The organism is Ruegeria sp. CDSC054 (assembly GCF_059610645.1).
In genome coordinates, this window is the sequence record NZ_JBXWOA010000006.1 from 112559 (window position 1) to 169759 (window position 57201).

Annotated in this window: 54 protein-coding genes (2 of these 54 only partly in view); 34 read left to right on the plus strand and 20 right to left on the minus strand. The window is 58.7% G+C overall.

The annotated features are described in order from the left end of the window. Window positions 1-223, minus strand: the 5' end (the start) of a protein-coding gene (locus tag AC2FGC_RS13725) for a DEAD/DEAH box helicase (protein WP_496782629.1). It extends 1034 nt beyond the left edge of the window; only the first 223 of its 1257 coding nucleotides appear in the window; its start codon is at window positions 221-223; its stop codon lies beyond the left edge, outside the window. Window positions 224-658: 435 nt separating this feature from the next. On the opposite strand from AC2FGC_RS13725, the gene AC2FGC_RS13730 reads away from it, so the two are divergent. From AC2FGC_RS13730 to AC2FGC_RS13815, 18 genes are all read left to right on the plus strand, one after another. After that, window positions 659-1711 carry a linear amide C-N hydrolase gene (locus AC2FGC_RS13730; protein ID WP_496782630.1) on the plus strand — a complete coding sequence of 351 codons (1053 nt, stop codon included), beginning with the start codon at window positions 659-661 and terminating at the stop codon, window positions 1709-1711. A 498-nt stretch (window positions 1712-2209) separates the two neighbouring features. Then, window positions 2210-3580, plus strand: a complete 1371-nt coding sequence (locus AC2FGC_RS13735) for a DNA-packaging protein (protein WP_496782669.1) — start codon at window positions 2210-2212, stop codon at window positions 3578-3580. 617 nt (window positions 3581-4197) lie between these two features. Next, window positions 4198-5361, plus strand: coding sequence for a phage portal protein (locus AC2FGC_RS13740; RefSeq protein WP_496782632.1), 1164 nt, complete (start codon window positions 4198-4200; stop codon window positions 5359-5361). After that, entirely contained in the window at window positions 5354-5572 is a 219-nt protein-coding gene (locus AC2FGC_RS13745) for a GTA head formation protein, RCAP_rcc01685 family (RefSeq protein ID WP_108860356.1), read from the plus strand. The genes AC2FGC_RS13740 and AC2FGC_RS13745 overlap by 8 nt, the downstream gene beginning before the upstream one ends. Window positions 5573-5598: 26 nt before the next feature. Then, window positions 5599-6144, plus strand: a complete 546-nt coding sequence (locus AC2FGC_RS13750) for an HK97 family phage prohead protease (protein ID WP_496723426.1) — start codon at window positions 5599-5601, stop codon at window positions 6142-6144. 34 nt (window positions 6145-6178) lie between these two features. Further along, entirely contained in the window at window positions 6179-7357 is a 1179-nt protein-coding gene (locus AC2FGC_RS13755; protein WP_496723424.1) for a phage major capsid protein, read from the plus strand. Between the two features lie 170 nt (window positions 7358-7527). Further along, on the plus strand, window positions 7528-8127 hold the full coding sequence (locus tag AC2FGC_RS13760) for a head-tail connector protein (RefSeq protein WP_496723422.1): 600 nt from the start codon (window positions 7528-7530) through the stop codon (window positions 8125-8127). Further along, window positions 8124-8462, plus strand: coding sequence for a phage head closure protein (locus AC2FGC_RS13765; RefSeq protein ID WP_496723420.1), 339 nt, complete (start codon window positions 8124-8126; stop codon window positions 8460-8462). Before AC2FGC_RS13760 ends, AC2FGC_RS13765 begins: the two co-directional genes overlap by 4 nt. Beyond that, complete coding sequence (locus AC2FGC_RS13770) at window positions 8459-8872, plus strand: DUF3168 domain-containing protein (RefSeq protein WP_496723418.1); 414 nt, start codon at window positions 8459-8461, stop codon at window positions 8870-8872. Before AC2FGC_RS13765 ends, AC2FGC_RS13770 begins: the two co-directional genes overlap by 4 nt. A gap of 20 nt (window positions 8873-8892) precedes the next feature. Next, entirely contained in the window at window positions 8893-9306 is a 414-nt protein-coding gene (locus AC2FGC_RS13775) for a phage major tail protein, TP901-1 family (protein ID WP_496696792.1), read from the plus strand. A gap of 4 nt (window positions 9307-9310) precedes the next feature. Further along, entirely contained in the window at window positions 9311-9631 is a 321-nt protein-coding gene (locus tag AC2FGC_RS13780) for a gene transfer agent family protein (RefSeq protein ID WP_496723416.1), read from the plus strand. Next, a complete protein-coding gene (locus AC2FGC_RS13785; RefSeq protein WP_496723414.1) occupies window positions 9628-9837 on the plus strand; it encodes a rcc01693 family protein in 210 nt (69 codons plus the stop codon). The genes AC2FGC_RS13780 and AC2FGC_RS13785 overlap by 4 nt, the downstream gene beginning before the upstream one ends. Continuing rightward, the gene (locus AC2FGC_RS13790; protein ID WP_496722543.1) at window positions 9824-10486 is read left to right on the plus strand and encodes an RcGTA-type gene transfer agent tail tape measure protein; all 663 of its coding nucleotides are present in this window, start codon (window positions 9824-9826) and stop codon (window positions 10484-10486) included. The genes AC2FGC_RS13785 and AC2FGC_RS13790 overlap by 14 nt, the downstream gene beginning before the upstream one ends. A 16-nt stretch (window positions 10487-10502) precedes the next feature. Next, the gene (locus tag AC2FGC_RS13795; RefSeq protein ID WP_496723412.1) at window positions 10503-11135 is read left to right on the plus strand and encodes a phage distal tail protein, Rcc01695 family; all 633 of its coding nucleotides are present in this window, start codon (window positions 10503-10505) and stop codon (window positions 11133-11135) included. Then, window positions 11135-12022: a phage/gene transfer agent baseplate hub protein gene (locus AC2FGC_RS13800; RefSeq protein ID WP_496782634.1), complete on the plus strand. Its 888-nt coding sequence runs from the start codon at window positions 11135-11137 to the stop codon at window positions 12020-12022. Before AC2FGC_RS13795 ends, AC2FGC_RS13800 begins: the two co-directional genes overlap by 1 nt. Beyond that, the gene (locus AC2FGC_RS13805; protein ID WP_496723408.1) at window positions 12019-12465 is read left to right on the plus strand and encodes an NlpC/P60 family protein; all 447 of its coding nucleotides are present in this window, start codon (window positions 12019-12021) and stop codon (window positions 12463-12465) included. Before AC2FGC_RS13800 ends, AC2FGC_RS13805 begins: the two co-directional genes overlap by 4 nt. Continuing rightward, window positions 12466-16434, plus strand: coding sequence for a baseplate multidomain protein megatron (locus AC2FGC_RS13810; RefSeq protein ID WP_496723406.1), 3969 nt, complete (start codon window positions 12466-12468; stop codon window positions 16432-16434). Then, window positions 16373-16738 (plus strand): DUF7742 family protein, encoded by a 366-nt coding sequence (locus AC2FGC_RS13815; protein ID WP_496782636.1) that lies wholly within the window; start codon window positions 16373-16375, stop codon window positions 16736-16738. The genes AC2FGC_RS13810 and AC2FGC_RS13815 overlap by 62 nt, the downstream gene beginning before the upstream one ends. On the opposite strand, the gene AC2FGC_RS13820 is transcribed toward AC2FGC_RS13815, so the two are convergent. Further along, window positions 16719-17057 carry a TraR/DksA family transcriptional regulator gene (locus AC2FGC_RS13820; protein ID WP_496723402.1) on the minus strand — a complete coding sequence of 113 codons (339 nt, stop codon included), beginning with the start codon at window positions 17055-17057 and terminating at the stop codon, window positions 16719-16721. The genes AC2FGC_RS13815 and AC2FGC_RS13820 overlap by 20 nt on opposite strands. Before the next feature lie 84 nt (window positions 17058-17141). Here AC2FGC_RS13820 and cysE point away from each other — a divergent pair, with 84 nt between their 5' ends. Continuing rightward, window positions 17142-17951 (plus strand): serine O-acetyltransferase, encoded by an 810-nt coding sequence (gene cysE / locus AC2FGC_RS13825; RefSeq protein WP_058277511.1) that lies wholly within the window; start codon window positions 17142-17144, stop codon window positions 17949-17951. 391 nt (window positions 17952-18342) lie between these two features. On the opposite strand, the gene AC2FGC_RS13830 is transcribed toward cysE, so the two are convergent. The 6 genes from AC2FGC_RS13830 to AC2FGC_RS13855 form a co-directional block, all read right to left on the minus strand. Further along, window positions 18343-19653: a pyruvate dehydrogenase complex dihydrolipoamide acetyltransferase gene (locus tag AC2FGC_RS13830; RefSeq protein ID WP_496723398.1), complete on the minus strand. Its 1311-nt coding sequence runs from the start codon at window positions 19651-19653 to the stop codon at window positions 18343-18345. A 14-nt stretch (window positions 19654-19667) separates the two neighbouring features. Next, the gene (locus AC2FGC_RS13835; protein ID WP_496723396.1) at window positions 19668-21041 is read right to left on the minus strand and encodes a pyruvate dehydrogenase complex E1 component subunit beta; all 1374 of its coding nucleotides are present in this window, start codon (window positions 21039-21041) and stop codon (window positions 19668-19670) included. Window positions 21042-21056: 15 nt separating this feature from the next. Beyond that, the gene (pdhA, locus tag AC2FGC_RS13840; RefSeq protein WP_058273998.1) at window positions 21057-22046 is read right to left on the minus strand and encodes a pyruvate dehydrogenase (acetyl-transferring) E1 component subunit alpha; all 990 of its coding nucleotides are present in this window, start codon (window positions 22044-22046) and stop codon (window positions 21057-21059) included. A 163-nt stretch (window positions 22047-22209) separates the two neighbouring features. Next, window positions 22210-22509, minus strand: a complete 300-nt coding sequence (locus AC2FGC_RS13845; protein WP_199913500.1) for an FtsB family cell division protein — start codon at window positions 22507-22509, stop codon at window positions 22210-22212. Between the two features lie 165 nt (window positions 22510-22674). Beyond that, window positions 22675-23019 (minus strand): lysozyme inhibitor LprI family protein, encoded by a 345-nt coding sequence (locus AC2FGC_RS13850; RefSeq protein ID WP_496723393.1) that lies wholly within the window; start codon window positions 23017-23019, stop codon window positions 22675-22677. A gap of 61 nt (window positions 23020-23080) precedes the next feature. Then, window positions 23081-24271 (minus strand): phosphoglycerate kinase, encoded by a 1191-nt coding sequence (locus tag AC2FGC_RS13855; protein ID WP_496723391.1) that lies wholly within the window; start codon window positions 24269-24271, stop codon window positions 23081-23083. 136 nt (window positions 24272-24407) lie between these two features. Between AC2FGC_RS13855 and AC2FGC_RS13860 the strand changes: the two genes are divergently transcribed. Both AC2FGC_RS13860 and AC2FGC_RS13865 read left to right on the plus strand, forming a co-directional pair. Further along, on the plus strand, window positions 24408-24914 hold the full coding sequence (locus tag AC2FGC_RS13860) for a peptidylprolyl isomerase (RefSeq protein ID WP_496723389.1): 507 nt from the start codon (window positions 24408-24410) through the stop codon (window positions 24912-24914). Further along, entirely contained in the window at window positions 24907-25455 is a 549-nt protein-coding gene (locus tag AC2FGC_RS13865; RefSeq protein WP_058277518.1) for a peptidylprolyl isomerase, read from the plus strand. The genes AC2FGC_RS13860 and AC2FGC_RS13865 overlap by 8 nt, the downstream gene beginning before the upstream one ends. Window positions 25456-25494: 39 nt before the next feature. Here AC2FGC_RS13865 and AC2FGC_RS13870 read toward each other — a convergent pair whose 3' ends face one another. The 7 genes from AC2FGC_RS13870 to AC2FGC_RS13900 form a co-directional block, all read right to left on the minus strand. Further along, window positions 25495-26337, minus strand: a complete 843-nt coding sequence (locus tag AC2FGC_RS13870) for an alpha/beta fold hydrolase (RefSeq protein ID WP_496782639.1) — start codon at window positions 26335-26337, stop codon at window positions 25495-25497. A gap of 85 nt (window positions 26338-26422) precedes the next feature. Continuing rightward, on the minus strand, window positions 26423-27112 hold the full coding sequence (gene aqpZ, locus AC2FGC_RS13875) for an aquaporin Z (RefSeq protein ID WP_496723385.1): 690 nt from the start codon (window positions 27110-27112) through the stop codon (window positions 26423-26425). Window positions 27113-27235: 123 nt separating this feature from the next. Continuing rightward, on the minus strand, window positions 27236-28045 hold the full coding sequence (locus tag AC2FGC_RS13880; RefSeq protein ID WP_496723383.1) for a M90 family metallopeptidase: 810 nt from the start codon (window positions 28043-28045) through the stop codon (window positions 27236-27238). A 116-nt stretch (window positions 28046-28161) separates the two neighbouring features. Further along, window positions 28162-28662: a bactofilin family protein gene (locus tag AC2FGC_RS13885; protein ID WP_496723381.1), complete on the minus strand. Its 501-nt coding sequence runs from the start codon at window positions 28660-28662 to the stop codon at window positions 28162-28164. Then, window positions 28652-29977, minus strand: a complete 1326-nt coding sequence (locus tag AC2FGC_RS13890; protein ID WP_496723379.1) for a DUF5930 domain-containing protein — start codon at window positions 29975-29977, stop codon at window positions 28652-28654. The genes AC2FGC_RS13885 and AC2FGC_RS13890 overlap by 11 nt, the downstream gene beginning before the upstream one ends. Before the next feature lie 179 nt (window positions 29978-30156). Further along, window positions 30157-30972, minus strand: coding sequence for a ferritin-like domain-containing protein (locus AC2FGC_RS13895; RefSeq protein ID WP_496782671.1), 816 nt, complete (start codon window positions 30970-30972; stop codon window positions 30157-30159). A gap of 85 nt (window positions 30973-31057) precedes the next feature. Beyond that, on the minus strand, window positions 31058-31519 hold the full coding sequence (locus AC2FGC_RS13900; RefSeq protein ID WP_496766997.1) for a peroxiredoxin: 462 nt from the start codon (window positions 31517-31519) through the stop codon (window positions 31058-31060). A gap of 68 nt (window positions 31520-31587) precedes the next feature. Here AC2FGC_RS13900 and AC2FGC_RS13905 point away from each other — a divergent pair, with 68 nt between their 5' ends. The 4 genes from AC2FGC_RS13905 to AC2FGC_RS13920 all read left to right on the plus strand — a co-directional run bounded on the left by AC2FGC_RS13905 (window position 31588) and on the right by AC2FGC_RS13920 (window position 38141). Then, entirely contained in the window at window positions 31588-34974 is a 3387-nt protein-coding gene (locus tag AC2FGC_RS13905) for a YhdP family protein (RefSeq protein ID WP_496723343.1), read from the plus strand. 48 nt (window positions 34975-35022) lie between these two features. Next, window positions 35023-36069, plus strand: a complete 1047-nt coding sequence (gene queA, locus AC2FGC_RS13910) for a tRNA preQ1(34) S-adenosylmethionine ribosyltransferase-isomerase QueA (RefSeq protein WP_496723341.1) — start codon at window positions 35023-35025, stop codon at window positions 36067-36069. Window positions 36070-36181: 112 nt separating this feature from the next. After that, window positions 36182-37453 carry an MFS transporter gene (locus AC2FGC_RS13915; protein ID WP_496723339.1) on the plus strand — a complete coding sequence of 424 codons (1272 nt, stop codon included), beginning with the start codon at window positions 36182-36184 and terminating at the stop codon, window positions 37451-37453. Window positions 37454-37562: 109 nt separating this feature from the next. Continuing rightward, window positions 37563-38141: a DUF924 family protein gene (locus AC2FGC_RS13920; RefSeq protein ID WP_058273984.1), complete on the plus strand. Its 579-nt coding sequence runs from the start codon at window positions 37563-37565 to the stop codon at window positions 38139-38141. On the opposite strand, the gene AC2FGC_RS13925 is transcribed toward AC2FGC_RS13920, so the two are convergent. Continuing rightward, complete coding sequence (locus AC2FGC_RS13925; protein WP_496723337.1) at window positions 38138-38572, minus strand: hypothetical protein; 435 nt, start codon at window positions 38570-38572, stop codon at window positions 38138-38140. The genes AC2FGC_RS13920 and AC2FGC_RS13925 overlap by 4 nt on opposite strands. A gap of 216 nt (window positions 38573-38788) precedes the next feature. Between AC2FGC_RS13925 and lpdA the strand changes: the two genes are divergently transcribed. After that, window positions 38789-40183 carry a dihydrolipoyl dehydrogenase gene (lpdA, locus tag AC2FGC_RS13930; RefSeq protein WP_496723335.1) on the plus strand — a complete coding sequence of 465 codons (1395 nt, stop codon included), beginning with the start codon at window positions 38789-38791 and terminating at the stop codon, window positions 40181-40183. A gap of 54 nt (window positions 40184-40237) precedes the next feature. Here lpdA and AC2FGC_RS13935 read toward each other — a convergent pair whose 3' ends face one another. Then, window positions 40238-41623, minus strand: coding sequence for a dipeptidase (locus tag AC2FGC_RS13935; RefSeq protein WP_496782641.1), 1386 nt, complete (start codon window positions 41621-41623; stop codon window positions 40238-40240). A 333-nt stretch (window positions 41624-41956) separates the two neighbouring features. Here AC2FGC_RS13935 and hemA point away from each other — a divergent pair, with 333 nt between their 5' ends. The 3 genes from hemA to ispG all read left to right on the plus strand — a co-directional run bounded on the left by hemA (window position 41957) and on the right by ispG (window position 45717). After that, the gene (hemA, locus tag AC2FGC_RS13940; RefSeq protein WP_496723331.1) at window positions 41957-43180 is read left to right on the plus strand and encodes a 5-aminolevulinate synthase; all 1224 of its coding nucleotides are present in this window, start codon (window positions 41957-41959) and stop codon (window positions 43178-43180) included. A gap of 129 nt (window positions 43181-43309) precedes the next feature. Then, window positions 43310-44524: a helix-turn-helix domain-containing protein gene (locus AC2FGC_RS13945; protein WP_496723329.1), complete on the plus strand. Its 1215-nt coding sequence runs from the start codon at window positions 43310-43312 to the stop codon at window positions 44522-44524. A gap of 71 nt (window positions 44525-44595) precedes the next feature. Further along, the gene (ispG, locus tag AC2FGC_RS13950; RefSeq protein ID WP_496723327.1) at window positions 44596-45717 is read left to right on the plus strand and encodes a flavodoxin-dependent (E)-4-hydroxy-3-methylbut-2-enyl-diphosphate synthase; all 1122 of its coding nucleotides are present in this window, start codon (window positions 44596-44598) and stop codon (window positions 45715-45717) included. Window positions 45718-46489: 772 nt separating this feature from the next. Here the strand turns inward: ispG and AC2FGC_RS13955 are convergent. After that, window positions 46490-47248 (minus strand): DsbA family protein, encoded by a 759-nt coding sequence (locus tag AC2FGC_RS13955; RefSeq protein WP_496782643.1) that lies wholly within the window; start codon window positions 47246-47248, stop codon window positions 46490-46492. Further along, window positions 47245-48627 (minus strand): M48 family metalloprotease, encoded by a 1383-nt coding sequence (locus tag AC2FGC_RS13960; protein ID WP_496723323.1) that lies wholly within the window; start codon window positions 48625-48627, stop codon window positions 47245-47247. Before AC2FGC_RS13960 ends, AC2FGC_RS13955 begins: the two co-directional genes overlap by 4 nt. On the opposite strand from AC2FGC_RS13960, the gene AC2FGC_RS13965 reads away from it, so the two are divergent. The 3 genes from AC2FGC_RS13965 (at window position 48626) to AC2FGC_RS13975 (ending at window position 53658) form a co-directional block, all read left to right on the plus strand. Further along, window positions 48626-49789: a pyridoxal phosphate-dependent aminotransferase gene (locus AC2FGC_RS13965; protein ID WP_496723321.1), complete on the plus strand. Its 1164-nt coding sequence runs from the start codon at window positions 48626-48628 to the stop codon at window positions 49787-49789. The two genes, AC2FGC_RS13960 and AC2FGC_RS13965, sit on opposite strands and share 2 nt — an antisense overlap. Before the next feature lie 66 nt (window positions 49790-49855). Next, window positions 49856-51076: an N-acetylmuramoyl-L-alanine amidase gene (locus AC2FGC_RS13970; RefSeq protein WP_496723319.1), complete on the plus strand. Its 1221-nt coding sequence runs from the start codon at window positions 49856-49858 to the stop codon at window positions 51074-51076. A 95-nt stretch (window positions 51077-51171) separates the two neighbouring features. Then, window positions 51172-53658, plus strand: a complete 2487-nt coding sequence (locus AC2FGC_RS13975; protein ID WP_496723317.1) for a penicillin-binding protein 1A — start codon at window positions 51172-51174, stop codon at window positions 53656-53658. Here AC2FGC_RS13975 and AC2FGC_RS13980 read toward each other — a convergent pair. Further along, on the minus strand, window positions 53652-54485 hold the full coding sequence (locus AC2FGC_RS13980; RefSeq protein ID WP_496723315.1) for an aminoglycoside phosphotransferase family protein: 834 nt from the start codon (window positions 54483-54485) through the stop codon (window positions 53652-53654). The two genes, AC2FGC_RS13975 and AC2FGC_RS13980, sit on opposite strands and share 7 nt — an antisense overlap. A 76-nt stretch (window positions 54486-54561) precedes the next feature. Between AC2FGC_RS13980 and prfB the strand changes: the two genes are divergently transcribed. Both prfB and AC2FGC_RS13990 read left to right on the plus strand, forming a co-directional pair. After that, on the plus strand, window positions 54562-55689 hold the full coding sequence (gene prfB, locus AC2FGC_RS13985) for a peptide chain release factor 2 (RefSeq protein ID WP_058277539.1): 1128 nt from the start codon (window positions 54562-54564) through the stop codon (window positions 55687-55689). A 190-nt stretch (window positions 55690-55879) separates the two neighbouring features. After that, a protein-coding gene (locus AC2FGC_RS13990) for an amidase (protein ID WP_496723313.1) crosses the window boundary here: on the plus strand, window positions 55880-57201 show its 5' portion. Its footprint extends 73 nt past the window's final position; 1322 of the gene's 1395 nt are visible here — the first part of the coding sequence; its start codon is at window positions 55880-55882; the stop codon falls past the right edge of the window.

Genomic DNA, 57201 nt, shown 5'->3' on the forward strand with positions numbered 1-57201 from the left:
TTTTGGGTGCGGGTTTGCCGGGCTGCGCCAGCAAATGGTCGATCAGCGGCAGGCCGAAGGCCAGCGTCTTACCAGTGCCCGTCTGCGCCAGGCCCAGGATGTCGTGACCGTTCAGCGCCAGCGGGATGGCCTGGTTCTGAATAGGGGTCGGTTGTGAGAAATTGGCACGTTTCAGTGCATCGTTGAGGGCTGGTGCAAGACCCAGCATGTCGAAGTCGAACAAATAACTATCCTTTGTAATCCGCAAGGCGATAGCCGTACGGACAAGACGTGTCTGGCCACGCAGCGCGTGACCGGCAGGGTTTCCGCTAAACCTCGGGACGTGCAGGCGAACCCTGCGCCATCTGGCGTCGCGTCAAGAACCCTGCGTGAATGGGAACTAGGAGATGTAGTGATGCGCTGTGGGGTCTGCTACGACCGTCAATGCTCACGCGTCAGCGCTGTCTTAAGGTGGCACATGCTAGTTTTGCTAACAATTGTCAAGGCATGAACTGTGAAGTGGGAACATGTACCTGCCGCGGCCGTCAGGGATCGGATTGTTCAAATAGAAGAACCTTGTCCGGCGGGGCTTTGAAAATCCCGAAGTGCTTCTTGGCTTTCATAACATCGGTAAACACCTGATCCTTAGGGGAGATGACTTTTTGTATATGACCAAAAAATGATTCCAGAAATGTGCGCTAAAACCCTTGTAGCTACCACTCTGACAGTGGTTCTAGCCGCTTCTTTAGCAATCGCATGCTCTCGGATCGTCTATGAAACGGCAGACGGATCCTTCCTCACGGGGAGGACGCTTGACTGGTTCGAAGATACTTCAACAGACATTTGGGCCTTCCCGCGGGGCATGGACCGTGACGGTGGCGCCGGAGAGAATTCGGTCGAATGGACGTCCAAATACGGCTCTGTCGTGGCAACGATCTATGACGGAGCAACTGTTGACGGCATGAATGATGGCGGGCTGGTCGGCAATGCTCTCTATCTTGCCGAAGCGGATTACGGGACGGAAAATGCCGGAGACAAACCTCTTCTTTCTGTCGGAGGGTGGTTGCAGTATTTTCTGGACAACTTTGCAACAGTTGAAGAAGCCGTTGCAGCGATGGAGCAAGAGCCATTCGTGATTGTAGCGCCGATGTTGCCAAGCGGACATGAGGCCGGAGGGCATATTGCGCTATCTGATGCGTCTGGTGACAGTGCAATATTCGAGTATCTCGATGGCGAGTTGGTTATTCACCATGGCCGCGAATTTACTGTCATGACGAATTCTCCTACTTTTGACGAACAACTCGCTATCACCACTTATTGGGGTGAAGTTAATGGTCTTTCATTTTTGCCCGGAACCCATCGGTCTTCCGACCGATTTGCGCGGTTGAGCTGGAATCTGAATGCCGTTCCCTCGTTCGAAGACAAAAACGATGCGACGGCGGCGGTGTTCTCTCTCGTGCGATCAATTTCCGTACCATTTGGTGTGACGGCCCCAGAGCGCCCAAACATCGCATCAACAACCTGGCGTACGGTCGCTGATCATGAGTTGGGTCGGTACTACTATGAGAGCGTGTTCAGCCCTACATTGTTTTGGGTGGATATCGAGAACCTTGATCTCTCCGATGGGGCTTCTACCCTGAAATTGGAACTTGGCGAAAAGCCCATCCTTGCGGGCGAGGTTTCGGCCAGCTTTGAACCTTCCGAGCCATTTCTTTTTCTCGGCGATACGTAACGTTGTAGTCACGGGGCTCAACCACTGACGACCGTCTGCCACATAGTCCTATCAGTAAAGGTCTCTTAACTATCAGCGCACGCTACCCGTTGCGCCGTTGTTGCGCAACGCATTGACTTTGCGGACTTTCTTGCGTATAAGTTGTGTCATGCTAGAAGAGGTGGGCGACGGCCCCGGGGCGACCCGGCGGCCGTTTTTCGTTTCTCTCGTGCGGAGATCACTCACGCATGAGGTCACAGGCACACATGACTTTGATTACCCCGGAAGAGCGGATGTCCCAGACGGCTGATTTGTTGCAGTCGCTTGAGAGATCCATTCGCGATCTGCGCCAAGCAGCGGAAGAACTGCGCAAACAGATCGGTGCCGGGGAGGATGCAGATCTTGCTGGTTCAGCCAAGCAACTCGGGCAGTTAGAGGGGCTGATCCGAAGTTGTCAGAAAGTGGAGACAAGCTTTGTCGAACAACATCACAGACAAGCCGGAATTGCCCAAGGGGGGTATGCGCTCGACCTTGAGCGCGCTCGATTTGAGATTGGGTGCAGGCTGGCTCGCCTCCGCGCCTGCTGCGGTACGGGACAGATTTCTTAGTGAGATCGGGGAGGGGGGGCTGTGCGCCCTCCCTTTCCTGTTCGAGTTCTGGGCGCTGCCGCATCAGTTGCCGCCCGAAGGCGACTGGCGGTCTTGGGTCATCATGGGGGGGCGTGGGGCTGGTAAGACGCGGGCCGGGGCCGAATGGGTGCGACAGGTGGTCGAGGGGTCTTTGCCCTTGGATCGCGGCGAGGCGCGTCGTGTGGCGTTGGTGGGTGAGACCTTTGATCAGGTGCGCGATGTGATGATCTTTGGCGATAGCGGGATTTTACAGTGTTCGCCGCCGGATCGGCGACCTGTCTGGAAGGCGTCCGAACGGAAACTGGTCTGGCCCAACGGGGCCGAGGCGCAGGCGTTTTCGGCGCATGATCCCGAAGGGCTGAGGGGGCCTCAGTTCGATGCGGCCTGGGTGGATGAGTTGGCCAAGTGGAAGAAGGCTGGCCAGACCTGGGATATGCTGCAATTTGCGCTGCGCTTGGGGGAGCGACCTCGGGTCTGTGTGACGACCACACCGCGCAATGTGAAGGTTTTGAGGGAATTGCTGGCGTCTCCGTCCACCGTGCAGACCCATGCGCCGACCGAGGCGAACCGGGCCAATCTGGCGGGTTCGTTTCTGGACGAAGTGCGCGCGCGTTATGCGGGTACGCGGCTGGGGCGGCAGGAGTTGGACGGGGTGCTGTTGTCGGATGCTGAGGGCGCTTTGTGGACAGGCTCGATGCTGGAGGCGGCGCGAGTTGAGAATGTACCAGAGTTGGACCTTATAGTGGTCGCGCTGGACCCAGCGGTGACGGCGGGGTCGAATGCGGATGCTTGTGGGATCGTGGTGGTCGGCGCACAAGTGCAAGGGCCGCCCGAGGAGTGGCGCGCCTATGTGCTGGCCGACCGGACAGTGCAGGGCGTTGGCCCGGCGGGCTGGGCGCAGGCGGCGATTGACGCGATGGATGAGTTCGGAGCTGAACGGCTGGTGGCCGAGGTCAACCAGGGCGGGCAGTTGGTGGAAGAGGTTGTCCGACAGGTGGACCCTCTGGTCCCTTATCGGGCGGTACGGGCGTCGCGCGGCAAGGTCGCGCGGGCCGAACCTGTGGCGGCGCTCTACGAGCAGGGGCGGGTGCGCCATGTGGCGGGGCTGAACGCGCTGGAGGAGCAGATGTGCCAGATGACCGCGCGCGGGTTCGAGGGGCAGGGCTCACCCGACCGGGTCGACGCTCTGGTCTGGGCGCTGCATGAACTGGTCGTGGGGCCTGCGGGGGCGTATCGGCGGCCTAGGGTGCGGAGTTTGTGAGTAGGCTTAAATTGGCTAAGAAACAACTGAGTTACTAGCCATCAAAGATCAGTGGCGGGCAATGTCACCAAATCTTGGAATGAATTTTAGCTGCGCCATGGAACGTATGGAGCTGTTTGAACTTTCTCTTGATATTTTTTTTGTTGAATTTGTAGATGATCCGAATATGGCATCTCAAAAACTGGAGTAGACTGTATTGTTAGGCAGGCATTGGAGCTGGTTGATTTTCCTGATCATCGTACTTTTGCCCGTGGTGGTCTATTTGTTTGAAGAGGAACGAAGCGAAGGCTGGGAACAAATCGTAGCATTTTACGCTCTGCTGGTGGGATTTTTTCTGTTTTCGTGGTTTCGAAAAGAGAAATAGCTCGTTCAGCTCGAGCGTTTTGTGGTGCTTTTAGGGCGAGCACTCTGGCTGATATCTGGAATGGGAATTGATTTGAAACTCACAGATTCCCAATAGAGAAGCCGTGTGGGCCACTGAGCACTACATTTAGATAGATGACAGGCTTTTGCTCCCGTTGCCTATCCCCCGCGCGCCCCATTCCCAAGCCCTAAACTTCTTTCCGTCATAACTCCTTTCAACAAGCCGAGCAGAGCGGCGGCAGAAAGGAGCACAGATGGTATTCGATTTCTTGCGTCGTGGAACGGCCGGGGAAGCGCCCGATGCAAAGGCGAGCGCGGCGGGGCCTGTGGTGGCGTGGCAGACGGGTGGGCGCGTGGCGTGGAGCCCCAGGGACGCGGTGTCACTGACGCGGACGGGGTTTTCGGGGAACCCGGTGGGGTTCCGCTCGGTCAAGTTGATCGCCGAGGCGGCGGCGGCACTGCCTCTGGTGCTGCAGGATCAGGCGCAGCGCTATGACGTGCATCCAATCATATCCCTAATGCGCCGTCCGAATGCGGCGCAGGGGCGGGCGGAGTTGATGGAGGCCTTGTTTGGGCAGTTGTTGCTGTCTGGGAACGCCTATGTCGAGGCGGCACAGGCCGAGGATGGATTGCCGGTTGAACTGCACGCCTTGCGCTCGGACCGGATGAGCGTGGTGCCGGGGGCGGATGGATGGCCCAAGGCGTATGACTATACGGCGGGCGGCAAGACGCATCGTTTCCCGGCTGATGCGATCTGTCATATCAAGTCGTTCCACCCGCAGGATGATCACTATGGGTTCTCGCCAATGCAAGCGGCGGCGATGGCGATTGATGTGCATAACAGCGCGTCGCGGTGGTCGAAATCATTGCTGGACAATGCTGCGCGGCCTTCGGGCGCGTTGGTGTGGAAAGGCGGCGATGGACATGGGGTGATGGCCGAGGATCAATTCCGCCGCTTGTCCGATGAGATTGAGCAAAACTATCGCGGGGCGCGCAATGCAGGCCGCCCGATGGTTCTGGAAGGGGGGCTCGATTGGAAGCCGATGGGTTTTTCACCCTCTGACATGGAGTTTCAAAAGACCAAGGAAGCCGCCGCCCGCGAGATCGCACTGGCCTTTGGGGTCCCGCCGATGTTGCTGGGAATTCAAGGCGACGCGACCTATTCGAACTATCAGGAGGCCAACCGGGCGTTTTACCGCCTGACCGTTCTGCCCCTGGTGACGCGGGTGGCGGCGGCGGTGTCGGAATGGCTGGCGGGCTTTACTGGTGAAGAGTTGGTGTTGAAACCCGACCTAGATCAGGTGCCAGCGCTGTCGGCGGAGCGGGATGCGCAATGGGCGCGGGTCAACGGCGCCGAGTTCCTGACAGACGCTGAGAAACGTGTGATGCTGGGGCTACCGGAGCGTGCAGATGGCTGAGGGGTATCCGCCGTTTGATTGTGCGCCGGGCCTGCGCTTGGCTGCACATGAACGGGTGGCCGAGATTCAGCACGCGCATTTATGCAGGCGGCTGGATCAGATCGAAGAGATGATGGAGCGGCTGGAGAAACGGCTGTGGCTGACGGTCTATGGAGTCGTTGCGGTGATCCTGGCGCAAGCGTTTCAGTCAATTCTGGTGGTGTCGCCATGAATTCAGAGGCTTATGAGGAGGTGTTCATGGATTTAGAACACAAGTTTGCGCGGTTTAGCGATGGATTGTCGGTGACCGAGGACGCGGTGATCGAGGGCTATGCCAGCCTGTTTGGGCAGGTCGATCAAGGGAGCGATGTAGTGCAGAAAGGCGCATATCGCAGGTCGTTGGCTGGGCTAACGGCGGCAGGTCAGCGGGTCAAAATGCTGTGGCAGCACGACCCGGCGCAACCCATCGGTGTCTGGGACGACGTGCGCGAAGATGAACGCGGGCTTTGGGTCAAGGGACGTATGTTGGAAACCACGCAGAAAGGCCGTGAAGCTGCGGAATTGATCCGGGCCGGGGCCATTGACGGGCTGTCGATCGGCTATCGCACCAAGCGGGCCGTGAAAAATGAAAAGGGCCATCGGGTCCTGACCGAACTGGAGCTGTGGGAGGTGTCGCTTGTGACTTTTCCGATGCTGCCCAGTGCGCGGGTGGCGGCAAAGGGGACGACCCCGGACGCCGAGGACACCCTGCGCAGTATTGCCGAGGTGATTGATCACGCCCGGCAGGAGCTGGCGCGAACCTAGCGCGCCTCAATCCCACCCAAACAAGGAAGTTCTGATGAGCAAGACCGAGACCCCGGCCTTGACCGGAGAGGGTGTGCCCCTGGTTCAGGAGGTGAAGCAGGCGATGACTGGCTTCGTGAGCGAATTCAAGGGCCTGAAGGCTGAAGTTAAAACCAAACTGCAACAGACAGAAGAGCGACTGACCATGCTGGATCGTAAATCAATCACCGCGGCGCGCCCGCATCTTGCGGCTTCAATCGAGGAGGGTGCGCCGCATCAGAAGGCTTTCGACGCCTATGTGCGATGCGGCGACGATGACGGCTTGCGCGGTCTTGATATCGAAGCCAAATCGCTGTCCAGCGCCGTAAACAGCGATGGCGGATATCTGGTCGATCCGCAAACCGCCGAGATGATCAAGTCGGTGCTGAAATCCACGGCCTCGATCCGTTCGATCGCTTCGGTGTTGAATGTCGAGGCGAACTCGTTCGACGTGTTGATCGACCACACTGACGTGGGCGCTGGCTGGGCGGATGAAAGCTCAGCGGCCACCGAGACAGCGACCCCGTCGATTGATCGAATCTCGATTGCCCTGCACGAGCTGAGCGCGCTGCCCAAGGCGTCGCAACGTTTGCTGGATGACAGCGCGTTTGATGTCGAGGGCTGGCTGGCCGGTCGAATTGCCGACAAGTTTGCCCGTGCCGAAGCGGCGGCGTTCATCTCGGGCGATGGTGCGGACAAGCCAAATGGCATTCTGAACCATGCCAAGGTCGACAATGATGTTTGGACCTGGGGCAATCTGGGCTATGTCCCGACCGGCATTGACGGTGGTGTCGATGCGGACGCGATTGTCGATGTGGTTTATGCGCTGGGCGCGCAATACCGCGTCAATGGCACCTTCGTAATGAATTCGAAAACTGCTGGTGTGATCCGTAAGCTAAAGGACAGCGATGGCCGCTTCCTGTGGTCGGACGGTCTGGCTGCGGGTGAGCCTGCGCGCCTGATGGGCTATCCGGTTCTGATTGCCGAGGACATGCCGGATGCGGGCACCGACAGTTTCTCGATTGCCTTTGGTGACTTCCAGGCCGGCTACACTATTGCCGAGCGCCCTGATCTGCGCGTCTTGCGTGATCCGTTCAGCGCCAAGCCGCACGTTCTGTTCTATGCGACCAAGCGTGTCGGCGGCGACGTGAGCGACTTTGCCGCGATCAAGCTGGTGAAATTCGGCACCGCCTAAGCGGTGACGGATCCGGGGGGTCATTGGCCCCTCGGGCGCGGGCGCGGGCCGGGGTGAGATCCCCTGCGTTGTCTAGCTGCTCCCCTCCGTCCGAGCAACGTGGGGCGGTGCGTGCCCGTCATTTTCTTGAGTGAGGCCCCCGGAGGGGTCCGAGATTGCGGAGTGAATGGATGATGTTGATCGAAGAAACCGCCATCGCGGATGCGGCGCTGCCGGTGGATCAGTTTAAGGCGCATCTGCGGCTGGGCACAGGCTTTGCCGAAAACAGCGTTCAGGACGATGTGCTGAAAGGCTTTCTGCGCGCAGCCGTTGCGGCAATCGAAGCGCGTACTGGCAAGGTTCTGATTGAGCGCGATTTTTCCTGGAGCCTGACCGTCTGGCGAGACCAGTCGGGTGAAGTGTTGCCGGTGGCCCCGGTCACCGAGGTCAAGAGTGTAACGCTGGCAGATGCAGAAGGTGCAGAGACCGTCGTCACCCCGGATAGATACCGGTTGGAAAAAGACGCGCAGCGTCCCCGGCTACGCCCCGTTGGGGCACTGATGCCGAAGATGACAAAGGGTGGTTCTGTCAGGATCGTCTTTGGCGCTGGGATAGCAATGGATTGGGGTGGGTTGCCCGCCGATCTGGGGCAGGCCGTGCTGCTGCTGGCCGCGCATTACTACGAATACCGCGATGAGACAGCGCTGGGTGCCGGGTGCATGCCATTTGGCGTTACCAGTCTGATCCAACGCTATCGAACAGTTCGGTTTGGCGCTGGGGTGATGCAATGAAAGCGCCGCGGTTGAACAGAAAGCTGGAGTTGGAAGCGCCGGTGCGCGTGGCCAATGGGTCAGGCGGATACACCGAAACCTGGGTGCCGCTGGGCACGGTATGGGCCGAGGTGACCGCGCGCAGCGGGTCAGAGCGGCAGGTGGCTGGCGTCCCGATATCGCGGGTCGGCTATCGCATCGTGGTCCGGGGCGCGCCCACAGGCTCCACCATGCGGCCATCGCCGGATCAGCGCTTTGCAGAGGGCGCACGTCGTTTTGTCATCCGCGCTGTCGCCGAGCGTGATCCGCGTGGCCAGTACCTGACCTGTTTTGCGGATGAGGAGGTGGCAGCATGAGCTATGGCGTTTCAGCAGCCCTGCAGGCGGCGGTTTTCCAGCAGCTGTCCGGTGACAGCCGAGTAAACGATCTGTCAGGAGGCGCGATTTATGACGCGGTGCCGGCCGGAGCAGTACCACAGACTTATGTGACGCTGGGACCGGAAGAGGTTCGTGATGTCTCTGACCGATCGGGTGGAGGTGCGGTGCACCGGTTCACGGTTTCGGTCGTGTCCGAAGCCGCAGGGTTCGGGGCCGCCAAGACCCTGGCCGGTGCCGTGTGTGATGCGCTGGACGGTGCCATGCCCAGCCTTGATCGCGGGCGTCTGGTGGGCCTGTGGTTCGAGCGCGCCTCGGCCCGGCGCACCGGGACCGGTGGAGCGATCCGCCAGATCGACCTGAGATTTCGTGCGCGCGTGGAAGATGACTAACCAATCAACGGAGAAAGCATATGGGTGCCCAGAACGGCAAGGACCTGTTGGTCAAAGTGGATATGAACGGCAGCGGTCTGTTCGAAACTATCGCGGGATTGCGCGCCACGCGCGTCAGCTTCAACGCGGAAAGCGTGGATGTCACCAGCCTGGAAAGTCAGGGAGGTTGGCGCGAACTTCTATCGGGTGCCGGGGTCAAATCGGCTTCGATATCCGGTTCAGGCGTGTTCAAGGATGCCGGGACCGATGAACGAGCGCGGCAATTGTTCTTTGACGGCGAAACACCGGATTTTCAGGTCATCATCCCGGATTTCGGCATTGTTGCCGGGCCGTTTCAGGTCACAGGTGTCGAATATGCGGGCTCGCACAACGGCGAGGCGACCTATGAGATGAGTTTGGCCAGCGCCGGCGCGCTGAGTTTTACGGCGCTGTAAGCCGATGGCCAATCCGTGGACAGGCGAGGTGGCTTTGACCATCGATGGAGAGCGGCGGGTGCTCAAGCTGACGCTGGGTGCTTTAGCGGAATTGGAGCAAGAGCTGGGTGCCGGTTCGCTGGTGGAACTCGTGCAACGGTTCGAAGGCGGAGCCTATTCCAGTGGTGACGTATTGGCACTGATCGTGGCCGGGTTGCGCGGCGGTGGCGGCGACGTCAACCGCACCGATCTGCTGAGCGCCGAAATTGAGGGTGGCCCGATGGCAGCTGCGCGTGCGGCAGCGGAGTTGTTGGCGCGGGCCTTCATGGTGCCGGATCAGGCATGAGCGGGTTCAACTGGCCCGCCTTGATGCGGGCCGCGCTTGTCGGTCTGCGTCTGACGCCGGATCAGTTCTGGCGACTGACCCCGGCCGAATTGCAACTGATGCTGGGGCAGGGCGCAGGGATCCCGGCGATGAACCGGTCTGGCTTGGATGCGTTGCTGAAGGCCTACCCGGACAAATTACAAGGAGAGCGTGATGACGGATCGTGACGGGTTTGACGACTTGCAGGAACGCGGCGATGCGCTGGGAGACTCGCTGGGTGACGCGGCATCTATGGCGGCTGCTTTTGACGGCCAGATGAAACGGATCAGCGCGGCGTTTGAGGAAACCGGAAAGGATGTCGCGACGCTGGAACGCGGCATGTCCAGCGGGTTGCGCAAAGCCTTCGACGGCGTAGTGCTGGATGGGATGAACCTGTCCGATGCGCTGGACGTTTTGAAGAACTCAATGATCCGCACGGCGTATTCGGCAGCGATCAAGCCGGTGACGGATCACTTTGGCGGGATGCTGGCCGGAACCGTTGGCGGTCTGGTGCAGGGGCTTTTGCCATTTGCCGACGGTGGCAGTTTTTCGCAAGGCCGGGTGATGCCTTTCGCCAATGGCGGCGTTGTCAGCGGCCCAACCACATTTCCCATGCGTGGCGGAACCGGGTTGATGGGGGAAGCCGGACCCGAAGCGATCATGCCTTTGGCGCGCGGGTCGGACGGTAAGCTTGGGGTACGCACCTCGGGAGGTGGGCGTGCCGTCAATGTCGTGATGAACATCACCACCCCGGACGTGCAGGGGTTCCGTCGCAGTCAAAGCCAGATTGCGGCGCAGATGAGCCGCGCACTTGGGCGCGGCAATCGCAACAGGTAACTTGAGGGAGCAGGCCATGAATTTCCATGAGGTTAGATTTCCCGCCAGCCTGAGCTTTGGTTCGGTTGGCGGCCCCGAGCGGCGCACAGATGTCGTGACACTGGCCAACGGGTTTGAAGAACGCAACACGCCCTGGGCCCATTCGAGGCGACGCTATGATGCCGGGCTCGGGATGCGCTCGCTTGACGATATCGAAGCGATGATTTCGTTCTTCGAGGCGCGGCAGGGGCAGATGTTCGGATTTCGGTGGAAGGATTGGTCTGACTTCAAGTCGGGCGCAGCAACGGCTGAGGTAGACAATGCCGATCAGGTTATTGCACGCGGCGACGGAAAGACGACCGAGTTCCAGTTGTTGAAAACCTACAACTCTGGCGGGTTCAAATACGTCCGTCCGATCCTCAAACCAGTTCTAGGGACCGTCAAACTTGGCCTTGAGCAGGACGAAATGCGCGAAGGCGTGGATTTCGAGGTAGATCTGGCGCGGGGCCGGGTCACGTTTACGAACGCGCCACCGCAAGACGTCGAGATTACGGCGGGGTTCGAGTTTGACGTGCCCGTTCGTTTTGACACCGACAAGATCCAGACCAGCGTGGCCAGCTTTCAGGCAGGCGACGTGCCCAACGTTCCGGTGGTCGAGGTGCGGGTCTGATGGGCGGTAATGCACAGGGGTTGCAGGAGCATCTGCAAAGCGGGATGACCACCACCTGTCGATGCTGGGCCATCACGCGCACGGATGGGCAGGTCTATGGGTTTACCGATCATGATATGGAGCTGCGCTTTGACGGGCTGGTCTTCAAGGCAAGCAGTGGCCTGACCGCGGCAGCGATCGAACAGGCGACAGGCCTTTCGATTGACAACTCCGAGGCGATGGGCGCGCTGTCCGATGCGGCAATCAGGGAAGAAGACATCGAAGCCGGGCGGTTTGACGGTGCTCAGGTTCAGGCTTGGCTCGTGAACTGGGCAGACCCCGAACAAAGGGTGTTGCAGTTTCGTGGCTCGATTGGGGAAATGCGTCGCGGCGGTGGTGCATTTCATGCTGAGCTGAGAGGGCTGACAGATCTTTTGAACCGGCCGATGGGACGGATTTATCAAAAGCCCTGCACCGCAGTGCTGGGCGATGGTGCCTGTCGGTTCAATGTGGCTGCAGCCGGTTTCCAGGCAGAAGCGGAGATCGTCAGTCTGTCGTCGGGCAGTGTGCTTCAACTGAAAGGTGCGAACGCGCCGGATATGGGATGGTTCGGACGTGGCCGGCTGGATGTGATTTCCGGCACGGCCTCGGGTCTTTGGGCGTCGGTGAAACAGGATGAGCGTATCACGGGCGGGCGCAATGTCACCTTATGGACGGGGATCAGTGGCGGACTGACAGTCGGTGATCGAGTCCGGCTGACCGCCGGGTGCGATAAACGCATGGAGACCTGCCGAAGAAAATTCAACAACCTCATCAATTTTCAAGGTTTTCCGGACTTGCCGGGCGAGGATTGGGTGATGGCTGTTCCTAAGAAAGACAAACCGAATAAAGGGGGCAGCAGACGATGACAGTAGACCGGCAGGACATAGTTGCAGAAGCGCGCCGATGGCTAGGCACGCCGTATGTGCATCAGGCGTCCGTCAGGGGCGCGGGGGCGGATTGTTTGGGATTGCTACGCGGCATCTGGCGCGCGCTGTACGGAGCTGAGCCGGAGTCCGTGCCGAGCTACAGCATGGACTGGTCAGAGCCACAGGGGGATGAACGCATGTGGGATGCGGCCCGCCGAAATTTGACATCAAAGCGGCCCTCGGAACTGGCAGCAGGCGACGTATTGCTGTTCCGCATGCGCGATGGCGGCGTCGCCAAACATGTGGGTGTTGTCAGCGAAACCGGCGCGGTCCCGCGGTTCATTCACGCATATTCAGGGCACGGCGTTGTGGAAAACGCCCTAAGCGACCCTTGGCGTCGCCGGGTTGTCGCCTGTTTCGCATTCCCGCTGGAGGTCAAATAAATGGCTACGATTGTACTTTCCGCAGCAGGCGCTGCTCTTGGTGGCTCGATCGGAGGCACTGTCGCGGGTCTTTCCACAGCGATCATAGGCCGGGCTGTCGGCGCAACGTTGGGGCGGGTCATCGACCAGCGGTTGATGAGCCAATCCGTGATGGGTGGCGGCAGCGAAGTTGTCGAAACCGGGCGCCTGGATCGTTTCCGCCTGACCGAAACCGGAGAGGGGGCTTCGGTCACTACCGTGTTCGGCCGTATGCGTGTTGGCGGGCAGATCATCTGGGCATCGGACTTTCTGGAAACCCGCAGCACCAGCACGACAACCCAATCCACGCGAGGTGGAAAAGGGTCTCGTCGGCCAAGCTCGGCCACAACAACCACGACCACGCATACCTACAGCTATTCGATCTCGCTGGCGATTGCCGTGGGCGCTGGGCAGATCTCTGACATCTCACGTATCTGGGCCGATGGTGAAGAGCTTGAGCGCGCCGGGCTGAATATGCGCCTGTACAAGGGCACCGACAATCAATTGCCTGACCCGTTGATCGAGGCGGTCGAGGGCACCGGGCAGGTCCCTGCGTACCGGGGCACGGCCTATGTGGTGATCGAGGACTTTCAACTTGCCGCGTTCGGCAACCGCGTCCCGCAGTTTTCCTTTGAGGTTGTCCGACAAGAACAGCCGGGGCTGCCAGACACGCCCGGTGCCGTATCCCGGATCGTGCGCGGCGTTGCGATGATCCCGGGTACGGGTGAATACTCACTGGCCAGCAGGCAGGTGAATTATTCCAAAGGGCAGGGGCAAAGCTGGGCTGCGAACGTGCATTCGGCTTCGGGCGTTTCGGATCTGGTCACCTCGACCCATGCGTTGAATGCTGAATTGCCCGCCTGCGATGCGGTGTCGCTGGTCGTGTCGTGGTTTGGCGACGATCTGCGGTGCGGTCAGTGCAAGGTGCAGCCAAAAGTCCTGCACAAAGAGTTTGATGGCGAGAACATGCCGTGGAGCGTATCAGGCGTATCCCGGGCGGCTGCCCAGATTGTTCAGATCGAAAATGATCGACCTGTCTATGGGGCGACACCTGCGGATGCGTCCGTGGTCGAGGCGATCCGGCATCTCAACGCATCGGGCAAACGGGTGATGTTCTACCCGTTCATCCTGATGGATCAGTTGCGCGGCAATGGCCTGCCGGATCCGTGGTCTGATGCCACCGATCAGCCGCACCTGCCATGGCGAGGGCGGATCACGCTGAGCGAGGCACCAGGCCGCAACGGGTCCCCGGATAAGACAGCCGGGGCCGATGCGCAGGTTGCGCAGTTCTTTGGCCAGGCCCGCGCAAGTAACTTTGTCGTCGGCGATGGCATCGTCACCTATTCCGGCCCGCAGGAATGGGGTCTGTTCCGGTTTATTTTGCACTATGCGGCGCTCTGCAAGGCAGCCGGTGGAGTGGCGTCGTTCTGCATCGCATCCGAGATGCGCGGCCTGACGCAGATCAGGGGCGCGACCGGGTTTCCTGCGGTGGCGCAGATGCAAATCCTCGCGGCGGAAGTGCGCAAAATCCTCGGGCCGGACACCAAAATCGGCTACGCGGCCGATTGGAGCGAGTATTTCGGTTACAAACCCGTCGATGCTGGCAGCGACCGGTATTTTCATCTGGATCCGCTTTGGGCCGATGACAATATCGACTTCGTTGGTATCGACAATTACATGCCGCTGTCCGATTGGCGGGACGGAGAGGATCACGTCGACGCCAAAGCGGGCGTAGATGCGATCTATGATCTAGACTACCTGCGTGGCAATGTTGAAGGTGGGGAAGGGTACGACTGGTACTACCCTTCGACCGAGGAATCCAAAGCGCAGATTCGGTCTGCGATCGAAGATCAGGCGCATGATGAGGCCTGGATCTGGCGATACAAGGATGTACGCAACTGGTGGTCGCAACCGCATCACGAACGGATCGGAGGCGTGCGCCAAGCCAATCGGACCGCATGGGTGCCTAGGTCCAAGCCGATCTGGTTCACGGAACTGGGTTGTGCGGCCATCGACAAAGGCACCAATCAGCCAAACAAGTTTCTGGACCCGAAATCCTCGGAATCCAAGCTGCCGCGCTATTCCAACGGTCTGCGGGATGATTTCATTCAGGTGCAGTACCTCAAGGCGATTTTGGGCTATTGGTCCGAGGCAAAAAACAACCCGGTTTCCAATACTTACGGCGGCCGCATGATTGATCTGTCCAATGCCTATGTCTGGGCTTGGGATGCGCGACCATATCCAACCTTCCCGAACCTGCAAAGCCAGTGGAGTGATAGCGAGAATTACGCGCGAGGGCATTGGTTGAACGGGCGGTCGGGGTCGCGCACGCTGGCATCGGTAGTGACCGAGATTTGTCACGGGGCTGGTGTGACCGACATCGACACGTCGCGCCTTTATGGTATGGTGCGGGGCTATGCTATCGAACAGGTCTCGGACGCGCGATCAGCTTTGCAGCCGCTGATGCTGCGCTATGGTTTCGATGCAATCGAGCGGGACGGCGTATTGCGGTTTCAGATGCGCAATGGGCAACGCGCCATCGCGCTGGATCAGGAGCATCTGGCGCTCAGCTCTGATATTGAGGCCGGTATTGAACATCGCCGCGAAGCCGAGGCTGAAATGACGGGTCGGGTGCGCTTGCGCTTTGTCCAATCGGATGGGGATCATGACATCGTCGCGGAAGAGGCCGTTCTGCCCGACACGCGGACCCATTCGGTGTCTGTCAACGAAATGCCCCTGTCCATGACACGTGCCGAAGGTCGCCAGACCGCGGAACGGTGGCTAAGCGAGGCGCGGGTGTCGCGCGAAACCGTGCGCTTTGCGCTGCCGCCTTCGTTGAGGCACATCGGCGCGGGGGATGTCGTCAGCCTGGATGAGGGCGGACAGGGTGCGCGTTTCAGGATTGATCGACTGGAGCAAGCCGAGATGCAATTGGCGGATGCCGTTCGGATCGAACCGGGAATATACGCGCCGTCTGACCTGCCTGATGACCTAGTCTCGACCAAGCCCTTTGTCGCCCCGGTTCCGGTTCTGCCGGTGTTCATGGATCTACCGCTGATAACCGGCTCAGAGGTGCCGCATGCGCCTTACCTGGCTGTGTCTGCCGACCCCTGGCCCGGCAGCGCTGCGGTGTACTCGGCCGTGAATGATGAGGATTATACCTTGCAAGAGGTGATCTCGGCGCAGGCCGTCATCGGGTTTACCCAAACACCCCTGCGGCGGGCCGGCGTCGGAGTTTGGGACGATGGTGCGCCGCTGCGCGTCAGGCTGGTCGATGGTTTGCTGGAATCGCGCCCGCGCGACGCTTTGTTGAATGGTGCCAATCTGGCCGCAATTGGGGACGGAATGCCCGGCAACTGGGAACTGTTCCAGTTCGCCAGCGCCGAACTTGTGGGTCAGGGGACCTACGCCCTTTCAGGGCGCCTGCGCGGGCAATTGGGGACGGACAGTGTCATGCCCGACATCTGGCCTGAAGGTTCAACTTTTGTCTTGTTGGATGAAAGAGTTTTCCAAACCGGGCTGTTGCGGTCTGAAAGGCGGGTGGCGAAACATTATCGCATTGGGCCGGGAACACGGGCCTACGACGATCCTTCTTTCCTCCACCAGGTTCACGCCTTCGACGGCAACGGACTTCGGCCATATGCTCCGGTGCATGTCAAATTGGCGAAAATCGGAGCAGGTGACGAAATTTCATGGATCCGTAGAGCCCGACTGGACGGCGATGACTGGGATGGATTTGACGTGCCGCTGGGGGAAGAGACTGAGGCCTATCTGGTGAAAATCAGCATCAACGGATCAGTAATACGCGAACAGGTTACATCAGAGCCGCGCTGGACATACCCATCGGCAATGAAAACTACCGATGGCGCGACCGGCGCTTACGAGGTTGATGTGGCGCAGATCTCTGCCAGTTACGGGCCGGGTCCCGCCGCACGTCTTCTGGTTGGGTAAGACACGTAGGCGTCCTGTTTTGCACGGCGATGTAAGTGCCGCGGCGCGGGTATTGCTGAACGCGCCGCCTGCCGACCGGGAACGCCTGTGCACCAGAATGATTAGCGAAGCTGAACTGGCCGACATTTATGTCGGCCATACAGGCCGGCTACACCCACTGTTTGGAAATGGCTCATTGATGACAGTGGCTAGAACCCGACCATTGGCCGACGAGCCAAGCTTTGACGATTTGCAATATTGCCAGTGTTTTGAGATGGTTCTGCGATGCCTGATTCAATTCCGCGTTACCCGGATGCGCAGCTGACGCACTTGCTGGCCGCTGGGTCAAGGTTCAGGCGACCCACCGGAATCTCTTCACCGCAATCCTCGCAATAGCCGAATTCTCCATCTTTGATCCGGGTCAGGGCCACTGACAATCGATGTGTTTCGATATCCCGATTTGCTTGTTGAGCCTTGGCCATGGCCTGATTTTGCAGGGCGTCCATCCGGCTGAGCCGCCCGACAGCTTGCTGGTCCAGTTCAACCACTGCCTGGGCCTCGGTTCCAAGGGCAGAATGCTGAGCCAACTCGTCCAATCGTGCACGGATACGGTCTTTGAAATTCGCCACCTGCGTCTCATTCATTTTCGTTGCCCTGTCGATCACGGGTTTGCGTTTGGCGTTTTTGCCACTAAATGGCATTCTAGGCGCAGCAAAGGATGAAAAGCCATGTTCGAAACGCGCAGCCACGTGACCCCCGTCGACCCTGTTTGGGATCGCATCACCGCCGAAGCTCAGTCTGCAGTTGAGATTGAGCCTTTGATGGGTGGGCTGGTTCACGCCTGTATCCTGCACCACCGCAGCCTGGAACGGGCGCTGTCCTACCGGATTGCAGCCAAGCTGTGCTCGAACGAAATGTCGATGATGGTGCTGCGCGAGATCGTGGACGAAGCCTATGCCGACGACCCCGCACTGCTCGAAGCTGCGCGCGCGGATTTGATGGCCGTCTACGAACGCGACCCGGCCTGCCACCGCCTGTTGCAGCCAATCCTTTACTTCAAAGGGTATCAGGCGATGCAAGCCTATCGCGTGGGGCACTGGTTGTGGCGCAAGGGGCGTTATGATCTGGCGTATTTCTTTCAGATGCGCTCGTCCGAGATTTTCGGGATTGATATCCACCCCGCGGCAAAGATCGGGAAAGGTATCATGATCGACCACGCGCATTCGATCGTGATTGGTGAAACGGCGATCGTTGGCGACAACGTCTCGATGTTGCATTCGGTGACCCTTGGCGGGACCGGCAAGGAAGAAGAACAGCGCCACCCCACGATTGGCGATGGGGTGCTGATCGGGGCAGGTGCCAAAGTTCTGGGCAATATCGTAGTTGGCCACTGCAGTCGTATTGCTGCAGGCTCGGTGGTGCTGCAGGAAGTGCCTGCTTGCAAAACCGTGGCTGGAATACCGGCCAAGATCGTCGGAGAGGCCGGGTGCGATCAACCCTCGATCTCGATGGATCACATGCTGGGCAAAGACCAGTAACTCAAGTCAGTTCAAGCGGTCGTTTTTTTTGATCGACCGCTTGCGCCGCCGTTCTTCACGCCGCTTTTTTCGTTCTTCTTTCCTTTTCGCGCGTTCAGCTTCACGTTTGGCCGTTTCGGCTGGATCAGAACTGAAGGCGGAATGTTCACCCGGATAGGTTTTGGGCTTCGCCGCCGCAACCGCCGGCATACCAATCACAAGGGCTGCAACAAGCAAGAAGTTTACCGAATAGGTGGAAGTCATAGGGCACCTGTGTCCGTGATTTTCATTCAGACAAGGTGGTTGACGGTAGGCGTCCGCGCAACACGCGTGGTGATCACAAGCTCTCACATGACGGTTGTGATCTGGTTAGGCCGCGCCGGTCTGGTATCGGCGCGACCCTAATTTTTTCTTAGGCCAGCATGACCATCGGGTTTTCCAGGTTTTCCACAATGGCTTGCAGCAACTGGGCGCCAAGCGCACCGTCAATAACCCGGTGATCGACAGACATTGTGACCGACATAACCGTAGCTACTGTCAGTTCACCGTCATCTCCGACAACCGGTTTTTTCAGCCCGGTTCCCACTGCCAAGATGCCCGCGTGCGGCGGGTTCACGATGGCGTCGAAATTGTCGATACCGAACATACCAAGGTTCGAGACCGCGAATGTGCCGCCCTGATATTCATGCGGGGCCAGCTTGCGCTCGCGGGCACGCCCGGCAAGGTCCTTCATCTCGGTCGACAATGCGGACAGCGATTTAGTGTCGGCGTCCTGCAGAACCGGAGTAAACAATCCGCCTTCGATGGCGACTGCGACAGCTACGTCCGAGGGTTTAAGTTGCAGAACCCGGTCACCGGCCCAGACGGCGTTACATTCGGGAACCTGTTGCAGCGCGTTGGCGACGGCCTTGATGATGAAGTCGTTGACGCTCAACTTTACGCCGCGGCCTTCCAACTGCTTGTTCAGCTGGCTGCGGAACTTGAGCAGCGCGTCCAGCTTGATATCGCGGCGCAGGTAGAAATGCGGGATCGTCTGCTTGGCCTCGGACAGGCGGGCAGCGATGGTCTTGCGCATCCCGTCAAGCTTGATCTCTTCGTAGTCGCGACCTTCGTACATCCGGGCAACAGCATCCGCGGACGGACCGGCCGGAGCTGCGGCGGCTGCCGGTGCAGCAGCGGCGGGTGCGGATGCGGCAGCCGGAGCCGGGGCAGTTGCAGTCGCGCCTTCGACATCAGCTTTTACGATCCGCCCATGTGGCCCAGAACCAGCAATCTGCGCCAGATCCAGACCTTTCTGGGCCGCGATACGACGGGCCAGCGGAGATGCGAAGATCCGACCGCCATCCGCTTTGGCCGGAGCAGCCGAGGCAGGGGCAGGCGCCTCGGGTGCCGCTGGCGCGGCAGCCTCGTTGCCCGCTGCGGCAGCAGGAGCAGCCACCGGCGCAGCGGCAGGGGCTGCGGCAATGTCATCCGCGCTTTCGCCGTCTTCCAGCAGCACCGCGATCGCGGTGTTTACTTTGACCCCTTCGGTGCCTTCGGGGATCAGGATCTTGCCGATTGTGCCTTCGTCGACGGCCTCGAATTCCATCGTGGCTTTGTCGGTTTCAATCTCCGCCAGCAGGTCGCCGGACGAGACGGTGTCGCCTTCCTTGACCAGCCATTTGGCAAGGGTGCCTTCCTCCATGGTCGGCGACAGGGCGGGCATCAGAATTTCTGTAGGCATCTGTCTGTCGCTCCTTACCGGTAGGTCACTTGTTTGACGGCGGCGATCACTTCTTCAGTTGTGATCAGGGCCAGCTTTTCCAGATTTGCGGCGTAAGGCATCGGGACATCCTTGCCGGTGCAATTGATGACCGGCGCGTCGAGGTAATCGAACGCTTCCTGCATCACCACGGATGAGATGTAGCCGCCGACCGAGCCTTGCGGCCAGCCTTCTTCGACGGTCACCAGACGGTTGGTCTTCATCACCGAGTTGATAATCGCGCCTGTGTCCATTGGCCGGATAGTGCGCAGGTCGATCACCTCGGCACTGATACCGTCCTCGGCCAGCTCGTCGGCGGCCTCAAGCGCATATTGCATGCCGATGCCAAAGCTGACGATGGTCACGTCCGAACCTTCGCGCCAGATACGTGCCTTGCCCAGCGGGACGGTCAGGTCATCCACTTGCGGCATGTCAAAAGAACGACCGTAAAGGATTTCATTTTCCAGGAACACGACCGGGTTGGGATCGCGGATCGCTGATTTCAACAGTCCTTTGGCGTCAGCCGCCGAATAAGGCATCACAACTTTCAGGCCAGGCACTTGCATATACCACGCAGCGTAATCCTGGCTGTGCTGCGCACCGACGCGAGCAGCGGCACCGTTGGGGCCACGGAACACAATGGGGCAACCCATCTGACCACCGGACATGTACAGCGTCTTGGCCGCCGAGTTGATGATCTGGTCAATCGCCTGCATGGCGAAGTTGAAAGTCATGAACTCGACAATTGGTTTCAGACCAGCCATGGCGGACCCGACGGCAATACCAGCAAACCCGTGTTCGGTAATCGGAGTGTCGATCACGCGCTTGCTGCCGAATTCGTCCAGCATGCCCTGGCTGATTTTGTAGGCGCCCTGATACTCGGCGACTTCTTCGCCCATCAGGTAAACGTCTTCGTCACCACGCATTTCTTCGGCCATCGCGTCGCGCAGCGCTTCACGCACGGTCTGCTGGACCATTGGTGCATCCGCCGGCCAGTCAGGGGACAGATCCACCTTGGGTGCCGCAGGTGCGGTTGCAGCGGGGGCGGGGGCTTCTGCTGCCACGGGGGCAGCCTCAGCCACCGCCGCGCCTGCGGGCGCAGCCGCCGGGATGGCCGAGGCGTCTTCGCCTTCTTCAACCAGCACTGCGATAGGGGTGTTCACTTTAACCCCCTCGGTGCCTTCGGCGATCAGGATCTTGCCGACGATGCCTTCATCGACGGCTTCGAACTCCATCGTCGCCTTGTCGGTTTCGATCTCGGCCATAATATCGCCGCTGGATACGGTGTCGCCTTCCTTGATCAGCCACTTGGCCAATGTGCCCTCTTCCATTGTGGGCGAAAGGGCGGGCATGAGAATTTCGGTTGCCATGTCTTAATCGTCCTCTCAGGCGTAAATGTCGGTCCAGAGCTCTTCGACGGAAGGCTCGGGGCTTTCTTTCGAGAATTCGGCGGCTTGATTGACGATCTCTTTGATCTCTTTGTCGATCGCCTTCAGATCATCCTCGGTCGCGTGTTTGCCGGTCAGCAGCAGCTCGCGCACATGTTCGATCGGGTCGCTTTGTTCGCGGACTTTCTGAACCTCTTCGCGGGTGCGGTACTTGGCCGGGTCGGACATCGAGTGGCCGCGGTAGCGGTAGGTCTTGATCTCAAGAATATAGGGGCCTTTGCCCGCACGGCAGTGCGCGACAGCCTTTTCCCCAGCGGCTTTGACAGCCAGTACATCCATGCCGTTGACGATCTCACCTGGGATGCCGAACGCTTCGCCGCGGTGGTAGATATCTTTGGTCGAGGTCGAGCGCGCCTGCGCCGTACCCATGGCGTATTGGTTGTTCTCGATCACGAACACCACCGGCAGATCCCAAAGGGCGGCCATGTTGAAGGTCTCATAGACTTGGCCCTGGTTCGCAGCGCCGTCACCGAAATAGGTGAAGGTCACGCGACCATTGCCCTTGTACTTGTCCGCAAAGGCCAGTCCCGCACCCAGCGGAACCTGTGCGCCAACGATGCCGTGACCACCATAGAAATGCTTCTCTTTCGAGAACATGTGCATCGAGCCGCCCTTACCTTTGGACAGACCACCGATGCGCCCGGTCAGCTCGGCCATCACGCCGCCTGGATCCATGCCGCAGGCCAACATATGGCCGTGGTCGCGGTATGAGGTAATACGCTTGTCACCTTCTTCGGTCGCAGCCTCAAGGCCGACAACAACGGCCTCTTGGCCGATGTAGAGGTGGCAGAAACCGCCAATCAGACCCATGCCATAGAGCTGACCGGCCTTTTCCTCGAATCGGCGGATCAGCAGCATTTCACGGTAGTATTCGGTAAGTTCTTCCGCAGAAACATTTGGTTTCTTTGTGGTTTTTCGCGCAGCCATTGTGGCGATCTCCCCCTCTCGGCAAGATAGTTTAGCGTTAAACTATCTCATAAAGCATTTGTTGCTTTCTGGCGAGGGGAAATGTGACGCAGCGTCCGGCAAGGCAGAATTCAGCGCGTGATCATGCGGTTAACCCGTGGGGTGGCATCCATTGGTGGGGCGGTCAGCGAATGACGATCTCATCCGAGCGGATCATGCCCAGCACGGACCGCGCCTGCTGATCCAGAAGATCCAGATCCAGGTAATTGTCTGACAGGCGGCGCGTCAGGTTTTCCATTTCCGTGATTTCGGCGTCAAGTTTGGCCAGGTCGCGCGACAGGGCGTCCCGTTCCGCTGCAATCTCGACCCGTCGGAACAGGCCATAGTCGCCCTGCACGGCGGCGAAGGTGAAATAAACACCCAGCGTGAAAGCCACCATGAAGAATACAACTGAGCCCAAACCGGGCCGATGGGAACGGGACACTCTGTTTACCGCCGTATGAAGTCTGCCTCAAAAACGTGCCCTTTTCGGACATCTGCCTGCACTATGTCACAGGTGATTCGGCTTGTGAATCCCTCGATTCGCAATTTTTGATGCTCAGCAGAAAAAATATGTTCGCCTGATGAATTTGGCTGGGATAAGAAGCGGTTATCGCCAGGCTTCCAGCGCCTGGTTGCGTTGCAGGGTTTGTTCTTCCATGCAGGCCCAATAGAACATGGGGGCCGCGCTACCGTCGCTGTCCAACTCGGGGTCACACGTCACGTCACGGCGTTTCAGCCAAGCGCGTTGCTCGGTCAGCAGGGCTTGGCCATCACCGCGCGCGTCCGATGCGGGTTTGATCTCTGACCAAAGGCGGTTCAGCTCTTGATCGGCAATTTCCCATTTTTTTTTGGCGCAGAAATTGGCGTCAACCTGTGTTTGGCCATCGCAATGGGATTGCGCATATGTCGTGATGGGCAGCAGGGTGGTGGCAAGGACGGCAATAGCTTTCATGGCACATCTCCCGGTTTGACAGAGAGAGTACCATGAATGCCGATTGCCAGACAGACAGCGGTTACTGATCCAGTGCCGCGACGCCGGGCAGTGTTTTGCCTTCCATCCATTCCAGGAACGCGCCACCGGCAGTCGAGATGTAGGAAAAGTCCTTGGCAGCACCGGACGCATTCAGCGCAGCGACCGTGTCACCACCGCCCGCAACCGACACAAGCTGTCCGGACCGTGTCAGTTCGGCCGCCTTCAAGGCCGCTGCGTTGGTCGCGGCATCAAAGGGTTCAATCTCGAACGCGCCCAGCGGACCGTTCCAGATAAGCGTCTGGCTCTTTTCGAAAATCGCGGTGATTTCCGCGACGGCTTCCGGACCAGCGTCAAGGATCATGCCGTCTGCAGGGCATTGATCGGCTGGAAGGACCTGATTTGGGGCGTGGGCCTCGAACTTTTCAGCGACGACGACATCGCGAGGCAGGACGATCTGGCAGCCGGTCGTTTCGGCCTTGGCCAGGATCTCGGCCGCCGTGTCTTTCATCGCGGTTTCCGCCAGCGATTTGCCGACATTCACGCCTTGTGCGACAAGGAAGGTGTTCGCCATGCCCCCGCCGATGATCAGGTAATCCACCTTTTCGATCAGGTTGCCCAACAGGTCCAACTTGGTCGAAACCTTGGCACCGCCGACAACCGCAGTAACCGGGCGTTTAGGCGCGCCTAGCGCGGCTTCCAACGCGCTCAGCTCTTGCTGCATCAGGCGGCCCGCGCAGGCGGGCAACAACCGGGCCAGTGCTTCAGTCGAGCTGTGCGCGCGGTGTGCGGCCGAGAAGGCATCATTACAATAGACGTCGCCCATCTTTGCCATGCCGGCAGCTAGTTCCGGGCTGTTTTTGGTTTCCGCCGCGTGAAAGCGCGTGTTTTCGAGCAATAGCACTTCGCCGCCGCTGAGGTTTGCTGCCGCTGTTTCTGCCTCGATCCCCACGCAGTCATCGCCAAACCGAACCTTGGTGCCAAAGGCCGTCTCCAAAGTCGGAACAAGCTGCTTCAGCGACAGGTTTTGGCGACGTTCGCCGCCTGGGCGTCCGAAATGCGCCAGCAGGATGGGCTTGCCGCCAGCTGCCAAAATGTCCTTCACGGTTGGCACGATGCGCTCGATACGGGTGGCGTCGGTCACCACGCCGTCGACTACCGGCACGTTGATATCCACGCGCACCAACACGCGTTTGCCGTTCAGGTCCATGTCGTCCAGTGTTTTCCAGCCCATCGCGCAATCCTCGACAAATATGAAAGTGACTTAGGCGGTTCTTTTCCTGCATTTTGCCGTCAGGTCAATGCGTCACTTGGCATTCCCGCGCCCTGCGCATAGGTATTTGCGCAAGATAAAACGACAGGAGGGCCTAATGGCCGAGATCAAGGATCCCGAAAACACAATCATCGTCGAACTCAAAGACGGCAATGTCGTCATCGAGCTGTTGCCGGATGTAGCACCGCAGCACAGCGCTCGCATGAAGGAACTGGCGCGCAGTGGTGAGTATGACAACGTGGCCTTTCACCGTGTGATCGATGGTTTCATGGCGCAGACCGGCGATGTTCAGCACGGCGACATGGAAGACGGGTTCAACCTGCGTATGGCGGGTACCGGCGGGTCGTCTCTGCCCAACGTTCCGGCGGAATTCTCGAAGCTGCCGCATGACCGCGGCACGCTGGGCGCAGCCCGTTCGCAGAACCCGGATTCGGCCAACTCGCAGTTCTTCATCAACTTCAAGGACAACCACTTCCTGAACGGTCAGTACACCGTTTACGGTCGCGTCATCGACGGGATGGAGCATGTGGACGCCATCGTACGTGGCGAGCCGCCTATGAGCCCTGACCGCATGATCAGCGTCAAGGTGGCAGCCGATGTATAAACTGGCCGCTGCTTTTGCCTTGTTGGCCAGCCCGGCGCTGGCCACGGGCCTTGAGGTCGAGATCGAAGGTGAGGGGGCCAATGGCACCGTCACTATCGACCTATTCGATGATCTGGCCCCGAAACATGTCGAGCAAATCGCTGCCCTGGCCAATGAAGGGAAATACGATGGCGTGGTGTTTCACCGCGTGATCGACGGCTTCATGGCTCAGACCGGCGATGTTGAGCATGGCCGTCTGGGCGGCGACTTGCGTCGCGCTGGCACCGGTGGATCTGACCGTGCGGACCTTCCGGCCGAATTTTCGGATTTCGAATTCGACCGGGGTGTTGTCGGCATGGCGCGGGCGCAAAACCCCAACAGTGCCAACTCGCAATTCTTCATCATGTTCGAGCCGGGCCCGTTCCTGAACGGCCAGTACACGGTTGTTGGTCAGGTGACCGGCGGCATGGACGTGGTAGATGCGATCAAACGCGGTGAGGGACAGAATGGCGCGGTGATCGGCCAGCCGGACGTGATGAAAAAAGTCACCGTTACCGAATGATCTTTGAACCCGGCGCTTACTCCAGCGCCGGGTTTCTCGTCATTGATCGATGAAGTTTCGGATCGCTTGCGTGTAAGTATCCGGATCCTGAAATGACGCAAAGTGACTGACGTCTTTCAAAATCAATAGTTCAGCGTCCGGGATCGCCTCGGCAATCGCCTGTGAGTGTTCGGTCAGAATTGCTTCGTCATGTTCGCTCTGCACGACCAGAGTGGGCACGGTTACGGATTGCAGCCCCTCAAGCCCTCCGGGCTTTTCCGTCGCCCACATGGCTGCGACACCGCCCAGAAACGCTTCGAACCCGTCCGGAGTGGGGGACATGGCGGCATAGTCCCCGGCCATCATCCCGACGTAAGTTCCAAAGACTTCGTTGGTTTCGACTGAAGGGTCAATCCCATCCAAAGTAACGTTGCCCGCATGGGCGAAATGGCTGGCAAGACGATCCGGCGCCGTGGTCGAGATCGTGTAGCCAATGTTGGCACCGTCAGACCATCCGACCAGATTTACTTGCTCAACATTCAGATGATCCAGCAGCGCCAGATAGTCCTGCGCCAACAGTTCGTAGCTGTAGGTGCTGCCGTCATTGGTTGAACGGCCGTGCCCGCGCGTATCCGCCACAATCACGCTGTGGTCACTGGCCAGATCAGCCACTTGCGCTGCCCAGATATCGCCATGCGCCAGACCGCCATGGATTAGCAGCACGGGCGTGCCCTCTGCCGATCCATAGGTGGCGTAATACATATCTATGCCATTCACGCTGGCGGTACCACTGGACGCGGCCTTGGGCATGGCAGGCGTTTCGGGGATTGTCAGCCAAGCATCCTGTGCCAGTCCCGCTGTCGCGGTCAACGTCATCGCAGTGACCATCAGTCTTCGAAGCATGTCTACCTCCCTGGTTTCGCGTCGTCTCGTCAGGGATGATAGCTTAGGAAGAGGAAAGCGGGGGAAATAATCCCCCGCTTGGCCTTTAGTCGTCTGTTGTCATCGCCTTCCAGATCAATGCGCCGATTGCGCCACCGATCAGGGGTGCAACCCAGAACAGCCAGAGCTGCCCAAGGGCAGGCGCGTCCGCGAACAAAGCAACCCCTGTGGACCGGGCCGGGTTGACCGATGTGTTGGTCACCGGGATCGAGATCAGGTGGATCAATGTCAAACCAAGCCCGATGGCGATGGGGCCGAACCCGGCAGGAGCGCCGCTGGAAGTGGCCCCCAGGATGATGATGATGAAGAACGCAGTCATGACGATCTCGATCACCAGAGCGGACATCATTGAATAGCCCTCGGGTGATGCCTCACCATAGCCGTTCGAGGCAAACCCACCCACGCCGTCAAAGCCGGGCGCGCCGCTGACGATTAGATACAAGACAGCAGCCGCAGCAATTGCGCCGATGACCTGGGCGATCCAATAAGGGATAAGGTCCTTCGCCGGAAACCGTCCCCCGATCATCAGCCCAAGGCTGACTGCAGGATTGAAATGGCCGCCCGAGATATGCCCGACGGCATAGGCCATCGTCAGAACGGTGAGGCCGAAGGCAAAGGAAACGCCCAGCCAACCGATGCCCACATCGGCGACCCCGGCGGCCAGAACGGCGCTGCCGCAACCGCCCAGAACCAACCAGAACGTACCGAAGAACTCGGCCATGAGTTTTGATGACATGAAAAATCCTCCTGAAAACACTAATTTAAGACTAATTCGAAAATGATGTTTTGTGAAATGTTTGGATAAGGGGAAATTTCACTGGCAGTGGTCAGGAGTGAGGCGGTGGGAGCCTAAGCACGCCTAACCCCAGGTAACCGGGTCCAGTTGGAACAGTTTGGCAAGTTGGTCATAGACCTCAGGGGCCTCAGATTTCAGGTCGCGGGGCTTTTCAAAGAACACCTCGACGGAAACGGCAAAGAATTCTTCATGGCCGGTTGCGCCATAGGCGTCGATTACCGTGCGCCGCCCGCTTTCGACGGCGCGGACAAGGGTGTCATAGGCAGTCAGAAAGACACGCTCCCATTCAGCAAAGCTTTGCCCGTCGCTCAGGATCGGAACGCCGTTGGTGCCACCGGACAGATCGTCTATCTGGTGGGCAAACTCATGCAGTACGACATTCTGCCCGTCATGGTCGTTCAGTGCGCCCAGCTTGCTGTGGGTCCAAGACAGGATAACCGGTCCACGGTCCCAGCTTTCCCCGGTGCGCACGATCTCTTTCTCGCTGACGACGTATCCTTCCTGTCGCCGCTGCCGAGACTTAAAAGCGTTCGGGTAGATCAGGATCGTGGTCAGGTGATCGTACCAGAGGTCGCTGTTTACAATTAGCAGACAGGCCTGCGCGGCGATGGCCAGTTCCATCTCTTCGGTTACGTCCAGCCCGTCGCAACCAAAGAAACGAACCTGATCCAGAAACAGATTCACCTTGCCGTCCAGTTTGACACGCAGGTCTAGGGGCAGGCGGCGGATCAACGGCACTTGCTGCTCGATGAGGATGCGTTGGTGGTCTGTCAGGGGTGTGGACAATAACTGTAGGCGCGCCCGGGACTTGGACCAGTAGCGATACAGTAGGAAACCGGCAATAAGCGCCAAGGCTGTGAAAAAGAACAACATAAAGGTCACTATAAGGACGCGCCGGGCGGTTGGAACCGGAAAACCCAATCGTCCCCGTCAAATGAAAAACGCCGCGGGTTTCCCCGCGGCGTTCGAAACTTGGAAAGTGGTCCGCGTTACTGCTTGACTTCGGCCGCCGGGTTGGCACCCGCCTTGCCGCCGCGGCCCGGGTTCAGGGGGTCGTCCTGACGCTGAACCGAACCTTCGAAATGCGCGCCGCTTTCGATCGCGATGGTCTTGTGGATGATGTCGCCTTCGACACGTGCGGACGAGGTCAGGCGTACCTTCAAACCACGGACACGGCCCACGATGCGGCCGTTGATCACGACGTCATCGGCGGTGACTTCGCCTTTGATGGTGGCAGTCTCACCGATTGTCAGCAGATGCGCACGGATGTCGCCTTCGACAGTGCCTTCGACCTGGATATCGCCCGAGGTCTTCAGGTTGCCCGTGATGTGCAGGTCCGAAGACAGAACCGATGCCGGTGGCTTGGGCTTGGGCGCGGTGCTGGCCTTGTTTTCTGCCGGTGCAGGGGCCGCCGGTGTCGCCGGTGCAGCGGGTTTTGCCGCCTCGGGTGCAGTGGACGAGGGCTCGTTGATTTTGCTCTTAGAAAACATTTCTCGCAGCCTTGATGTAAGTCATTGGGTTAACAGGTTTTCCGTTCACGCGAACTTCATAGTGCAGGTGCGTGCCGGTCGACCGTCCGGTGCTACCCATATCAGCAATATGATCCCCGCGCGAGACCCTTTGACCAACCTTCACGCGTATCTTCGTGTTATGGGCATAAAGTGTCTCAATTCCGAACGCGTGCTTGATTTTTACCAGCCGTCCAAACCCGGACTGCCAGCCGGCATGGGTGACCACACCGTCGGCGGTGGCAAAAATGTCGGTGCCATGGGCACCTGCGAAATCAGCGCCGTTATGCATGCGGCGACCACCTGTCTTGGGGTCTCGACGCGTCCCGTAACCGCTCGTGAATCGCACGACGGAATTGACGGGGCTTGCAAACGGCGCTTTCTCTGCAGCAATTCGGTACAGGTTCAACTGATCCATCTGTTGCAACAGAGTATTTGCGCGGATCTCGTCGGGGGTCAGTTCCTCACCGCGCGTGCTGAAAGAAATAGGGGTTAGGGGGCCGCCCATGCCGCTATAGCCGCGGCGGACTTCTTCGATGATGCGGTCGGTGGGCATGCCGGCCTGGCGGAACATCTTGTCCAGTGGTTCGACCGAGATCACCATTGCCTCTTCCAACTGGCGGAAGATCTCGTCGCTGCGTTCCTGCATCAGCCGGATTTCCAGCTCAAGATCGTCACGCTGTTCCAGCGCGTCCTTGGCATTGGCGGCAATCTGGTCGCGTTCCTCGGCGGTACGGGACAGTGCCTCGGTCATAAAGTTCATCTGTTCAGGGTTGGCAACGGCGGCCATGTACATGTCGCCTTCGCCCGCTTCCTGCTGAAGCGTGACCAGTTCTGTACGTGCTTCTTCGCGCTGTTTCATGGTAGCGCGCAGCGTGGTCTGGATAACCTCGATCCCGGTCTCAAGCTCGCGGCGGCGGTTTTCCGACGCCAGCAGTTCCGACTGCATGGCCGAAATCTGCTCGAGCGCTGCGTTGAACCGGTCCTGAGCCGCCAAAGCCTCCTGCGCTCGGACGTCCCGTTCCGTGGACATGATGTTCAGTCGTTCCTGATAGGTCGCCTGATCACGCTTTGCCTGTTCCCGGAAGTTTCCCGACCCGATGCTGTCCATCAACAGTATCGCAGTCGCGACAGCTGTCCATCCCACGAACAAGGCGACACCAGCAACGGCTATGACCTGCGTTTCCGAGCTTAGCCGAATAAACCGCGTATCATTGTCGGATTTCAGAAAGACACGGCGTTCGGGAAAATGCCGCTCGAACAATGAATGTAATTTGATTGCCAGACGTGTTCTCACGCGTCCTACCTCTCCATCCCCAAAGATCGGGACCGGTCGTGAGTGATAGCCGTCCCTTGGGCGAAGTGCATAGAGCGAGAGGGAGCTTTGGGCAAGTTTGTTAACTTATCGACCTTGCGTTACCGGTTTTTGCCGCCGATTCTAGGCGAGAAATTGCCGATAACGTCAACTTGTGCCCGTTATTGCGTCTGTCCCGGCAATGGCAAATCCTCCGTCAGAGGCCAATAGAAATCCGGCGGCAGCCCGGCCTCGGCCCGTTTTTCTTCGTTAAACGGGGGCTTCAGGACGCCATGGAAATACTGGCGCACCAATTGGTGAAATACATCCTTGGGATCTGCGTTTTCACGCCCACACAGGAAATGGAACCATTTTGAACCATAAGCCACGTGGGCCACTTCTTCAGCATAGATGACCTCGAGCGCGGCAATTGCCTGCTCGGCTTTGGCCTTGCGGAATATGTCGATCATGCCGGGTGTCACGTCCAACCCACGCGCCTCGAGCACCATGGGGACAACCGCCAGTCGCCCCATCAAATCTTCGGCAGTGTCTTCGGCCGCGCGCCACATTCCCGCATGCGCGGGCAGAGCGCCATAGTGGCTGCCCTTGCTTTCCAGACAATCGCAGACCAATTCGAAATGCCGCGATTCTTCTTCGGCGCATTTGACCCAGTCATCGTAAAACCCGATGGGCATCGGCACGTGGCCAAATCGCGCGATGATGTCCCAATGCAGGTCGACCGCGTTCAGCTCGATATGCGCAACTGCGTGAAGCAGGGCGATACGCCCGGCCTCGGTTCCGGGCTTGCGTTTTGGAACCTCACGCGGCGATAGCAGCTCGGGCTTTTCCGGGCGGGCAGGACTCAGCGGCGGAGTTGCGGTTCCCACCTCAATCTCAGGCGCGTCGCCCTTGCGCGATGCGAACCAGGCGGCGGCATAGCGCTTGGACAGGGCAGTCTTTTCCCGACCATTCGCTGTTGTCAGGACTTCGGTCGCCATCTGAGTCAGTGTTTTGGACACCGCGTTGTCTCCGTTGGTTGAGATGGACGGCTCATAGACCGGATGACGACCGTGGTCGAGAGGATTACAGGCTGCGCACAGCCTCTAGCACCTCGTCCACATGGCCGGGGACTTTGACTTTGCGCCAGACCTTGGCGATCTTGCCCTCGCCATCGATCAGAAAGGTCGAGCGTTGAATTCCCATGGATTTCTTGCCGTACATGTTCTTTTCAACCCAGACGCCATAGTCCTCGCAGACCGAAGACCCTTCATCCGACAAAAGCGGAGTCGTCAGGCTGTGTTTGGCAACAAACTTGTCGTGCTTGGCAACACTATCCCGCGAGATGCCAAAAACTTGAGCCCCCGCATCACCAAAGGCCTGAAGTTGTTCCGAGAAACCGATGGATTCCTTGGTGCAGCCCGGCGTATCATCGCGGGGGTAGAAAAACAGAACGACGGCACCGCCGCGCAGGTCCGATAGGGTCACTTCGCCGCCGCCGTCGCGGGGTAATGTGAAATCAGGGGCGATGTCTGTTACGTCGGGCATTGGAAACTCCGCTAAAGGATTTTAAGTGCTGCCCGGCATAATAGGGCGACGCGAGCGGGTTGAAAGACTTGGATAAAAAATTGGCTCAGCACGAAGACGCAAGTGGCGACCGGCCCGAGACGCCTGTCCGCCGCCGGTCACGCCGTCGTATCGCCGCGCGCTGGAGCATCGGAACCTTGTTTTTAATGTGCCTGCTGGTCGGAGCGGGCTGGTTCTTTTTGATCGGAAAACAGCTGCACGCGCCGGAATGGGTCACACAGAAAGTAGAAGCGCGTCTGGAACGCAGCCTTGGCGGTCTTAAATTCACCTTTGGGGACGCCAGCTTTATCGTAAACGAAAAGTGGCGCCCGCGTATCCGATTGACGGATGTGACCATCAGCGATGCGGCGGGGCGTCAGATCGTTCAGATTTCGGATTTGCGGACACGCCTGTCGATGCGTGAATTGCTGCGCGGCAAGATCAGACCGCGGCGGATCACTATGCTGGGTGCGCAGATTGCTTTGACCCGTGGTGAGGACGGTGCGCTGTCGCTGACAGTGGGGTCGGGCAGTGCCCCGGTGCAAAAGGCCCCGACGCTGGCACAGCTTATCGAGGAATCGGATGATGTGTTCCTGTCCCCGTTTCTGTCAGGTTTGCGGGCGGTCGATCTGGAATCGTTGACGCTGGACTATCAGGATCTGCGGCTGGGGCGGGCCTGGGTGTTTGACGGCGGGCATATCTCGATCATCCGGGACGGGGATGAAATGCGGCTAGCGACCGGGTTTTCGGTTCTGACCGGGCGCGACTACGCCAGCACGATTGAGGCGAACTATACCAGCGTGCTTGGTACCCCCCAGGCGAGTTTTGGGGTTTCGATCACCGATCTTCCCTCGGAAGACATTGCCACCCAAAGCGTTGCACTGGCTTGGTTGCAGGTGCTCAATGCTCCGATTTCTGGCGCGTTAAGGGGCAGTGTAGATGGGCAGGCCGCGCTGGGTCCGCTTTTTGCGACGTTGAACCTGGGCGAGGGCGTCCTGCAGCCTAGACCCGAGACGCGCCCGATCGGGTTCGAATCCGCGCGCGCTTACTTCACCTATGATCCCGCGCGTCATGTTCTGGAATTCAACGAGGCCTCGGTCGTGTCCGACGTGGGGGCCGTGCAGGCCGAAGGCAAAGCCTATTTGAACGGGGTCGAAAACGGTGTTCTTGAAAGCCTGACGTCACAGCTGACCCTGAACAGTATCGATATCTACCCCGGTGGTCTGTTCCCGGAATCGCTGGAAACGGCGCGGGCGGATGTGGATTTTCAACTCAAGCTTGCGCCGTTCGAGCTGCAGCTGGGGCAGTTGACGATCACGGATGCCCTGCACGAATTGCACGCAACGGGCAGGTTGATCGGCCAGCCCGACGGTTGGGATGCCGCGTTTGATGCGCAACTGGACAAGATGGGGTCTGAGAACCTGTTGCGATACTGGCCCGAAAGACTGGCGCCGAACCCGCGGAAATGGGTGTCGGAAAACCTGTTCGAAGGTCAGTTTTCAGATGTGGAGTTTTCACTACGCTTGCATCCGGGCAGTAAGCCGGACCTCTATCTGGGCCTTGGGTTCGATGAGGCCAAGATCAGGTTTGCCAAAACCTTGCCGCTGATCCAGGACGGGCGGGGCCGGCTTAGCCTGCTGAAAGATCGCTTTACCGTCACGGCTGAAAAAGGGGTTATCATCGCCGATCAGGGTGGCGCGGTGGATGCCTCGGGAACCTCGTTCATCATCCCGGATACAACTGCCAAGGGCGGAACACCGGCGATTGCTCGGATCGAGGCGCGCGGCAGCGTCGAGGCCGCCTTGTCGCTGCTGGACCGACCACCACTAAGCCTGATGTCTAAAGCCAACTTGCCGGTCGATCTGGCGGCTGGTGACGTAAGCTTGTCAGGCACTTTGTCATTGCCGCTGAAAAAGGGGCTGAAGTTTCACGACACCGAATTCCACTACACCGGTGAAATCGACAATGTGCAAAGCGACAAACTTGTGCCTGACTATTCCGTCAGCGCTGACCTTTTGAACCTGTCCGGCAATCAGACCGAGGTGAAGATCGACGGCTACGGCTTATTCGGCCAAGTGCCGATGCAGGTCGCGTGGCGCCAGCCCATTGGCGGAGACGGGCCTCAACGCAGCGAACTGACGGGCCAGATCGAACTGTCGCCGTTGCTGATGAACGAGCTGAAGGTGCCGCTGCCGCCGGGCATGCTGACTGGAAAAGGCACAGCGGATATCACCGTTGGAATCGGCGCGGATGAACCGGTCACACTCTCTGCGACCTCGGACCTCGCCGGGGTCGGAATGGCGATTCCTGAACTTGGCTGGCGCAAAGGGACAACTGCGACTGGTAAAATGACACTGGACGCCACGATGGGTGAAAAGCCCAAGGTGGATGATCTGACGCTTGATGTCGCGGGGCTGCGCACTAAAGCCTCGATCTTCTTCCGGGACGGGGGTGCCTTTGACCGGATACGGTTCAGTTCGTTTGATCTGGGCAACTGGCTGGCGGTGCCAGCCGAATTGATCAACACCGGCGGACCTGTCCCCAATATCGTCGTCCAGGGCGGTGTCATGAATCTGGGTCGCGCAACCTTTGGCGCGGGCGGTGGCGGAGGAGGAGGGTCAGGCCCCGGTCCAAGGATCGATGTTCTGTTGGACCGCCTGCAGGTGACCGAAGACATTGCACTGACCGGGTTCCGGGGCGCGTTTCAAACCACAGGCGGGGTGAACGGCACCTTTACGGCAAATGTAAACGGCGGCACGGCGGTCAGCGGCCAGGTGAGCCCGCGCGACAGCGGTAGCGCCGTGAACATAAAGTCGAAGGACGCAGGTGCCGTCCTGCGGTCAGCTGGTGTGATCACCCAGGCACGTGGCGGCAGTTTGGATCTGCAACTGGAACCGGTCAGCGCGCCGGGGAATTATGATGTGATCCTCAAAATACTAAACACACGCATTACCGATGCACCGGCAATGGCCGCACTGTTAGACGCGATCAGTCTTGTTGGTCTTTTGGACGAGATGACCGGGCAGGGGATTTTTTTCGCGACCATCGATAGCCGCATGCGGATCACTCCGACCGAAATCAAAGTTCTCAGCGGCAGTGCCGTTGGCCCGTCTATCGGCTTGTCCTTTGACGGCACGATCGACACGGTTGCGGGCATGCTGAACCTGCGTGGCGCAATCTCTCCGATCTATCTGGTGAACGCGATCGGAAGTGTGTTTACGAAAAAAGGCGAGGGGGTCATCGGGTTCAACTACAGCCTGACCGGGCCGCTTACGAAACCAAAGGTTTCCGTAAATCCGCTGTCTGGCCTTGCGCCCCTGTTCCTACGAAATTTGCTGCGCGCACCGGCCCCGACTGTATCAGATGGCCCCAATGCGCTGCCGAGAAAGCCGGATGAGCCCAAAAAGACCTTTGGCTCTCCACCACGGGACAATTGACCCGGATGGGCTGTTGCTGATTCCGATGTGGAATTGTATGGCGCGACTATGAAACTCAGCGATTTTGATTTCCATCTGCCTGAAGACCGGATTGCCACACGTCCTGCCAGCCCGCGCTCAACCGCGCGCCTGTTGGTGGCCGATGGTGACGTGATCTCGGATGCGCATGTCTTTGATCTGCCCGACTGGCTGCAGCCCGGCGACCGTTTGGTGCTGAACGACACGCGCGTCATCCCTGCGCGCCTGAACGGGCGGCGCCATCGCGACAGTGCACAAGGGCCGGTGTCTGCCGCGATCGAAGCCACATTGTTGGACCCGCAGGCTGATGGCACATGGGCGGCCCTGATCAAACCGCTGAAGAAAGTGAAGCTGGGCGAAGACATTCAGTTCTCGGATCAACTGAGCGCCACGCTGGAGCGGGTTGAGGACGGGCAAGCCTATCTGCGGTTCAATCTGTCGGGCGATGATTTTGATGCTGCTCTGGAACAGGCCGGTGCAATGCCTCTGCCGCCCTACATCGCCGCCAAGCGGCCTGCGGATGAGCAGGACAAGACGGATTACCAGACAATCTGGGCCCGCAATTCCGGTGCAGTTGCCGCCCCGACGGCGTCGCTGCATTTTGATGAGGCGTTGATGCAGGCGCTGGGCGCGCGCGGCGTCGCAGTCACTCATGTCACGCTGCATGTGGGCGCGGGCACATTTCTGCCGGTCAAAGTCGAGGACGTGACGACCCACAAGATGCACGCCGAATGGGGCAGTGTCAGCGCCGTCGCCGCGCAAGAGATCCGCGAGACCAAAGCCGAAGGGGGCAGGGTCATCCCGGTGGGCACAACGGCGTTACGGCTGATCGAAAGCGCCAGCCGGTCAGGCCAGATCGAACCATGGGAAGGTGAGACCGATATCTTCATATATCCCGGCTTTCAGTTCCACGTGACCGACGCGTTGATGACCAATTTCCACCTGCCAAAATCCACCTTGTTGATGCTGGTGTCGGCCCTGATGGGGCAGGAGCGAATGCGGAAGATGTACGCGCATGCGATTGAACAGAAATACCGGTTCTTCTCTTACGGCGATGCGTCGCTTTTGATCCCGTAAGGGACGTGTTGTCGGGATCGAATCTCTTCAATGTTGTAGACAAGCATGACCAAAGCCGTTTTTGATTGCAAAACGGTGTCACAGTCTTGGTCGGAATTTTTCGGAGGCCCCAATGATTCAGGTCCTTTCCAGCGCATGGGCGCTATTGCTTGGTATGGGCCTGTTGATGGTCGGAAACGGCCTTCAGGGGACAATTCTGGGTGTCCGGGGCGAGATCGAGGGGTTTTCGACCCTTCAGATGTCATTCGTGATGTCGGCCTATTTCGTCGGTTTCCTGGGTGGATCACGTCTTGCGCCTGAAATGATCCGACGGGTTGGTCATGTGCGGGTCTTCGCCGCGCTGGCATCGTTCATTTCTGCCGTGATGATCATGTATCCGTTGATGACCGACCCGGTTATCTGGATTCTGGGCCGTGTCGTGATCGGGTTCTGTTTCTCCGGAGTGTACGTCACTGCGGAAAGCTGGCTCAACAATGCAGCCAGCAACGAGAACCGTGGGCAGGCGCTGTCTCTTTACATGATCTTCCAGATGACAGGCATCATCAGCGCACAAGGTTTGGTTCTTTTGGGCGATCCGGCCGGGTTCGATACCTTTGTAATCGCCTCCATTCTGGTTTCGGTCTCTTTTGCGCCAATTCTCTTGTCGATCTCACCGACACCTGCGTTTGACACAACCAAACCGATGACTTTGCGCGAATTGTTCGGATATTCGCCCTTGGGCTGTGTTGGCATGTTTCTTCTGGGTGGCGTGTTCTCTGCACAGTTCGGGATGGCGTCGGTATACGGTGCCCGCGCGGGTCTGACACTGGTTGAGATTTCGACTTTTATTGCCGCATTCTATATTGGCGCTCTGGTTTTGCAGTATCCATTGGGATGGATGTCCGACCGCATGGATCGCCGTTTCCTGATCATGCTTGTTGCAGGGGTCGGCAGCTGCGCGGCGGTTGTGGGCTTGGTGTTCGGTGTGACGTTTCCAATCCTGCTGGGCGCGGCCTTTGTGATCGGCGGTATGTCGAACCCTCTGTATTCACTGCTGATTGCGCACGCGAATGACTTTCTGGAACACGAAGACATGGCCGCAGCGTCAGGGGGTCTCTTGTTCATCAACGGCATGGGGGCCATTGCGGGCCCGTTGATCACCGGTTGGCTCATGGGGGATGCGGTCTTTGGACCTCCGGGCTTTTTCCTTTTCATCGCAATACTGCTGGTCGTTATGGCGGGCTATGCGCTTTACCGTATGACCCAGCGCGCGGCGATCCCGGTCGACGAAACAGGCACCATGTCGCCGCTCTATCCAACGGCGTCCCCAGTTGTGATGGAATTGGCGCAGGAGTTGGCCATCGAGGCCGCAGAAGCCGAGCAGGAAACGCAAGATGTTGCCTAGAACACGAATTTATGTCGCAAGTGTTGCAATAATTTACTGTTACAATTCTGTAAAACACACTTAAATGAATTTAAGTCCCTTGGGGGGGAAACACGACGGAGTTAAGGGCATGGCAAGTCCTGAAGATGTACTGAGTTTTTGGTTAGATGAAGTTGGTCCCAAGGGTTGGTATCTGCAGGATGACGCATTGGATGCAGAAATCCGCGACAGGTTCCTGACCACATGGGAGGCTGCGAGTGAAGGCAAGTTCTCTCTCTGGCTGACCTATCCCAGCGGTGCATTGGCGTACATCATCCTGATGGATCAGTTTCCACGCAACATGTTCCGAGGAAGCGCTGAGGCCTTCGCCTCAGACCGCGCGGCGTTGTCAGCAGCGAAATGTGCGGTGGACAAAGGGTGGGATATGAAGATCGACGAACCGGCCCGCCAGTTCTTTTATCTTCCATTGATGCATTCGGAAAACCTGTGTGACCAGGAACGCTGTGTGCGCCTGATGTGTCAAAACATGACCGATGGCGACGACGGCAACCTATTGCACGCAAGGGCGCATCGCGAAGTGATCCGCAAGTTCGGTCGGTTCCCATACCGCAACGACGCTCTCTCGCGCCCAATGACCGAGCACGAGGCCGCCTATGTCGACATGGGCGGATATGGCGCGACCGTGCGCGAGCTGCAGACAGCCGGCTAGGACGCCGGCTCGCAGCCTCGGATTGCAATGATCCGGTCGGCGACAATGTCGGCCGAATTTTCAATTGCAGTGTTGATTAACTGGTCCGGGGCCTCGGTCAAATCGGCTATTCTCGCCTGTGAAGCTTGCAGGTTATTCTCTAAATCATTCAGCTTTTCCAAAGCTTCAGACAGTTTTCGGGCGGTGGCACTATCGGTTGCTGTTCCGCTAAGCTGAAGGGATGACAGGTCGCTGCGCAATGCCGTCAGTTCACCGCGTATCCCTTGAATGTCTTCCTTCAGGGGCGCTACGATCTGGACCTTCTCGGCAAACTTGACGGTAATGTCGTCGACTGTAGAAGCCAGCTTCCATCCCAGAAACAGGCATAGTGCAATCAGGATAAGCGTTGCATTCAGCACGGCGAGCAACAGATCTTTAAGCGTTTTGGCCATGGTAAGCCTTTCGAATGACTTGGGTTTCACAAAGTCCGGACAGGCCCGGTGCGTATCTTCTAGCCATAGGTTCACGCGCGGTATAGGCTGAAAACAGCGCATACCGCGCCAGTTTACCCTGCGTCTGTTTTGTCGCGGGAGCAATATGTTGATGCATTCAGGAGATTAGTTTAATGGTAAACTAATTTCTGAATCGACCTGCGCCGAGAGGGAAACATGGCAGCACAATCTTTTGATCTGATCGTAATTGGCGCCGGTCCCGGTGGCTACGTGGCCGCTATCCGTGCGGCTCAGCTGGGCCTGAAGACCGCCGTGGTCGAACGCGAGCATTTGGGCGGTATCTGTCTGAACTGGGGCTGTATCCCGACCAAGGCGTTGCTGCGAACGTCCGAAGTGTTCCATCTGATGGAGCGAGCCAAGGATTTCGGCCTGAGCGCTGACAAGATTGGCTTTGATCTGGATGCGGTCGTCAAGCGTTCGCGCGGCGTTGCAGCTCAGCTGTCGGGCGGCATCGGTCATTTGTTGAAAAAGAACAAAGTTACCGTGGTCATGGGCGCGGCAACGATCCCTGCTAAAGGCAAGGTCACCGTCAAAACCGACAAGGGTACCGAGGAACTGACCGCCAAGAACATCGTTCTGGCCACCGGTGCGCGGGCGCGGGAACTGCCCGGATTGGAAGCGGATGGCGATCTTGTTTGGACCTACAAGCACGCACTCCAGCCGCCGCGGATGCCAAAAAAACTGTTGGTGATCGGGTCTGGCGCAATCGGAATCGAATTCGCCAGCTTCTATAATACGTTGGGCGCAGACACGACCGTGGTCGAGGTTATGGACCGGGTCCTGCCGGTCGAGGACGCAGAAATCAGCGCGCTGGCCAAGAAGGCCTTTACCAAACAAGGCATGACCATCATGGAAAAGGCGATGGTCAAGCAACTGGACCGCGCCAAGGGTAAGGTCACCGCGCATATTGAGGTTAAGGGCAAGGTCGAAAAGCACGACTTCGACACCGTAATCTCGGCCGTGGGGATTGTTGGAAACGTTGAAAACCTTGGGCTCGAGGCCTTGGGCGTCAAGATTGACCGCACCCATGTCGTCACGGATGAATTCTGCCGCACAGGTGTTGATGGCCTTTATGCCATCGGTGATATCGCAGGCGCGCCCTGGCTGGCGCACAAAGCCAGCCATGAAGGTGTTATGGTTGCCGAGCTGATCGCTGGCAAACACGCACATCCGGTGAAGCCCGAGAGCATAGCCGGGTGCACATACTGTCAGCCGCAGGTGGCGTCAGTTGGGTACTCTGAGGCGAAGGCCAAAGAACTGGGCTATGACATCAAGGTCGGTCGGTTCCCCTTCATCGGCAACGGCAAAGCCATTGCACTGGGCGAGCCCGAGGGCCTGATAAAGACAATCTTTGACGCAAAAACCGGTGAGCTGCTGGGTGCGCACATGATCGGCGCAGAAGTCACCGAGTTGATTCAGGGTTACGTCGTGGGACGCCAGCTGGAAACCACCGAAGAGGACCTGATGAACACCGTCTTCCCGCATCCAACCCTGTCTGAAATGATGCATGAAAGTGTGTTGGACGCTTACGGACGCGTAATTCACATGTAACAGGGGCCTAACCCCAGAAAAAAGGCACCGCGAATTAGGCGGTGCCTTTTTTGTTTACTTGTTCAAAGCATCCAGAATGCGCGCCCACGAGCGAATACCCTTGTGGAAACTTTTCACGTCATATTTTTCGTTCGGTGAGTGGATGGCGTCGTCGTCATTGGCATAGCCAACCAGCATCGAGTCCAATCCAAGAACCGAATCGAAATAGCCAACCACCGGGATCGAGCCGCCCATGCCGGTAAAGACAGCTTCCCGGTCCCATTCATCCGACAACGCGCCGCGCGCGGCTTCGAATTCCGGCCGGTCGAGGTTCATGACCGACGCGGGCGAACCTTCGAGGTCGTTGTCCCAGACAACTTTCGCGTCGGGCGACAGGCGATCTTCGACATGTTTACGGACCTTGTCGCGCAGGGCATCGGGGTCCATGTCGCCGACCAGGCGGCAGGTGATCTTGCAATGTGCTTCGGACGGGATCACGGTTTTTGATCCCGCGCCATTGTAGCCACCCCACAAACCGTTTACTTCCAGTGTTGGACGCGCCCATTGCTGTTCCAATGTGGAATAGCCCTTTTCACCATGGGGTTGCGAATAGCCAACCGAGTTCAGGTATTCCGCCTCATCAAAACCGCAGTTTTCCCATTGGCGCAGTTGCTCGGCGGGCACTTCGTGTACACCTTCGTAAAATCCGTCAACGGCCACGCGACCGGTTTCGTCATCGTAGAACGAGGCGACGATCTTCGACATCTCACGCAGCGGATTCAAGCCCGGGCCGCCATAGTGGCCGGAATGCAGATCGATGCGTGGGCCGATGATAGTGAACTCATCCTTGAGCATGCCGCGCAATTGCGAGGCGATGGAGGGCACCCCACGCGAGACCATCGAGGTGTCGCAAACCAGCGCAAGATCGGCTTTCAATTCGTCTTTGTTGGCTTCGAGGAACGGCACCAACGAGGGTGAGCCGGATTCTTCTTCGCCTTCGAAGAAGAACGTGATGCGGCAGGGCAGGGATCCGTGAATTGCTTTCCACGCACGGCAAGCTTCGACAAAGGTCATCAACTGGCCTTTGTCATCCGACGAGCCGCGACCGCGGATGACCTGACCGTTGTCAGTATCTTCCAGCGCTGGGTCGAACGGGTCGCGGTTCCAAAGCTCCAGAGGATCAACAGGTTGCACGTCGTAGTGGCCATAAAACAGAACATGCGGGCCGTCGCTGCCCTCGCCCACGTGGCCAACGACCATCGGGTGACCCGGGGTTTCGCGTTTTTCGGCCGTAATGCCGATGCTCTGCAGGTCTGTGACCAGCCAGTCGGCGGCCTGATCAACCTGCTCTTTGTAGGCCGGGTCGGTCGAAATCGATGGGATGCGCAGAAATTCCATCAAACGGTCGATGGACGTGGACAGATCGGTGTCGATCCTGCTCAGAACAGCGTCTAGTGACATGGGCCTCTCCTGAATGGCGTGAACTGGTGCGGAACCTATCAGCACCGGCGGTGCCGTCCAGTGCGTATCGACGGGATTTGGGGTATACTATCGGAAACGGGACATGTGACTTTGGAACGCCTGCGTCGTTTCCTCGCGTCTGATGGCCGTAACTTTACTTGTCCCGTGGCAAGATCAGGGATAATTGATGCAAATCAATGTCGCGACTCCGGCAATGCCGCTACTCAAGGCATTCAAGGGGAAGCAAACCGCAGAGACAGAATGTATGGTCATCTGGGGGAGTAACGGGTTCGGCAACCAGCAGGTCAATGCCGGGCACAGAAGGAGAAACCGGTGGACTATACTGCTCAGCTCGATTCAGCGATTGCCAGGCTGCATGACGAAGGTCGTTACCGGACCTTTATTGATATCGAACGCCAGAACGGTCATTTCCCGCATGCTGTACGGACGCGTCCGGACGGCTCGCAGCAGAATATCACGGTGTGGTGTGGAAACGACTATCTGGGTATGGGCCAGAACCCGGTTGTTCTGAATGCTATGCATGATGCCGTTGATGCTGCCGGTGCAGGTTCCGGCGGAACGCGCAACATTTCGGGCACCACTGTCTATCACAAGCAACTTGAAGCTGAGTTGGCGGATTTGCACGGTAAAGAAGCGGCGTTGCTGTTCACCAGCGCGTACATCGCCAATGACGCGACGCTCAGCACGTTGCCCAAGCTGTTCCCGGGCCTGATCATTTATTCTGACGCGCTGAACCATGCCTCGATGATTGAAGGCGTGCGCCGCAATGGCGGCGACAAGCGAATCTTCCGTCACAACGACGTCGCGCATCTGCGCGAGCTGCTTGAGGCCGACGATCCTGCGACACCCAAACTGATCGCTTTCGAGTCGGTATATTCGATGGACGGCGATTTCGGCCCGATCGAAGAGATCTGCGACCTGGCAGATGAATTTGGCGCGCTGACCTATATCGACGAGGTGCACGCGGTCGGCATGTACGGTCCCCGTGGTGGAGGCGTGACCGAACGTGATCGCTTGGCGCATCGCATCGACATCATCAACGGAACATTGGCCAAGGCTTATGGCGTGATGGGGGGCTATATCGCCGCCAGTGAGAAAATGTGTGACGCTGTGCGTTCTTACGCGCCGGGTTTCATCTTCACGACATCGTTGCCGCCGGCCGTTGCCGCAGGTGCTGCCGCATCTGTCGCCTATCTGAAGGGTGCGTCGGAATTGCGCGAGCAGCACCAGACTCAGGCCAAGGTGCTCAAGCTGCGACTGAAAGGGATGGGTCTGCCGCTGATTGATCACGGCAGCCACATTGTACCGGTGATCGTTGGCAATCCGGTGCACACCAAGATCCTTAGCGATAAGCTGTTGGATGACCATGGAATCTACGTCCAGCCCATCAACTTCCCGACCGTGCCGCGTGGTACGGAACGCCTGCGTTTTACCCCGTCACCGGTCCACGGACCGGGTGAAATGAACCGACTGATCCATGCGATGGACGAACTTTGGTCACATTGTGCGCTAAATCGCGCCGAACTTGCAGGATAACCTCACGCCAAAGTGTGCAATGCATTTGTCGCGTGTTAAGCTTACGCTAACAAAAGAGACGCACGAATCGTTAGGTAGGCGATTCGCCGTTGGCGTGTAACACGCGTAAGGCAGAATGGGGCAGCAGGAATGATTGGGCGCAGATCACAGCGCGATTCCGAACAAGACACGGACGTCCGGCCAAAGGGCTTTGACGACTATGAGGTGCGGCTTGGCGACAGGATGCGCGGCGAACGCGCGACGATGGGCAAGTCTCTTCTGGATGTTCAGCGCGAACTGCGGATCAAGGCCAACTACATCGCTGCCATTGAAGACGCTGATCCTGATGCGTTTGACACACCCGGCTTCATCGCCGGGTATGTGCGTTCTTATGCGCGCTATCTGGGCATGAACCCGGATGATACTTTTGCCACCTTCTGCGCCGAGAGCGGCTTCGAAGTTGCCCATGGTATGTCAGCCGAGGCTTCGGTTGTGCGCAAACCATCCGGCGGGTTGCCCGCGCGGGGTCCGATGGGGCGCGATCCGTTCATCTCGCCGAATACACCTTACATCCCAGGCAGGGAATCTCTGGTCAGCCAGATCGAACCCCGTGCCATTGGCTCGTCTCTGGTTCTGCTGGCGGTAATTGGCGGCATTGGCTACGGCGGCTGGGCCGTCTTGAACAAAATCCAGCAGGTACAAGTAAGCCCGGTTGAACAAGCCCCGGTGGTTCTGTCCGATCTCGACCCGTTGGATGCAGCCCGCGCTCCGGTAGAAGTTGCCGAAGCCGCAGATGCCACCGCACCGACCCCTGAGGCGCTGGATCGTCTTTATCGCCCACAGGCGCTGGATGTTCCGGTTCTTGTGGCACGTGACGCTCCGATTGCTACGCTGGACCCGCGTACCGTGGGTACGTTCCGTCCACCAGAGGCACCACGGATTGAAGTGGCCGAGGTGCACACAGTTGAACGCCTCGCATTGCCGCAGGTAGTCGAGCAGGTTGATACCGCGCTCAAAATTGTTGCCGTTGCACCATCTTGGATGCGTATTCGCGCCGCAGATGGGAGCGTCCTATTCGAAGGTACGCTAGGCACAGTCGAGCAGGGCAACACATTCGAGATTCCTCTGACCGAAGAACCGCCGCAGCTGCGCGCAGGGGCTTCGGGTTCGGTATACTTCTCGATGAATGGTGAGCATTTTGGACCGGTTGGCGCGCCGGGCACAGTGACCAAAGGTGTTCTGCTGTCCAAAGACGCGGTTGCCGAACGCTATGAGGTTGCCGATCTGGAAGCCGAACAGAATAGCGCCCTCAAACAATTGGTGGCCGAACTTCAGGCGGAAGTACCTGAAACGCCGGCTGAGTGATCTGGCCATTGCGGTGGCCGGGTAGGCGGACTATTTAAAGACGCAACTCAGGCAGCTCTGGATCCGTCCTCATGTCCCTTAATCATGTCCGCCCGTGGCGAAACATTTATCGCCGCAAATCCCGCCAGATCATGGTCGGGAATGTTCCGGTCGGGGGCGACGCGCCCATTGCTGTTCAGACCATGACCAATACGCTGACAACAGACGTTGCTGGGACCGTTGCGCAGGTTCAAGCCGCCGCCGAAGCGGGCGCTGATATTGTGCGCGTGTCCGTCCCAGATGAGGCGTCATCGAAGGCGTTGAAAGAGATTGTGCGCGAAAGCCCGGTTCCCATCGTGGCCGACATCCACTTTCACTACCGTCGGGGCATCGAAGCTGCCGAAGCGGGGGCTGCATGTCTGCGCATCAATCCAGGCAATATCGGCGATGAAAAGCGTGTGAAGGAAGTCATCAACGCCGCGCGCGACCACAATTGCTCGATCCGGATCGGGGTAAACGCGGGCAGTCTGGAAAAGCACCTGCTTGAGAAATATGGCGAACCATGTCCCGAGGCGATGGTCGAAAGCGGGTTGGAGCATATTCGCATCCTGCAGGACAACGACTTTCACGAATTCAAGATCAGCGTGAAGGCCAGCGACGTCTTTCTGTCCGCAGCGGCCTATCAGGGCATTGCCGAGGCCACGGATGCGCCGATCCACCTAGGCATCACCGAAGCTGGCGGACTGGTGTCTGGCACCATCAAATCGGCCATCGGGCTGGGTAATCTGCTGTGGATGGGCATCGGCGACACGATCCGTGTCAGCCTGTCCGCTGACCCGGTCGAAGAGGTAAAGGTGGGCTTTGAGATCCTGAAATCTCTGGGCCTGCGCCATCGCGGCGTGAACATAATCTCGTGCCCGTCCTGCGCGCGGCAGGGCTTTGACGTGATCAAAGCGGTCGAGGCGCTGGAGCAGCGGCTAGAACACATCAAGACCCCGATGAGCCTGTCCATCATCGGTTGCGTCGTGAATGGCCCGGGCGAGGCTTTGATGACCGATGTCGGCTTTACCGGCGGCGGGGCAGGGTCCGGCATGGTTTATCTGGCAGGTAAGGCCAGCCACAAAATGTCGAACGATCAGATGATCGATCACATCGTGGAAGAGGTCGAAAAGAAAGCGGCCGAGATTGATGCGGCTCAGGAAGCTGCCGAGTAGCACGCATTACCAACCCTCACCTACGGTGACGCACAAGTCTAACCGCTTATCGTCCGCATGATCTTTGTGCAATTTGCCCGAGCGGCCATTATTTTGCCAGAATTGACCGAGAAATAGGCCCTCGAATTGAGTAGTTTAAGGGCGTTGTTGCATGAAGTTTCTTGCCGGTGTAGCCACAGTTTCTTGTCTTGTCCTGACGGCCTGCAGCAGCGGCTCAGGGTACTTGGATCGCTACCCTAGGGATGTGAATGTTCCAATACCATCCAACGTCGCTCAAACCCAATTGCGATACCTGTCTGCTGATCTCGCGGCGAGTACGGATGGTAGCACTGTCGAAGGCATTATCGTTACCCTGTCAGTTGGAGGCCAAGGAAGGCCGCCCAAGGAGACACCGCAGGTGCTGGCCGATCCGAACCTAGCCGCTCGAGTTGCAGTTTCTCTTTGGGATGGAAGTGATCCTCATGCCGCAATGGGCGTCGCAAAGCAGGTTGCGCGTTCGACCTATTGTAGGTCCGGTCCGATCACTGCGAACAATAGTGTACGGCGTATTACGAACCCACAGGATCTCAATTCTGTTTTAACGGAAAGCCGCAGACTGGAGCGCGACGTTATTCCTGCAGGAATCAAGGGAGAATCCGTACCGGCTGCGCAGTTTCGCTCAGACGGTACGAATAGATGGGTCGTATGGCTGTATTGCGACGCGCCGTTTCCATACTAACTTTGCACCGTCGACAAGTTTTGCAGTGGAGGCGGGGTCTCCGCCTCCGAGCATTTAGCCCTGTTCTGCGCGCACACCGTCCGCAATCTGCTTCATCTGATCCGCTGGCAGGAATCCACGCAGCATTTCGGTGCCCAGAACAAATGAAGGTGTTCCTGAAATCTGCATACGCTGCGCCAGCGCACGGGTCTGACCGATTTCATCCGTAACCTGCTCGCTGTCCATGGCCGCAATGATCGCATCGCTGTCCAGGCCGAGGCCATCCGAGATCCGGCGCAGGGAGACTTCGGAAGGCTCTCCGCCGAATTCCATCAGCGCGTCATGGACCTGTTTGTAGGCGTCAGCGCCAGCCACATGTTTGGTTGCGACCGCAAAGCGCGAAGACAGGACCGAGGCGTCGCCCAAGATCGGGAATTCCTTGATCACAAGGCGGATGTTGCCATCTTCGGCCAACAGGCTCGCGACTTCGGGCACGGCGCGGCGACAGTAGCCGCAGCGGTAATCCATGAATTCGACCAGAGTGATGTCGCCATCCGAGTTGCCGCCAACCCAGCTATAGCCGTCGTTGAACAACTCGTCTGCGTTGGCCGCGACCAGATCCTTATCTGCGGCGGCTTCGGCAACGGCGTTGCGCTGTTCAAGGATGTTGATCGCTTCGATGATCACTTCGGGGTTTTCCAGAAGGTACTCGCGCACCTGCTCACCGAACTGCTCGCGTTCGGCATCGCTCATGGTGCTCAGGTCCAGGGCCTGCGCGGGGCCGGTGATCAGGGAAAGCCCCAGAAGGGCGGGTGCAGCATGTCTGAGGATCATTTCCGGTTCCTTTTCTCTTTCTTCGCTCGTTCCGAGGCAATCAACACATCCTGTGCCCGTTGCCAACCAGGTGAACCTTCGGGCAATTGCCCGACGGCGCGTTTTGCGTGAATGCCTGCGTCGACCAGGCGGCCTTGCAGGGCATAGCGTTCTGCGGTCACAGCCGAGGCCATGCCGTTATTTCCGACCTTGGCATAAGCCATTCCAAGATCCTGCATCAGTCGTGCATTGCGATAGTCCCGCGCGCGCGCCTTTTCAAGCACCTTCAGGGCGTCGGTCGTCTGCCCATCTGCCAGCAAGGCGCGCCCGTACCCCGCCAGAAGCAACGGATCATTCGGAGACATCTCAACTGCCTGTCCGTAAGCTTTAATTGCGTCTGACAACTTTCTGTTTTCCAGTAGAATTTGCCCTTTTAATTCATAAAAGAACGGATCATCGGGCCGGATTTCCAGCGCGCCGTCGATTGCGGTCCTTGCGCGGGCCAGATCGCGGTTCTGATGATGGGCGGCAGCTTCGCGCATCAGGCGTATGTCCTGCGCGCTTTCCTCTTTCAACCGGCGCAAGGTCCAGCCCGGCGAACGCAGGAAGGCCGATAGCTTGCCCTTGACCCGCGCGAACCAGTAGTCGGCGTTGGGGTTTGGTGAGGCATGATCGCTGAACTCGCCCACAAACGCCTCAGCGGCACGCAGCCGTTCGCGGCTGGTGGGGTGGGATCGCATATAGGGGTCTTGGTTGGCTGTGTTCAGCAACTCCTGACCTGCAAACTTTTGGTGAAGGGCAACCATCCCGTTGGGTGAGATCCCCGCCGCGCGCAGGTAGCTGGCAGAACTGCGGTCGGCCGATGCCTCTTCTGCCCGTGTGTGCCCCAGGAAGCTGCGCAGGGCAGACGCGGATGTGCCAGCGGCGATTCCCGCTGCGGCCTCGCCACCACCTGCGGCCGCGGCGATCAGGGCTAGCGCAGTGCCCAGCTGGGCTTTGCGCTGTGCGGCGCGCATGTTTTCAACCCGTCTGGCCAGATGGCCGTTGGCGATATGGGCCGCCTCATGGGCGATCACAGCCTGCAGCATCTCGGGGCTTTCGACGGTCAGGATTAGCCCGTAGTTTACGTATATCGCGTTGTAATCAATGACAAATGCGTTGAATGTACTGTCATTGACGACCAGAATTTTCACTCGATTGGTGTTTAGCCCGGCGGCCCGCAGAATGGGAAAGGCCAGTTCGCGCAACCCGTGCTCGATATCGGGGTCGCGGATCAGGCTTTGAGCGCTGGACTGAAACGCACTGCCCATCCATGTCACTGCAATCAGCAACAGGGCCGGGATTGACGCCAGCCTGGATAAGCGTTCAAAAGCCATGGCTGCAACATGGGAGATGGGCATGAGAAACTCAACCCGATCCGGGGTCGATCCCTTCATCGTGATGGACGTGATGGAGGCCGCGCGCCGCGCTGAAGAGGCCGGGCGGCACATCATCCATATGGAGGTCGGCCAGCCGGGGACGGGCGCGCCCAAGGGGGCCGTTCAGGCCTTGGCCAGAGAAATGGATCAAGGCCCGTTGGGCTATACCGTGGCTTTGGGTCTGCCCGCGCTGCGGCAACGGATCGCAAGCCTGTACGGTGAGTGGTACAACGTCGATCTCAACCCCGACCGCGTCGTGGTTACACCGGGGTCGTCCGGCGGGTTTCTGCTGGCTTTCACTGCCCTATTCGATAGCGGTGACCGCGTCGGTATCGGCGCGCCGGGCTATCCCTCTTATCGGCAAATTTTAAAAGCGTTAGGTCTGGTCCCTGTCGATCTGCCCACCGCACCCGAAAACCGGCTGCAACCTGTGCCATCCGATTTCGCAGGGCTCGACCTGCAGGGCCTGATGGTTGCGTCGCCCGCGAACCCCACGGGCACGATGCTGGATCACAGAGCCATGGGCGCGCTTATTGACGCCGCGCAGGGGCAGGGCGCTTCGTTCATCAGTGATGAGATTTACCATGGGCTGGAATATGAGGCCAAAGCCGTCACCGCGTTGGAGCTGACGGATGAGTGCTATGTGATCAACTCGTTTTCCAAGTATTTCTCGATGACTGGCTGGCGCGTTGGCTGGATGGTGGTTCCCGAAGATCAGGTGAGGGTGGTTGAACGGATTGCCCAGAACATGTTCATCTGTGCGCCGCACGCCAGCCAAGTGGCTGCGCTGGCGGCAATGGATTGCAATGGCGAATTGCAGGCCAATCTGGATGTCTATCGCCGCAACCGCCAATTGATGCTGGAAGGGCTGCCCAAGGCCGGTTTCACCAATATCGCGCCGCCGGATGGGGCGTTTTATGTCTACGCCGACGTTTCGGACCTGACCGACGACAGCCGGGCCTTTGCGGCCGAGGTGTTGGAAAAGGCCGGGGTAGCCGTCACGCCGGGACTGGATTTCGACCCGTTGCGCGGTCATACGACGCTGCGGTTTTCATACGCGCGCTCGACGGCGGACATCGAAGAGGGTCTGCAGCGACTGCACCGCTTTATGGCGGATCGCGGTGCGATCACGGAACAGGCCTGAGCCGTTCACAACGGGCCCCGGATGCGGTAGGGTGCCAGACAAACGATCTCGGGAAAACTTGAGGCCATGAGCAGGATCATTTACGCCATTGCGCTGTTTTGGGCGCTGTCTACTGCCGCAGTCGCGCATGACTTCAGCGCGCTTGCGCGCGTGTTGCCTGATGACAGTCGCATAGTGGACGAAGGTCGCGCAGGGGTGAGGGTCGATCTGGGCCTCAGCCAAGGCGTGCCTTACCGCGTGTTCACATTGCAAGATCCCTATCGCATGGTACTTGATTTTCAAGAGGTTGACTGGACAGGACTTGACCGCGAAGCGCTTCTGCAAACCGATCGTATCAGCGGTGTTCAGTTCGGAGCATATGTTCCCGGCTGGTCTCGGATGGTTCTGGAGCTTGGCGCGCCTTTGGCCGTCGACCGCGCCGAGATGAAAATTGATGAAACGGCTGGAGGGGCGCAACTGTCGCTGCTTCTGCAAGGAACCGATTTCGATTCATTCGCCGCCGGCGCAGGCGCACCCCGTCAACAAGGTTGGGATTTGCCCGAACCCGCAGTAACGCCGGCCCAGCCGCGCCGCGGCGGGGGAGGCGCGTTGCGGGTCATGCTTGACCCCGGTCATGGCGGCATCGACCCGGGGGCCGAGGTCGACGGGTTGGACGAAAAGACCCTGATGCTGACCTTCGCGCGCGAACTTCGCGAGCATTTGTTGCGGACCGGAGGGTTCGAAGTGGTGATGACGCGGGTTGATGACCAATTCGTCTCGCTCGAACGGCGCATCGCGCTGGCGCATAGGGCCGGTGCCGATGTGTTTATCTCACTGCATGCAGATATCCTGTCTGAAGGGCGGGCGCATGGTGCCGCAGTATATACTTTGTCAGACGAAGCATCAGATGTGGCCAGTGACAAGCTGGCGGAACGTCATGACCGCGGTGATCTGATCTCGGGGATTGATTTGAGCGGTGCGGATGACCAAGTGGCCGATATCCTGCTGGATATCGCGCGGCAGGAAACCAAGCCTCGAACTGATGCGTTGGCCCGTGCGCTGGCTGATGGCATGACACAACAGGGCGGCCCGATGAACAGCAGGCCGATCCGCACGGCCTCATTCTCGGTTCTCAAGGCAGCGGATATTCCTTCGGTTCTGGTCGAGCTTGGGTTTCTATCCAGCCCTCGGGACCTGCAGAATATCAGAAACACGGAATGGCGTGTTGGAATGGCGCAGGGCATTGTCGATGGTCTGCAGAAGTGGCGGCAGGACGACCTGATCAAAAGATCCCTGATTGGTCAGTGACCCTGCGACGTAAACCGGCTATTATTGGCCATCGTGTTTTGACCCTGCGCCGGGCCATCACTATATAGGCGTCACCGCGAGTAAAAGGCAGTAACGTGATCCGTTTCATTCTTTCGATTTTCGGGGCGATCTTCAGCCTCGTGACATTGGGTATCTTCATGGCCGCGCTGGTCGTCGGCGCGATCTTCTGGATGTATGGGCGCGACCTGCCCAGCCATGAATCGTTGGCGCAGTACAAACCGCCCACGATCAGCCGAATCTATTCGGGCGAAGGCCAGTTGATCGACGAGTTCGCGCAGGAACGCCGTTTGTTCACGCCGTCCGAAGAGATTCCAGATCTGGTGAAGCAGGCGTTTATCTCGGCTGAGGACAAGAATTTCTACACCCACCAAGGTTACGATCCGCGCGGTATCATTGCCGCCGGTGTCGAGGCGGTGAAGTCCAAGGGCGAAACCGTTCGCGGTGCATCGACCATTACACAACAGGTGATGAAGAATTTCCTGCTGTCCGGTGACCGCCGCGCCGAACGGAAAATCAAGGAAATCATCCTCGCCACCCGGCTTGAGGATACGCTGGACAAGGAACAAATCCTCGAACTCTATATGAACGAGATCTTTCTGGGTCAGAACTCCTATGGCGTGACCGCTGCTGCGCAGACCTATTTCAACAAGACTTTGCAGGAACTGGAGCCGCACGAGGCCGCAACTTTGGCCGCCATGCCCAAGGCACCGTCGGATTATCACCCGGTTCGGCAAAAGGACCGCCTGCTGGCGCGCCGCAACTACGTTTTGCGCGAGATGAACCAGAATGGGTATATCGATCAGGCGACCTATGAGGTCGAAGTCGAAATGCCCCTCCGATCGGTCCAGAACGGAGATTTCGAAAGCTTCCGTACGGCGTTGCCGCCGCGTGACTATTTCACCGACGAGATCCGCCGCCAACTGAGCGAGGATTTCGGCGAGGGCGAATTCTTTACTGGGGGTTTCGCGGTTCGCGCTTCGGTTGACGAGGAAATGCAGCTTGAGGCAGCCAAGGCCTTGCGCACCGCATTGCAGAAATACGACCGTTCACGTGGGAAGTGGCGTGGTACGGGCGAGGTGATCCCTGAAGAAAAACTGGCGGATGAGGCGCAATGGCGCGAAGCCTTGGCCATCATGGAAATTCCCCGCGACGTAGTGCTGCCGACCCAGTGGTATCCGGCCGTTGTACTGAATGTGGGTGAACAGCAATTGACCGTAGGGATCGAGGACGGTCCGGCAGACGGCATCGTCCCGCGTGCTGACATCAAATGGATGCAAGGTGATTTTGCGGCAAACTTCAAGCGCGGTGACGTCATTCTGGTCATGGCTGGAGAGGAAGGCCAGTGGTCCGCCCGTCAGGTGCCGGAAGTGCAGGGCGGCTTTGTTGCGATGGACGTGAACTCGGGCCGTGTTCTGGCGATGCAGGGCGGGTTCTCGTATCAGGATTCGGTGTTCAACCGCGCCACGCAGGCGCAGCGCCAGCCCGGCTCCAGCTTTAAACCCTTCGTCTATGCCGCTGCGCTGGACAGTGGTTACAGTCCAGCGACCATCGTTGTGGACGCCCCGATCGAAGTGAACACCCCCCAAGGTCTGTGGCGACCCAAGAACTCTTCGAACAAGTTCTATGGTCCGACGCCGCTGCGCACCGGGATCGAACAATCGCGGAACCTGATGACCATTCGTCTGGCGCAAGAGGTGACCATGCCTGTTGTCGCTGGCTACGCGGAACGGTTTGGCGTCTATGACCGTATGGGCGCGTTCCTGGCGAACTCGCTGGGGTCGGAAGAAACCACGCTGTACAAGATGGTCGCCGCGTACGCGATGTTCGCAAATGGCGGTGAGCGGGTCGAGCCCACACTGGTTGACCGTATTCAGGATCGGTTCGGCAAGACGATCTATCGCCATGATGACCGTCAGTGCTTGGATTGTAACTCGGCCTGGCTTGAGCCGGACGAGTCGCCCACCATCGAGACCAATCGCTCTCAGGTCATGGATGCGATCACCGCCTATCAGTTGACGTCGATGATGAAAGGTGTGGTGGATCGCGGGACCGCGTCCAGTGTCGTCAATCTGCCGGTGCCGACTGCGGGTAAAACGGGTACGACGAACGAATCCAAGGATGCGTGGTTCATTGGCTTCACCTCGAACATCGTTGCTGGTTGCTATATCGGTTATGACCGCCCGCGTCCGATGGGGCGGGGGGCCTATGGGGGTACGTTGTGCGGGCCAGTGTTCCAGAGCTTCATGGAGAAAGCCGTCGAGAAATACGGCGGTGGTCCGTTTGATGTGCCCGAAGGCGGCCACTTCATCAAGATCGACCGCTTTAGTGGCGCGCGCCTGCCTGCCGATGCTTCCGGTGACTATGTCGTGGCCGAATATTTCCGCGATGGCGTCGACGGCTTTATCGACCGTGTCTACGACGGTGGCTTTGCGATGGGCTCCGACCTGCCTCTGTTCGAAGAGGCCAGCTCGGGCCGTCAGGTTACCACGTCGACCGGCAACACAATCACTGTTGGCCCCAACGCCAGCCAGGGTGATCTGCAGGGCGGCGGTCTTTACTGATCCGCTGCTTGCAGGAGAAGGTTCAACAGGTCTTCTTCCGGGTCATGTGTGACGGTGCCATCTGCGCGCCAGAAGATCGACAGAGCACATTTTGCGGCACCCCATTGGGCAAGTCGTCCTTTTTTTACCCGCATGGCGGTCGCGTATAGCGCCAGGCCAGTTTCAATCTGTTCAGGTCGGCGAACCCACTCTGGCATGCCTTTGGGGTGGCGCAGGGCATTGGCCAGCTCGAATGCCGGGTCGCCGATGTACCCCTTGGCGTCAAAGACCCGAGGCCCGGCAGGTGTTGCGATCACGTTGTCATGATGCAGGTCCCCGTGCAGCGGAACAACCGTATCCTGCGTGTCCAGAAGGTGACGGCCAATGCTGATCGCTTGCATCATGTCGTGCCGTAGTCGGATCGGGCAATCGTCCGAGAATTGACAGTCGAAAACTGGCGCGAAGACTTCCTGAAGCGGTTTCAGCCGGGTCGTGTCGATGGTCGGCCTTTGGTGCAGTCGATCCGCTGCCGTCGCCAGGCCGCGCACTGCTTCATCCGGGCGACCTGACCGCGCGATATCCCCAAGTGACGGTCCTTCAAGCCATTCCGTCAAAACGGCGTTGGGGCCCTCGGCCAATATGTGCACAGCACCCCGATCACGCCACAGGTGCATCAGGTGCGGGCCCGCTGTTTCATTGCCACGGTTTGGGCGGCGATAGATCTTGAGCGCTGCAAGCGTGTTGTCCAAAGTTCGGACCTTCCACACGTGTGCATGCCCGGTATTTGCGACGGGCTGTGCGTCTTCCAAATCCCATCCTGTCAGAAACTCGCTCAACGCGTTTTGCATTCCGTCTCGCCTGTCTTGTGGTGGCCCGCGCCTCTTGCTATCACGCAGGCCTGATTGAGCAAGTTGGGACAAGACCATGCGCGCCGAAACCCAGAACACCGTGGCGGAAATCGAAAAGTCGCTGGAGCTGCTGGCGCAGCGCATGGACTATGAGACCGCCCCTCATCGTCTTGAGGAATTCAACGCGCGCGTCGAGGATCCTAACCTATGGGACAACCCCGAGAACGCGCAGAAACTGATGCGCGAGCGTCAGATGTTGGTCGATGCCATTGAGACCTACGAATCCATCAAGACCGATCTAAGCGACAATATCGAGCTGATCGAACTTGGTGAGATGGAAGAGGATGAAGAGGTCGTCACCGACGCCGAAGACGCCATTCAAAAATTGGGGGCGAAGGCCGCCAAGAAAGAGCTTGAGGCGTTGCTGGATGGCGAAGCCGACGGCAATGACACGTTCCTTGAAATCAACTCGGGCGCCGGTGGCACCGAAAGCTGTGACTGGGCCTCGATGCTGGCGCGCATGTATGTCCGTTGGGCCGAGAAGAAGGGCTACACGGTCGAGCTGCAGTCCGAGACTGCGGGCGAAGAGGCGGGCATCAAATCCGCCGCCTACAAGATTTCGGGTCACAACGCCTATGGCTGGCTGAAATCCGAAAGCGGTGTGCATCGTCTGGTGCGGATTTCGCCATTTGACTCGGCAGCCAAGCGGCATACATCCTTCAGTTCGGTCTGGGTCTATCCGGTGGTCGACGACAATATCGAGATTGAGGTGAACCCGTCCGAAATTCGCATCGACACATATCGGTCATCGGGCGCGGGTGGTCAGCACGTGAACACCACGGATTCGGCAGTTCGAATTACGCACATTCCGACCGGGATCGTCGTGACCAGTTCTGAGAAGTCGCAACACCAGAACCGCGATATTGCCATGAAAGCCCTGAAATCGCGCCTGTATCAGCAGGAATTGGACCGTCGCAACGCGGACATTAACGCGGCACATGAAGCCAAGGGTGATGCCGGCTGGGGCAACCAGATCCGGTCTTATGTTTTGCAGCCCTATCAGATGGTCAAGGATCTGCGTACCAACCATGAGACATCGGACACCAAAGGTGTACTGGATGGCGATCTGGATGGGTTCATGGCTGCCACCCTTGCGATGGATGTGGCGGGCAAGAGCCGCTCCGAGGCGCAAGGCGACGGCTGAGACGCCGCAAGGGGGCGCTGCCCCCGTCTCCGCAGGCGGAGACTCCCCCGGGATATTTTTGGCCAGATGAGTTGGATCCGTGCGCTGCGGTGTGCATGGTAAAAGATATATGTAAAACACGGGTTTAAATGGGGTTGTGGCCTCGTTAGGCTGATCGCGACTTGGTAACACTGAATGCGATGGGTCCCGGATGGATTTAAGTCAGACAACCGCAACTGCCTTGTTGGCGGCGCTTTCGGCCCGGCGTCTTTCTGCAGCTGATTTGATGCGTGAAACCTTGGATCGCATTGCGGCGATCAACCCGCCTCTGAATGCGATTGTTGCGCTGCGCGATGAAGACTCGCTGATGGCCGAGGCGCGGGCGTTGGATGCGGGGCCAGTGACAGGCCCGTTGCATGGTCTGCCGATCGCGGTCAAAGATCTGGTGAATGTCGCCGGAGTGGTGTCGTCGCAGGGATCACCGCTGTATCGCGATCATGTACCCGAACAGGACGATCTGATAGCCGCACGGATGCGGGCGGCCGGCGCAATCCTGATCGGTAAAACAAATACGCCAGAGTTTGGCTTGGGCTCGCACACGTTCAATCCCGTTTATGGTGCCACGCGTAACCCGTATGATCACTCTAAGACATGCGGTGGATCATCGGGTGGGGCAGCGGTTGCGCTGGCCACCGGGATGGTGGCGCTGGCGGATGGCTCTGACATGATGGGCAGTTTGCGCAATCCGGCGGCCTGGAACAATGTCTATGGGTTTCGCCCAAGTTGGGGACGTGTGCCGCCTGAACCGGCGGGCGACGTATACCTTCACCAACTGTCCACGCTTGGCCCAATGGCACGAGCCCCGGAAGATCTGGGTGTGTTGTTGGACGTAATTTCAGGGCCTGACCCGCGGCATCCTGCAACCCCGCATAATGCTGCGGTGTCCCCAGTTCAGGCGGCCGATCTGTCCGGTATGCGGATCGGCTGGCTGGGCGACTGGGGCGGGGCGATGCCGTTTGAGGATAGTATTTTGGACCTGTGCCAGGATGCGCTGTCCGTTTTCGTACAGCAGGGGGCGCAGGTTGAAGCTGTTGGGCCGCCCTTTGATGCGGAACGCATATTCGAAAGCTGGTCGACCTTACGATCCTGGAGCGTGGCGGCAAGTCTGGCCCCGCAGTCTGAACAGCGGGCGCAGTTGAAGGACACGGCGCAATGGGAGCTTGACCAGGGGCAAGCCCTGACGGCGATGCAGGTGCATCAGGCGAGTGTTGTACGATCGGATTGGTTCCGGTGCGCGGCTGAACTGTTCGAAGGGTTTGATGCGTTGACCCTGCCGTCTACTCAGGTCTGGCCGTTTGAACTTGAGCTTCCGTATCCCACCGAGATTGCCGGTAAAAGCATGGAAACCTATCACCGCTGGATGCAGGTCATGATTCCAGTCAGTCTGATTGGCTTGCCGTGTCTGTCGGTGCCGGTGGGGTTTGGGGCAGGCGGGTTGCCGATGGGCATGCAGGTCTTTGGCCCGCGTGGCGC

Coding starts and splice junctions, on each gene's coding strand:
- AC2FGC_RS13810 (WP_496723406.1), top strand. CDS start 12,466: ATGGCTACGATTGTACTTTCCGCAGCAGGCGCTGCTCTTGGTGGCTCG.
- AC2FGC_RS13760 (WP_496723422.1), top strand. CDS start 7,528: ATGATGTTGATCGAAGAAACCGCCATCGCGGATGCGGCGCTGCCGGTG.
- AC2FGC_RS13765 (WP_496723420.1), top strand. CDS start 8,124: ATGAAAGCGCCGCGGTTGAACAGAAAGCTGGAGTTGGAAGCGCCGGTG.
- ispG (WP_496723327.1), top strand. CDS start 44,596: ATGTCCCTTAATCATGTCCGCCCGTGGCGAAACATTTATCGCCGCAAA.
- AC2FGC_RS13855 (WP_496723391.1), bottom strand. CDS start 24,271: ATGGGCTGGAAAACACTGGACGACATGGACCTGAACGGCAAACGCGTG.
- cysE (WP_058277511.1), top strand. CDS start 17,142: ATGTTCGAAACGCGCAGCCACGTGACCCCCGTCGACCCTGTTTGGGAT.
- AC2FGC_RS13785 (WP_496723414.1), top strand. CDS start 9,628: ATGAGCGGGTTCAACTGGCCCGCCTTGATGCGGGCCGCGCTTGTCGGT.
- AC2FGC_RS13900 (WP_496766997.1), bottom strand. CDS start 31,519: ATGCCCGACGTAACAGACATCGCCCCTGATTTCACATTACCCCGCGAC.
- AC2FGC_RS13730 (WP_496782630.1), top strand. CDS start 659: ATGATTCCAGAAATGTGCGCTAAAACCCTTGTAGCTACCACTCTGACA.
- AC2FGC_RS13945 (WP_496723329.1), top strand. CDS start 43,310: ATGATTGGGCGCAGATCACAGCGCGATTCCGAACAAGACACGGACGTC.
- prfB (WP_058277539.1), top strand. CDS start 54,562: ATGCGCGCCGAAACCCAGAACACCGTGGCGGAAATCGAAAAGTCGCTG.
- AC2FGC_RS13895 (WP_496782671.1), bottom strand. CDS start 30,972: ATGGCGACCGAAGTCCTGACAACAGCGAATGGTCGGGAAAAGACTGCC.
- AC2FGC_RS13775 (WP_496696792.1), top strand. CDS start 8,893: ATGGGTGCCCAGAACGGCAAGGACCTGTTGGTCAAAGTGGATATGAAC.
- AC2FGC_RS13915 (WP_496723339.1), top strand. CDS start 36,182: ATGATTCAGGTCCTTTCCAGCGCATGGGCGCTATTGCTTGGTATGGGC.
- AC2FGC_RS13970 (WP_496723319.1), top strand. CDS start 49,856: ATGAGCAGGATCATTTACGCCATTGCGCTGTTTTGGGCGCTGTCTACT.
- AC2FGC_RS13885 (WP_496723381.1), bottom strand. CDS start 28,662: ATGTTTTCTAAGAGCAAAATCAACGAGCCCTCGTCCACTGCACCCGAG.
- AC2FGC_RS13955 (WP_496782643.1), bottom strand. CDS start 47,248: ATGATCCTCAGACATGCTGCACCCGCCCTTCTGGGGCTTTCCCTGATC.
- AC2FGC_RS13795 (WP_496723412.1), top strand. CDS start 10,503: ATGAATTTCCATGAGGTTAGATTTCCCGCCAGCCTGAGCTTTGGTTCG.
- AC2FGC_RS13755 (WP_496723424.1), top strand. CDS start 6,179: ATGAGCAAGACCGAGACCCCGGCCTTGACCGGAGAGGGTGTGCCCCTG.
- AC2FGC_RS13925 (WP_496723337.1), bottom strand. CDS start 38,572: ATGGCCAAAACGCTTAAAGATCTGTTGCTCGCCGTGCTGAATGCAACG.
- AC2FGC_RS13870 (WP_496782639.1), bottom strand. CDS start 26,337: ATGCTTCGAAGACTGATGGTCACTGCGATGACGTTGACCGCGACAGCG.
- AC2FGC_RS13750 (WP_496723426.1), top strand. CDS start 5,599: ATGGATTTAGAACACAAGTTTGCGCGGTTTAGCGATGGATTGTCGGTG.
- AC2FGC_RS13880 (WP_496723383.1), bottom strand. CDS start 28,045: ATGTTGTTCTTTTTCACAGCCTTGGCGCTTATTGCCGGTTTCCTACTG.
- pdhA (WP_058273998.1), bottom strand. CDS start 22,046: ATGGCTGCGCGAAAAACCACAAAGAAACCAAATGTTTCTGCGGAAGAA.
- AC2FGC_RS13780 (WP_496723416.1), top strand. CDS start 9,311: ATGGCCAATCCGTGGACAGGCGAGGTGGCTTTGACCATCGATGGAGAG.
- AC2FGC_RS13960 (WP_496723323.1), bottom strand. CDS start 48,627: ATGCCCATCTCCCATGTTGCAGCCATGGCTTTTGAACGCTTATCCAGG.
- AC2FGC_RS13805 (WP_496723408.1), top strand. CDS start 12,019: ATGACAGTAGACCGGCAGGACATAGTTGCAGAAGCGCGCCGATGGCTA.
- AC2FGC_RS13850 (WP_496723393.1), bottom strand. CDS start 23,019: ATGAAAGCTATTGCCGTCCTTGCCACCACCCTGCTGCCCATCACGACA.
- queA (WP_496723341.1), top strand. CDS start 35,023: ATGAAACTCAGCGATTTTGATTTCCATCTGCCTGAAGACCGGATTGCC.
- lpdA (WP_496723335.1), top strand. CDS start 38,789: ATGGCAGCACAATCTTTTGATCTGATCGTAATTGGCGCCGGTCCCGGT.
- AC2FGC_RS13790 (WP_496722543.1), top strand. CDS start 9,824: ATGACGGATCGTGACGGGTTTGACGACTTGCAGGAACGCGGCGATGCG.
- AC2FGC_RS13835 (WP_496723396.1), bottom strand. CDS start 21,041: ATGGCAACCGAAATTCTCATGCCCGCCCTTTCGCCCACAATGGAAGAG.
- AC2FGC_RS13830 (WP_496723398.1), bottom strand. CDS start 19,653: ATGCCTACAGAAATTCTGATGCCCGCCCTGTCGCCGACCATGGAGGAA.
- AC2FGC_RS13740 (WP_496782632.1), top strand. CDS start 4,198: ATGGTATTCGATTTCTTGCGTCGTGGAACGGCCGGGGAAGCGCCCGAT.
- AC2FGC_RS13935 (WP_496782641.1), bottom strand. CDS start 41,623: ATGTCACTAGACGCTGTTCTGAGCAGGATCGACACCGATCTGTCCACG.
- AC2FGC_RS13770 (WP_496723418.1), top strand. CDS start 8,459: ATGAGCTATGGCGTTTCAGCAGCCCTGCAGGCGGCGGTTTTCCAGCAG.
- aqpZ (WP_496723385.1), bottom strand. CDS start 27,112: ATGTCATCAAAACTCATGGCCGAGTTCTTCGGTACGTTCTGGTTGGTT.
- AC2FGC_RS13800 (WP_496782634.1), top strand. CDS start 11,135: ATGGGCGGTAATGCACAGGGGTTGCAGGAGCATCTGCAAAGCGGGATG.
- AC2FGC_RS13965 (WP_496723321.1), top strand. CDS start 48,626: ATGAGAAACTCAACCCGATCCGGGGTCGATCCCTTCATCGTGATGGAC.
- AC2FGC_RS13735 (WP_496782669.1), top strand. CDS start 2,210: ATGCGCTCGACCTTGAGCGCGCTCGATTTGAGATTGGGTGCAGGCTGG.
- AC2FGC_RS13820 (WP_496723402.1), bottom strand. CDS start 17,057: ATGAATGAGACGCAGGTGGCGAATTTCAAAGACCGTATCCGTGCACGA.
- AC2FGC_RS13920 (WP_058273984.1), top strand. CDS start 37,563: ATGGCAAGTCCTGAAGATGTACTGAGTTTTTGGTTAGATGAAGTTGGT.
- AC2FGC_RS13980 (WP_496723315.1), bottom strand. CDS start 54,485: ATGCAAAACGCGTTGAGCGAGTTTCTGACAGGATGGGATTTGGAAGAC.
- AC2FGC_RS13815 (WP_496782636.1), top strand. CDS start 16,373: ATGTGGCGCAGATCTCTGCCAGTTACGGGCCGGGTCCCGCCGCACGTC.
- AC2FGC_RS13865 (WP_058277518.1), top strand. CDS start 24,907: ATGTATAAACTGGCCGCTGCTTTTGCCTTGTTGGCCAGCCCGGCGCTG.
- AC2FGC_RS13745 (WP_108860356.1), top strand. CDS start 5,354: ATGGCTGAGGGGTATCCGCCGTTTGATTGTGCGCCGGGCCTGCGCTTG.
- AC2FGC_RS13860 (WP_496723389.1), top strand. CDS start 24,408: ATGGCCGAGATCAAGGATCCCGAAAACACAATCATCGTCGAACTCAAA.